We start from the raw sequence: 44,207 nt of genomic DNA, 5'->3' as shown, positions 1-44,207 counted from the left end.
CCGCTTCGGGAACGTAAGGGTATCGCTGCAGTTGTCCTGTCGCCAGGTAAAAGTACGTCTTGAGCTTGCCGATCCACCAGGGAATACCACTGAGTTCCAGCAGATACTGCCGCCAATTCTGGGGCTTGCCATCCTCTAGCTCCGGGTCCTTGCCGGGAATTTGCGTGTAGCGATGATGCCACGTGTGGTAGTAGCGGTAAAAGGTACTGTTATAAAACGACAGCAACCCTGCAAACCAAGCAACACCGTCGTTGATTTTGGGGCTGGCAAAAGCCGTGCGATGGACGCATTCGTGCAACGCCGCAAACATGGTCGCCAAACTGGTTCCGTAAACCACCAACGCAGGCAGGGCAACCCACCAGCGCCATCCCATCTGGGTCCACCACAGACTCCCACTGACCCCCATAACTGCTAGGTGCATCAGTAATTGCACCCATCCCGCCCGGTCGGAGCGCACATGGAGTTGCTTGAGCACTTCTGCTGGAATCAGACGGTGGGGATCACATGGCCACGCTTCCACAGTACGATTGGCTGACATACCCGCCATAAAAGCCCCTTGGAGTCAACATATTCCCCGGTAATTTTAGACAAACATTGCCGTTGCCATCGTATCCTAGGCAACCCTTTAGCAGTCCAGGGTTGTTTCTCGTTCCCAGGGAGTAATCTGGCGGCTGTACTCCTGCCATTGCTGTTTTTTCAACTTCACGTAAGCATCAACGAAAGCATCCCCCAAAGCCGCCCGAAACATGGCACTGCGATCCAAATGTTCCAGCGCTTCTATTAGGGACGTAGGCAGAGTCGGCAATCCGGGAATCGGGTCGGTGTAGGTATTGTTGTCGCAACGAGTACCAGGGTGACGCTGGTGACAAATCCCATCCAGCCCCGCTGCAATCAGACCCGCCGCCAGGAGATAGGGGTTAGCCGCACCATCAGCCAAACGCAACTCAAACCGACCCGGCTCAGGGATGCGAATCAGGTGGGTGCGGTTGTTGCCGCTGTAGCTAATCGTGGCAGGTGCCCAGGTGGCCCCCGAAGCCGTAGGCGGCGCATGGAGACGGCGATAGGAATTCACCGTCGGGTTGGTCAGGGCACACAACGCCGGAGCATGGTACAGCACCCCGCCGATAAAGTAATACGCCAGCGACGAGAGACCCAGTTCCCCTTTGGCATCGGCAAACAAATTGGTTGTCCCGGTCACATCCCAAACCGACAGATGGGTATGGCAACCATTGCCCGTCAGATGGGGAAATGGCTTGGGCATGAACGTCGCCCGATAGCCGTGCCGTTCCGCAATGCTTTTCACCATGTATTTGAAAAAGGCATGACGGTCGGCGGTAACCAGCGCATCGTCAAATAACCAATTCATTTCAAACTGCCCGTTAGCATCCTCGTGGTCGCTCTGGTAGGGATGCCAACCCAGCTTTTGCATCCCATCGCAGATACCCCGAATCACCGCAAAACGACGCATCAGGCTTTGCTGGTCGTAGCACGGCTTGGCTTGGCAATCCTGCCCATCGGAAATGGCCCACTCCGTAGGGGATAGGAGCATAAACTCACATTCCACCCCCGTCTTGACCCGGAAACCCAGGCGTTCTGCCTGCGCCAACACCTTTTTCAGCACCCAGCGTGGCGTTTGTTCCAAAGGCTCCCCGTTGGCCTGAATCAAATCCGCAGGCATCCACCCCACCTCTGGTTGCCAAGGTAATTGGAATAGGCGCTGGCGATCCGGCTGGGCAAACACATCCGCATCCGCAGGGGTCAAATCCAACCACGTAGCAAATCCCGCAAAACCTGCCTGCCCATCGGCCATGCGGTCAATTGCTGAAGCAGGCACCAACTTGGAGCGCTGCGTGCCAAACAAATCCGTAAATGAGATCAGGAAATAATCAATACCCTGGCTGCGGGCAAGTTCTGAAAGTACCGGCATCATTAGAATTACTAGGGTTATCGAGTCAGTTTAGGCACTCAACCCCGGCAAAAGTGTCATCTCAGATACGAAAGTCCCAACTATCGTGATCAGGGAGAATACAGCCACCTGGCGGAAGCGCTCCATCTGCTCTGGAGAAAAGTTGCTCACCCCAATGGCGCGGATCTTGCCCTGCTGCAGCAAGCGGCCGAAAAAGGCAGCCGTCTCCTCCAGGGGCTCCAAGGGATCCGGCCAATGCACCTGGTAGATGTCGATCACGTCGGTTTGCAGGCGGCGAAGGGAGTTTTCCAGATCCTGAGCTAGCCAACTTAGGCTGCAGTTGCGCACCACCTTGCTGTTAGTCCACTGCAGGCCGGCCTTGGTGGCGATCGCCACTCGATCCCGGCAGCCGGCATCCCGGATGGCCCGTCCCAAAAGCTCTTCCGAAAGGCCGCGGCCGTAGGCCGGAGCCGTGTCAAAGAGGGTAATCCCTAGGTCAATGGCCTTGCGGAGGGTGGCATACGCTTCCTGGGGATCCGCTGGCCCCCACCAATCCCCGGTCATGCTCCAGGTGCCCAACCCCACGCGGCTCAGCCGGAGCCCCGTCTTGGCAAGTGTAACAAACTCCATGGCAACTTCTGCAAAGGATCCCGTTTCAGGATGCTAACAGGCGCCAGGGGAGGACAAAGCCGGTTGCGCAGACAACCCACGTGCCTAGCTGCTGGTGGAAAAAGAGTCCGGGCTTTTGCCTCTACTTTCCTAACTAGAGGCTCAGTAGAGTGGGGATTGAAAAATTCACATCGGCATGGCTCTATGAAGTCCATTTTCCGTCTCTGCCTGGGCGGCGTTGTAATCTGGGGATTCCTGCCTTCTGCCCAGGCGCAGGTGGTCACCCCCCTTTTTCCAGAACCTGCCAGAACCCCGATTCCAGTCGAGCCGCTGCCCCCTAGCCAGGATATTCCCACTCTGCCGATTGTGCCAGATCCGCGGCCTGTGCCGCCCACACCCCCCCGGCCAAGGCCGCTGCCGACGGGGACTTTTGAGGAAATCAGCCGCTACTTCCGCGATCTCAACCGGGCCAAGAACTTGGCCCGCCAAGCGGCTGAAATTGCCAACGGGGGCTTGCAGCGCTACCGCGCCGAAGCTGCCATGCACGGGGCGGCCATCGACGCGCCCTTTGAAGAGTTGGAAGATGCCTGGATCTTCACCTTCCGCGGCGGCGAGCCCGGCTTCGTCCAGCCCAGCATCGAAACCCAGGTGCGGGTGGATCGGCGCACCTTCCAGACCACCATCCTCTACAACGGCCCCATCCGCTCTCGGCCCTAAGGAAGCCCTGGGATCCCTGGCATAATCAGAAGAGGGCAAGGGATCGGGGGTATGGCCAAGTTTGTCTTCATCACCGGCGGAGTCGTCTCCAGCATTGGCAAGGGGATCGTGGCAGCCAGCTTGGGGCGTCTGCTCAAGTCCCGCAACTACACCGTGTCGATTTTGAAGCTGGATCCCTACATCAATGTGGATCCCGGCACGATGAGCCCCTACCAGCATGGGGAGGTGTTTGTTACCGACGATGGCGCCGAGACAGACTTGGACTTGGGCCACTACGAGCGCTTCACCGACACCAACATGTCCAAGCTCAACAACGTCACCACCGGCGCCATCTACCAGGCGGTGATCTACAAAGAGCGGCGGGGGGATTACCAAGGCAGCACGGTGCAGGTGATCCCCCATGTTACCCAGGAGATCAAAGAGCGCATCCGGCGGGTGGCCCGCGAGACCAACCCCGACGTGGTGCTGGTGGAGGTGGGGGGCACGGTGGGGGATATCGAGTCTTTGCCCTTCTTGGAAGCCATCCGCCAGTTCCGCAAGGACGTGGGCCGCGCCAACGTGGCCTATGTGCATGTCACCCTGGTGCCTCTCATCAAGGCGGCGGGGGAAATGAAAACCAAGCCCACTCAGCACTCAGTCAAGGAGCTGCGCTCGATTGGGATTCAGCCAGATGTGTTGGTGTGCCGCTGCGAGCAGCCCTTGCCCCGCAGCATCAAGGAGAAGATCTCCGAGTTTTGCGACGTGCCGGTGGAATGTGTTATCCAGGCCCAGGATGCCCCCAGCATCTACGATGTGCCCTTGGTGCTGGAGCAGGAAGGGTTGGCGCAGCGGGTTTTGCAGATCCTCAACCTGGAGCCGCAGCAGCCGGATCTGCGCGAGTGGGAGCTCCTGGTGCAGCGGCTGCACCACCCTCAAGAGCAAGTGGAGATCGCCATTGTCGGCAAATACGTGCGCCTTACCGACGCCTACCTCTCGGTAGCGGAAGCCCTGCGCCATGCGGGCCTGGCTCTCAATGCCGGCGTTACTTTGCGCTGGATCTCTTCTGAGGAAGTCGAGGAGCGGGGGCCAGAAGCCCTGCTGGCCGATGTAGACGGCGTGGTGGTGCCGGGTGGGTTTGGCAGCCGCGGCATCGAGGGCAAGGTGGCCACCATTCGCTACGTGCGCGAGCGGGGCATTCCCTTTCTGGGGCTGTGCCTGGGCATGCAGTGTGCGGTGATCGACTGGGGATGCAACATTGCCGGCCTGGAGCGGGCCAACAGCTATGAGTTCGATCCCGACACCCCCCACCCCGTCATCAGCCTGTTGCCAGAGCAAAAAGATGTGGAACATTTGGGGGGAACCCTACGCCTGGGCCTCTACCCCTGCCGCATTCTGCCCGACACCCTGGCGGCCAAGCTCTACGGTGAGTCAATTGTCTATGAGCGCCACCGCCATCGCTATGAGTTCAACAACGCCTACCGCAGCCTATTCCTCGAGTCCGGCTACGTGATTAGTGGTGTCTCGCCCGATAACCGCCTGGTGGAAATTATCGAGCTGCCCAGCCACCCCTTTTTCATCGCCACCCAATTCCATCCCGAGTTTCGCTCCCGCCCCAACCGTCCCCATCCCCTCTTTTTGGGGCTGATCGAGGCTGCTTTGCGCAGCCGTTCCCGGCCGCAAGCCCTGCAGTTGCAGAACACAGGCTAGGGCATTGGGGTTAATTCAAGAGTTGTCGTTTCTAGCGCGCTATGCCCCGCCACCGAAAAAAGTCGGATTTGCCCAGCAAAATCTGTCTCACCTGCGGCAGGCCCTTCACCTGGCGCAAGAAGTGGGCCGACTGTTGGTCAGAGGTGAAATACTGTTCTGAACGGTGTCGCAACCGTCGCCCCAAGGGATCTCTTCCAGCTAACGGTTAGGGCAGATAATGGGATCCCGGACGCAGGGGGGAAGGGTTGTCGATGCGGTTTCTCAAGTGGCTGTTGCACAATCCTCACGAAACCGAAGAGGAGGATCCCTTTTTGCGGGCCATCACCCGCATCGAAAGCCTGATCTCGAAGCTGCTTTCCATCTTGATGATCGGCCTGATTGTGGTGGCCGTGGTGGATTTGGCCCGCTTCCTGGTGGCCGATCTGCTGCGGGAGCCAACCGGGTTTTTCTCCACTACTTTGATCGAGATTTTCGGCCTTTTTTTGAATATCCTGATCGCGCTGGAGATTCTGGAGAACATTACCGCCTACTTGCAAAAGCAGGTGGTGCAGGTGGAGCTGGTGATTGTTACCTCTTTGATCGCGGTGGCGCGCAAGATCATTATTTTTGATTTTGAGAAGCTGGGGGGTCTAGATCTCATTGGGCTGGCAGCGGCAACGCTAGCCCTCTCCGTTAGCTACTGGCTGGTGCGGCGGGCCAAACCCCCATTCCGGTCGGGGGATGAGTAAGGCCGGACGGATCCTGGTAGGATAGGGGCGGAGCTTTCTGGCAAGAAACGTGCGCGTGCCCTCTGGCATCACCCACCTGTTCAAGCTGGCTTTGCTGGCAGTGCTGCTTTGGGTGGGATCCGGCGTTGTTTCGGCTCTGGCCCGCCCGCATTCTTCTTACGATTTGCTCCTGGCACAACAGTTGGGCAAAACCGTGAAAACCTACAACAGTCCTCCCCCCATGGTGATCGACCCGGCCAAGTCCTACACGGCCACGCTGGAGACCACCGCCGGCACGATGGTTTTGGAGCTGTTCCCGCAGGAAGCTCCCCTTGCCGTCAACAATTTTGTCTTTTTGGCCCGGGATCACTTCTACGATGGCGTCATCTTTCACCGTGTCATTCGGGGCTTCATGATTCAGGGCGGGGATCCCACCGGCACGGGGCGAGGCGGGCCGGGGTACCGCTTTCCCGATGAGCCGGTGCAGCGCCCCTACACGCGAGGAACCTTGGCCATGGCCAATGCCGGCCCCAACACCAACGGCAGCCAGTTTTTTATCATGCATGCCGACTATCCCCTGCCGCCCAACTACACCATCTTTGGGCAACTAATCGAGGGGGAGGACGTGTTGGATAAAATTGCTACTGCACCCACCGGCCCGCAGGATCGTCCCCTCAAGCCGGTGGAGATCAAGTCTGTTCGCATCTCGGAATCGAACTAGGTTGGGCCAATCCGGCAAAACAGTTTGGTTAAATTAACTTGGCCTCTGGCCCCATTTTTGCAACTTGCTCTATGGGGGACTCAGGTATGGAGTTCGCTAGGCCCCGGCGAATGTCCCCCCGCATTTTGGCTCTGGATTTTGATGGTGTGCTCTGCGACGGGCGGGCGGAGTATTTTGCCTCTTCCTGTCGGGTCTGCGCCCAGGTGTGGGGCCTTGCTCCTGCCCAGTTGGAGTCGTTGCGCCCTGCCTTCGACCGCCTGCGCCCGCTGATCGAGACCGGCTGGGAGATGCCCCTGCTGCTGTGGGGGCTGCAGCAAGGGATCCCCGAAGACGCTTTGCGCCAAGACTGGCCCGGCTGGCGGCAGCGGTTGTTGCAGGGAGCGGGGATCTCCGAGCAGGCTTTAGCCCAAAGGCTGGATGAGGTGCGGGATCGCTGGATCGAAGAAGATCTGCAGGGCTGGCTGGGGCTGCACCGCTTTTATCCGGGAGTGGCGGCTTGGATGCGCCAGATCCAGGCTGCTGGCGAGCCCCGCCTGGCCATTCTCAGCACCAAGGAGGGGCGGTTTATCCAGCAGCTTTTGCTCCGCGAAGGGATCCAGCTGCCGCGCCACCGTATCCTGGGCAAGGAGGTGCGCGCCCCCAAGGCCACCACCCTCCGGCGGCTGCTAGCAGCGACCCAGGTAGCGCCTGAGGAACTCTGGTTTGTCGAGGATCGCCTGCAGACGCTGCGCCAGGTGCAAAGGGTGCCGGACCTGGAGCAGGTGCTCTTGTTTTTGGCTGCCTGGGGCTACAACCTGCCCGAAGAGCGGCAAGAGGCGGCGCGGGATCCCCACCTCCATTTGCTTAGCCTGGAACAGCTCTTCCAGCCCTTTGAGCAGTGGTTGGCTGCTCCTTCCCCCCGCCTTGCTATCAGCCCGGCCAGCCCGGAAGACTTGAGCCGGGCCCGGCTCACCCCTGGCCGGAAACGCCCGGAAGCCGGTTTGGCCTCGCTGGTGCTGACCTTGGTGGAGCTGCTGCGGCAGTTGATGGAAGCGCAAGTGGTGCGACAGATGGAGGCCAACCGCCTTTCTGCCGAGCAAATCGAGCGGGCCGGCAGCAGCCTCCAGGCCCTGCGGCAGCAAATTCGGCAACTCTGCGCCCTGCTGGAGATCGACCCGGCAGAGCTCAACCTAGATCTGGGGGATCTGGGCTCTCTCTTGCCCCGCCAGGGGGACTACTACCCCGGCCAACCCCACGGCGAGGGATCCCTGCTGGAACTGTTGGATCGGCTGATCAACACCGGGATCGTCATCGACGGCGAGATCGACCTGGGCTTGGCCGACTTAAGCCTCATCCACGCTCGCCTACGATTGGTGCTCACCTCCAGCGCCAAGCTTTCTTGAAACCAGGAAGTGTCGATGGAGACAATTGGGAGAAGAAATGCCAGAAGCAAGCTAGGGAGGCCGGAAATCGCGGTATGCTGGCTTTGGATCCCGTTAATCTCTCTTCATAGTCTTCCCCTATGGATGTCTTCGCCCCAACCGGAAACCTGCATGCCGGCGCCATTTGGCCGGAGGTGGTGGTTACCCTCACGCTGTTGATCGTCCTGGTGGTGGATTTGGTGGGTGGGTCGGCGGCGCGCAAAAGTCTTCCGGCCCTCTCCCTCTTTGGTTTGCTTGGGGCCTTGGTGACCTTGGTGTTGCAATGGCAGCAGCCCCAGTTGGAGAGCTTCTTGGGCAGCTTTGCCGCGGATCCGGTGAGCATTCTCTTCCGCGGCCTGGTGGTGGCGACGGCAGCCCTGACGGTGATGATGGCGGAGCGCTACTTCCTCCAGGCAGGCGCGCCCACGGGCGAGTTCTATGTGCTGCTCCTCACGGCCACCTTGGGGGGCATGTTCCTCGCCGGGGCGACGGATCTCATCATGGTGTTCGTCTCCTTGGAAACGCTGGGCATCGCCAGCTACCTGATGGCCGGCTACACCAAGCGGGATCCGCGTTCTTCCGAGGCGGCCCTGAAGTATCTGTTGACGGGGGCCAGCAGCACCGCTATCTTCCTCTACGGCATGTCGCTGCTTTATGGCCTGTCGGGGGGGCAGACCCAGTTGGCGGCTATTGCGCCCTACCTGGCCAATGCCGGGCTGGTGGGGATCCTCGCTTTGGTGTTCTGCCTGGGCGGCATTGGCTTTAAGCTGGCGGCGGTGCCTTTCCACCAGTGGACTCCTGATGTCTATGAGGGATCCCCAACGCCGGTGGTGGCCTTCTTGTCGGTGGGATCCAAGGCGGCAGGCTTTGCCCTGGCCATTCGCTTTTTGGCCACCGTCTTTCCGGCGATGACAGAAGAGTGGCGGGCGGTGCTCTCGGTGCTGGCCATTTTGACCATGGTGCTGGGGAATGTGGTGGCGATTGCCCAAACCCGCCTCAAACGACTGCTGGCCTATTCTTCTATTGGGCAGGCGGGCTTTGTCTTGATCGGTTTGGTGGCGGGCACCGAAGCGGGCTATGCCAGCTTGATTTTTTACCTGATGGTCTATTTGGCCATGAACCTAGGGGCTTTTCTGTGTGTCACCCTCTTCAGCCTCAAGACTGGCACCGACGAAATCAACGAGTACAGCGGCCTCTATCAGAAGGATCCCTTTCTCACCCTTTGCCTGAGCATTTGTCTGCTCTCCCTGGGCGGGTTGCCGCCGCTGGCCGGCTTTTTCGGCAAGCTCTATCTCTTCTGGGCCGGCTGGCAGGCAGGAGAATACACGCTGGTGCTGGTGGGCCTGGTGACTAGCGTCATCTCCATCTACTACTACGTGCGGGTGGTGAAAACCATGGTGGTAAAAGAGCCGCAGGAGATGTCGCTTTCGGTGCAAAACTACCCCCCAACCGACTGGCAGGCCGAGGGCATGCCGGCTTTGCGGGTGGGCATGGTGGTGACGCTGGTGGCCACCATCTTCGCTGGCATCCTCTCCAATCCTCTATTTACCCTCTCCACTCAGGCGGTGGAGCAAAGCCCGTTTTTGGGGTTCCCGACAGCCCAGGCTTTTGCTCCAGGGTCGGCCAGCCCTTCTCTGGCCGTTGCAGGATCTGCAGCTTTGCCTAGCCGCGGTTCCTAGACCTTCCTCAAGGGCGCCGCAAGGCACGGGTCCCTTACCCCCAGCCCTTCTCCCTTCGGAAGGGGAAATTTACTGGGACAATTGACCCGATGTTGTTGAGACGGTTTCTGGGCTATCTCAATTCCTGGGATCCCTGACCAGCAGCCGTCCACAACCAAACAGAATCTCAAATACCTTCTAGGCTGACATTGAGAAAGCGGGCGATCTCAGCGGCTTGGTTTTCGATCTCGGCCAGGGGAGGGGGCTGGCCGACGCCGGTGAGGGGGATGTCGCCGCGTCCTTTTATGCGCAAGTAGATGGCGCGGCGAGGGTTGAAGCCCTCTCGCAGCTCCACCCGCAGGCTTTGCACCTCGGCAAAGTCGTATTCTAGGCGCACCTCGCGGTTTTTGCCCGGAAAGCCCTGCCGCACCAGGGTTATCTTCTGGGTGCGGCGGTCGAACTCGTTGTAGCCGCCCCCCAGGTTCCAGTACAGGCTCAGCCATTGATACAGCCCCGCCAGGGATCCGAGCACGCCGTAGAAGAGCATGGCAATGCCCTGGGGAATGAACACCAGGCTGGCGGGATCGGAAAAGGGGAGCAAGTTGCGGTGGAAATAGCTGGAAAGACCCGCCAGGGTAAAGCCCAGCCCACCCCCTGTCAGCGCCACCGCCCAAAAGTAGACGCTGGGCCGCCGCGACCCGATTACGGTGTAGCGCAGCAGGTCTTCCGAGCGAATTTCGGGAACAGTCGCAGACACAGACGGGATCCCTGTCGATTTTCCAAGTTGGCTTCTCCCATTTTATAGGCGGGGAGGAGCTTGCCCTGTGGAGCAGCAAGAGAGTTAGCATTTTTCCGCCGCCAACAACAAGAGCAGCCAGGGGGTTGGTCCTTTTGCAATCCAGCCTCAGGGGGGCGAAGCAGGAGAGGGGGTTAAGCGCTGCGGCCCTCTCCGCTTCTACGCTGGGATCGCCCTCAATTTAGGGCTGAGGCTCGCGCGGCGTCACAATTTCCCCTGCCCCTGGGGTGACGGCTGGAGGTTTAGAGTTGCCAGTGGCGCTGGGAGAGGGGTCGCCCTCAGGGGTGGGAGGAGGGGAAGGGGTCTGGTCTGGCTCGGCAACAGGAGGAGAAGGCTCAGGGTCGGGGGGCTCGGCTGCGGGAGTTGGGGTTGGCAAGGCAGCTTCCTGAGCCGTTCGCTCCCCAAAGGCCGAAAGGGCAATCGCCGCTTCCCCGCGGCTGACCGGCTCAAAGGGGTTAAACGTGCGGATGGGGCCGAAGGTGCGCAACACCGTGGAGGCATTCTCCAGGCTGCGATCCGCCACCAGGGGGGCAACGGCCTCGTCGGGGATCTGGGCCGCATCGGTAAAGCCCCAACGCTCCTCCAGCTCTGCTCGGGATCCCTTGATCTGGCCGGGCGGCAAATCCAGAGGTGCCTTCATGCGGATCAGCTCTGCCCGCGACAGCAGGCTGTTGGGGCGGAACTCGCGGTTGGCATCGCCGACCACCAGGCCGGCAGCTCCCAGGGCCTGGATGTAGCGAAAGTTGGGATCCTCCTCCGGCACATCCAAAAACAAGGGGCGCTCGCCAGCGGATCCCAAACGGATTTGGCGGCTGGGCTGGTCGGCGTGAATGACGTTGTTGGCCAGCACCAACCAGCGGGCAAATTCGCCGCGACGAACGCTACGCTGCGGCTGAAACTCACTGCCAACAATATCGGCAAAGACACCCAGCCGATCCAGATCAGAGACAGCACGGGCCACCAGGGATCCGGGCTCCAGATCCGTGAAACGGCTGCTGACCTGGCTGGGCGGGGGCGTGAAGGAAGCAGGGGGGGTGGCAGGAGCAGAGGGGGAGCGGGATCCCGGCAGAGGCGTGGGCGTCTCCGGTCGGTCGGCGGAGAGAGGGGGAGGCAGGCCCACCGGTCGCACCGCTCTTTGCAGCCGCTCTCCCCACTCGGTTCCCTGACAGGCCGACAACAGCCCCAGCAGCAAGGCAAAACCAGCGGCCCTGAGCCAGGTGCCGGCTGGAGGCAGCGACCGCCTAGACTGCTTGAGCCGATTGAGCTGATGCTGCAATGCTTTCTCCCCCTCTACTGAGCCCATTTGCGGCTGAACTCCTCCAGCACATCCAACAAGTTCAGCAGGCTTTGCATCGGCAACAGATCCGCCAGGGGCAATTCTTTGCGCCCACCCCCCACTTTTACCGGGATCCGTTGCAAGATCTCCGTGACCGCGTCCTCATCCACCTTGCCTGCCCTCACCTGGGGGGCCAGTTGTTCTGCCAAGAGGGTGTGCAGATGGGCATCCCGCAGGTAGAGGTGCCAGCGGGCTACATCGATGTAAACTTCCTCGCCAATGGCAGCGGCCAACTGCTCGATCTCTGGGTTGCTGGGCACTTGGGCCATCGCTCAGCTCCGTCAGTGGTTGCCCTCTGCCGATCATAACTTGGGCCCACCTCAGGGAGAGCTGGCGGCAGAGCGGGCCGGTAGAGGCAGGGCGAAGTTCTCTTGCAACTGCCGCAGCAGCAACAGGTGTTCCAGCGCCAGGCGATCCCGTTCTGTGCGCAACTGGCTCAGTTGGGCCTGAATTTGACGGATATCGGCCTCGTCAGAGTCCCAGGTTTGCAACAGGCGGTAGAGGCGCTCTTGTTGGTTGGCAATCTGCCGGTTCAGGCGGGCCAAGCGGCGGCTGAACTCCCTATCCATTTCCTCGGCCAGCTCGAGGTCGGGCAGCAGAGCCAGGCGATCCCAATGGATGCCCAGGTCGGCCAAGGTGGGGAGGGGCGGATCCAACTCCTTAAGGAGGGGGAAATCGGGAAAAGGCGATAGCTCTATCTCGGGAGAGGCCGGTTGGTTTTGGGCGGGGGTGGAAGCCTGAGAGCCGGCCAGCGGTTGGGTGAGACGGGATCTGGGTGAGGGCAGGTTGGTGGGCTCCAGGGCATGGGGATAAGGACGTGAGTCCTGCGGCGCTGCGAAATGGCTGCCACTGGGGTCAGCCTGGGCCGACAAGGATCCCAGACTAACTAGCCAAAGGCAAACTGCCAAACCGCAAGCTCCGCGAACTGCTTTTTCCACCCTCCACTCCTCAATCTTTCTCAAGCCTGCTCAGAATCATTCCCAGCTCACCTCGTCGCCGAGGTTCGGCGTTGTCTCAAACAAAATTGAGTAGGCATCTTGTTTTTGCCCCGGCTCGAACAGATAGCGCTGGGCAACCCGGGCAGAGGCAGGCACGATGGCCACCCGCACCGGCGGCTCCTCTAGCGACACCAACGGCTGGGGATGCGACCAACGCCAGCCTGCCCAGCCGGCTCCCGCCAAGGCCACCCCAGCCGCTGCCACCCGTCCCCAAGGGGTGCCCCTGCACCGCCGCCAGCTCAGATCGAGCGCCGGCCTGCGGTCCAGCTCCTCGAACACGCGGCTGATCAGCAGCTCTGTTTGGCCAGGATCCAAAGTTGGGGCCTTGAGGTTGGCCAAGCCGGCCTGCAAGGCTGCCAGTTGGCTGTACAGTTGCCGCGCTTGGGGATCGCTGGCCAGCCAGTCTTCCACCTGCCGCGCCTCTTGGGGCGACAATTCCCCATCCAGGTAGGCGCTCAACTGTTCAAAGCGCTCCTCCACCAGCGGCAGTTCTGGCTGGGAGTCCTCGCGGTCGGGGTTAAGGTTGCCGCGAACCATGGTCATTCACCATCGAGGTAGGGTTTTAGGGTGGATTGTAAGCGGGCGCGGGCGCGGGCAATGCGAGACTTAACGGTGCCCAAAGACACTCCTGTGATCTCGGCAATTTCCTCGTAGGCCATCCCCTGAATTTCCCGCAGCAGGATTGTCTGGCGAAAAACCTGAGGCAGGTCGCGGACGGCTTGGTGCAATTGCTCGTAAAACTCGCAGGTGGTGAGGTGCTCATGGGGGCTAGGGCTCTCGCTGGGCAGCTCCCATTCCACCTCACTGTCCCGCATCGAAATCGGGGCATCCAAAGAAAGGGGCTGCTGCTGCCGTTTGCGCTTGCGCAGCTCGTCATAGAACAGGTTGGTGGCAATCCGCCCCAACCAACTGCGAAACTTCGCCGGCTCCTGCAGCCGCTTTAGGTGGCGGTAGGCCCGGATCCAGACTTCCTGAGCCAGGTCGTGCCGGTCAGGCCAGTCGGGGGCCAGGTGGTAGAGCACCTTGTCCACATAGGCCTGGTGACGGCGTATCAGCTCAGCGAAGGCCTCGCGGTGGGGCCGGGATCCCTGCTGGCAGAGCAGCACCAGATCCACGTCAGCGAGCTTTTCGGGCCGCACAGGCACGTCCTTCACCCAGACCGACCAGCGCTGGCCACTGATGTCGCTGAGGGCAGCATCCATAGGTACCCATAGATTATCGAAGGACAACGACGGAGGGATCCCCTCCCAAGCAGAACCTCTGTTAGCTAGACGATAATGGCGCAGTTTGAGTTCCTCCCGCTCGGCCCCCACTCCCCAAACTCAAGGCAGCTGCAAAGGTTCCAGAGGCCGCAGCGGCTACAAGCTCTCGGATTTTGGGGCAGGGGACCCGACCTAGGGCGAACACTCTGCAGGATAGCCCTTGAGCCGGCGACTGGGCTACAGTGGGCTTGCGCTAGGGTCAACCGGCATGAATTCTGATGTCTCTGCTGCCCTCCTCTCCGAGCTCAAGGCGGTGCCGACGCTGGCCCAACTCTCAGCAGCCTCTCTGCAATGGTTGGGATCCCAGGTGAAGCTGCGGGATATTGCGGCAGGACAGGCGCTCTTGATGCAGGATGCCTGGGGCAACGTCGTTTATTTGATCCTCTCTGGCTGGGCCAAGGTGCGGCGGTCTGTGGGGATTCGCACAGCAGAAGGGACACAAGACAGCGCCCAAACCCTGGCTTTGCTCGGGCCGGGCGCTTGGGTGGGGGAAATGGCGGTGCTGGACGAAGCCCCCCGCTCGCGGGATGTGCTGGCCCTGACCCCGCTGCGGGCGGCCGGGATCCCGGCGGCCACCTTCAAGGCGCTGATGCTGCAGGAGCCGCACCTGTGTTATCGCCTGGCTTGCAGCCTCTCCCGCCGCCTGCGCCTGGCCAATTTGCAGGCCGATCTGGATCGACAAAGCCCCCCGCTGCGGGTGGTGCATGCGCTGGTACAACTGGCAGAGGCCTTTGGCGAGAAAACCGAGCAGGGCGTGCGCATTGTTTACCCTCCCCTCCAGGATTTGGCCGATATCAGCCAGGTCAGCCGGGAGGTAGCGGCGGCGGTGCTGGGCCGCCTGCAACAGCAAGGGGTGATTCAGGTGTTGCCGGAGCACCAGTCTCTGCTGCTGGTGCAGTACGCCAAACTGGTAGAGGCCACCCGCCTGCTCTAGGTGCATCCGTCCTGTTTTGGAGACTGCCCATGCGCCCCCGGCCCATCCCGCCCCGGCCCGGACAAGAATCCGTCTGGGACTACCCGCGCCCGCCCCGCCTGGAGCCAACCGCCGAGCGGGTGGAAGTTTTCTTTAATGGCGAGCTCATCGCCCACAGCTGCCGCTGCTACCGCATCCTGGAAACCAGCCACCCGCCCACCTACTACATCCCCCCCGCCGATGTGCGGCTGGAGTATCTCCGCCCCAGCGCCCGCACCTCCTTCTGCGAGTTCAAAGGATCTGCCCGCTACTGGACGGTGCAAGTTGGATCCCAGGTGGCCGTGGATGCCGCCTGGAGCTATCCGGATCCCAGCCCGGAGTTTTGGCCCATCCGCGACCACCTCGCTTTTTATGCGGGCCGCGTGCAGGAGTGCCGGGTGGATGGAGAACGAGTCCGGCCCCAGCCGGGAGATTTCTACGGCGGCTGGATTACCTCCAAGGTCGTAGGCCCCTTCAAGGGGGAGCCGGGGAGCTGGGACTGGTAGGCTCTAGGCAAGAGGGGATCCCTTTTGCCGAGGAAAAGGACTACAGTTAAGTCGATAGGGGTCAGGTGTCCAAAGACGCCTTGACGCGAGCAGGAAAGCGGACAAAAGCCATGACGGTGCGGGTGCCCCTCGACTACTACCGGGTTTTGATGCTGTCACCACGGGCGGACGAGCATCAGATCGAGCAGGCCTACCGAGAGCGGCTCGATCCCAAGCCGGGCGAGCGCTCTTGGCTGCTGGGGTTTTCGCCGCAGGCCGTGGAAGCTCGCGCTCAGCTTATTCAAGAGGCAGCCTCGGTGTTGCTTAACCCAGAGGCGCGACAAAACTACGACGAACACCTGACACCGGCGGATCCCACCCTGACGGTGGAAGAGCCCCTCTTGCCAGGAGTGCTGTGTTTGTATTGCGAAGTCGGAGAGTACCAAGCGGCCTTAGATTTGGCTCAACAGATGCTGGAGCAGGGCCACCCTGCCCGTTCTGACGCCATTTTGGCGCGGGCCATCGCCCGGTTGGAGCTGGGCCGGGAAGCCTGGCAACAGGGATCCTACGAAGAGGCGGCGCGCTCTCTGCAGGCGGGCCTGGCGGAGCTGGAGGAGTATCAGGCTTTTCCGCAGCTGCAAGCAGAGCTCCGCCTTGATCTGGGCAAGCTGCGTCCCTACCGCATTTTGCAGCTCCTCAGCCTTGAGACTAGCGCCCCCGCCCAAATCGGCAAAGAGGCGCTTGCCGATCCTGTCCTGGCGCGGCAGCAAGGGCTTGCCCTCCTGAAAGCCATGCTGGACGAGCGGGGTGGCATTGAAGGAAGTGGGCAGGATGGCTCTGGCCTCAGCACAGAAGATTTCTTGCGCTTCATCCAGCGGGTGCGCCGTCACCTTACTCTCCAAGAACAGCAGGAGCTGTTTGAGCGAGAGGCCGAGCGTCCCTCGCTGGTGGCCGCCTACTTGGCCGTGCAGGTGTTGCTGGCAGCAGGCTATCTGGAAAAACGTCCGGCCTTGGTGCGGCGTGCCCGCGGCTACTTGGCCCGCCTGGCCCAGCGGCAGGATGTCCATCTGGAGCAGGCCATCTGCAGCCTGTTGCTGGGGCAGACCGAGGAGGCGCTTGACCATCTGCGCTCCAGCCAAGAAACAGAGGCCCTGCAGTTTATCGAAGAACACTCCGCCGGCTCCCCTGACCATCTGCCGGGTCTGTGCCGCTTCACAGAAAGGTGGTTTCAAGAGGAGGTGTTCCCAGAGTTTCGCGGCCTGGAAACTGCCCAAGCAACCTTGCAAGCTTACTTCGACAACCCCCAGGTTCAGGCTTACCTGGACGAGATGCCCAGTCGCGAGAGCTCGCCGGCGGGGACGCTATCTCCCCCATCTTTCCACCCCGCACCCCATTTGCCTGCTATGGTGGGTGGCCCACGCCTAACTGAGCAAACACAAGAATCGCCTCGCCCGCCCGCCCCCTTTCCGCGGGGAGGGACAGCGCCTCCTCCAGAGCCCCCGCGTATGTCCGATTTGCCCGCCTACCGGCGCGGCGAGGGGCCGGCCAAGCCCCCCTTCGAGGAAGGGATCCCACACGCCCACGAGTGGGGATCGCAGGAGGTGGAGCGTTACCGCCGCAGCCGCCTGGGATCCCGCCGTGGTCGGGGTGAGCGCCCTGCCATTCCCCTCGGCATCGGCTTGGCCGGAGTGGTCGGCGTGGGCATCCTCTCCCTGCTGGTGATCTGGCAGATGCTGAGGAGCCTGTTCACGCCGCCAGCGCCGCCGCTGGAGCAGCCCCAGGTGCAACTGGAGCAGCCGCCGGTTGCCATCGACGCTCCGGGCCAGCCAGAACCCACGCCTGAGCCTGAATTGACCGGCCCTCTGGCCGAGTGGCGGGGTGTGCGACAGGTGCGGGTGATTGCCAATGAGGGCATTAACATTCGCCAGCAGCCCAGCCTGACTGGGGCTATCGTCGGGGCCGCCCCGCGCCAAGCTTTGCTGCGGGTGGTAGAGGTGCAGGCTGGCGAAGGACAGGTGCCTGTCTGGTTGCGCGTTGAGCGAGAGGGGGCCCCAGGGGGATGGGTCGCTGCCCAATCCGGCTCAACCCGTCTGGTGGAGCGACTCTAAGCCTTTCCTGCTGCCAGCTTCCGTTCTCCTTTTGGGGGATAACCTGTCTCCCGTTTGCCTGCAGTGGATATTCTGCGCAATGCCCCGCTGGGAATCTACCTGGAAGAGCCGCGCACCTGGCTGCACCGCCTCGATCCGCGCGTGAAGCTGGCCTGGCTGCTCAGCTTTCTGCTCAGCCCAATTTTGGCTGGCAATGGCTGGCGCCTGGCCGTGGTGGCGGTTCTGTTGTTCTTGACGGTGGCAGCCCGCCTGCCGCGTCGGGTCTGGTCGGGCCAGCTCTCGCTGGTGTTAGCCCTCAGCCTGCTCACTTTTGGGATCACCAGCTTCGCTCCCGATGGGTTGGGGGTTTTCCCGCAGCCGCAGCGGCAGGACGCGCAGGTGGTGGGCTATGGGCTCATCCCCGGCTATGACGGGGGGGTGGAAGAGGGATCCCGCGCAGCAGCCAAGCGGGCCTGGCGGGAGCAAACCCGTGCCTGGCCGACTCCCTACCGCTACCGCTTGCTGCAGGTTTCCCTAGGGGAGCGAACCTTTCAGGTGTCCCGCCGTTCCCTGTCGGTGGCTTTGCGGCTGGGCACCCTCATCTTTACGCTGCTCTACGCCACCAATTTGTTTTTGCTGACCACAGCCCCAGAAGAGATCACAGAGGGGATCGGCCACCTGGTGCAGCCTCTAAAACGCTGGGGATGGCCAGTTGCGGAGGTGATCCTCACTCTCACCTTGGCGCTGCGCTTTCTGCCGCTGGTGATGGAGGAGGTGCAAAACCTGGTGCGGGCGGTGCGCACCCGCGATGTCCGCTGGGGATCCCTCAGCTTCCGGGGCGGGATCCAAACCCTGCTGGCTCTGGTGGAGCGCTTTTTTGAAAACCTGCTCCTGCGGGCAGAGCAGACAGCCATGGCCATGCAGGCGCGTGGGCTGACCGGCCCCGACCACCCCTTGCGCTGGCACCGCCTACACCTGCGGCAGCTAGATCGCGGGGCGCTGGCCCTGCTGCCCCTGTTTTGGCTGCTGAGGGCCTTGTCCCCCTGAGGCTACGGCCGGGGGACGCAGTTCCTTGCCAGCCAGCGGCAGGAGCAGCCGGGCAACGGAGCGCCCATCCCCAGAGGAATAGAAGGAGAGCTGCCCTCCCATCCGCTGCAGTAGCCGTTGGCACAGGCCAAGTTCCAGGCCGGGGCTCGCCGAGAGCGGCGATTGGAAGAGGGGATCGGCGTAGATGACCTGTTGCGGATCCCATTGCAAGGCCGTCAGCAGGTGGGGATCGAAGCTGCCCTGATCCACCACCAGCAGCTCTGCATAGCCCTCTGTGGCTTGGCTCCACAGATCCAGCCGCCCCCCCTCCGGGCTGCGCAAGGCAGCGGCCAGCAGCACTTCCCAGAGGATCATCTCCAATCGCCCGACATCGCCCTGGACGACGAGGCTGAGGTCGCCGTGGGCGCGCGGCCACAGCTTGCGTTTTTGGGTCAGGCCCTCCACTCGGCGCAGGCTTTTGCGCACCAAGGTTGCTAGGGGCACCGACAGCAACTGCGGCTGCACCTGCCACGTTTCCGTCTGCAACAGCGGCTCGGCGAAGACGGCCAGATCCCGCAGCTCCCTGCCGATTTCCACCACCTTTTGCCAGCGGGTGGCCTCATCTCCCCGGATGCCCGGCACTTGGCCAAGGCGGCGCAGGCCGTCCAGCAGGGCATTTTGCAGATCCAGCAGGCGGCGGTGCTTGTACCAATTCAACTCGCTGAGCACCTCCTGCCGCTCCTGCAAAGTTTGCACCCAAAGCAAGCGCCGCAGCGTCCAGCCACAGGTTTGGGCCATCAACGTCACAGCCGCCTGCTCCTCTGCCTCCCAGACTCTGTCCGCCTCTGCTCCCAGGATCAAAACCCCCAGGGGCTCCGGCAGCGAGGGATCCGTCTCCCCCAAGGGCACCAGCAGCCAGGATCCCAGGCCCACCGAGTTTAACCAGGCGCGGCTGGCAGCCGGGATCTGGTCTTGGGCAAGCAGGAGGGGACCCCTCGCCTGCAGCGCAGCGGCCAGCAAGGGATCCTGCCGATTGATCTCAGTGGGGCCGCTGGGGCAAAACTCGGGGGCAGCGGCAAAGGGCGGCTGCAAGCAGGCCCGGCTCTCCCCCGGCTGCCAACTGACCACCAGCGCCAAAGGGATCTGGAGGAGTTGGGCCGCCTGTTGGGCGATGGTGGCGTAGAGAGCCTCAGGGGTGGCCAGGTTTTGCAAAGTCAGACAAGTGGCGATCAGGCCGCTGAGCAAGTGCTCTTGCCGTTCCTGCCGTTGCTGAGACCGAAGTTGCCGCAGGAGCAATCCCACTTGTTGGGCAGTCCCGCGCAGCAGTTGCCGTTCTTCTCGGCTCCAAGCCCTTGGCCGCGGGTGGAGCACTAGGATCAGCCCTTCGGGGGTGGCAGTGCCGCTGGCGCCGGTATGAGTCAGCATGAGGGAGCGCACCCCCAAAGGGGCCAGTTCTTGCCGCCAGGAGAGCAGGCGCAGATCCTGGTTGTAGTTTTCCGCCGCCACCACCTCGCTGCGCAGCAGATCCTGCCAGTCTTGCTCGCTTAAGGAGCTGAACTGCGGCGGCAGAGCCTGCTTGCCCTCGCTGCGGTACTCGGAGAAGAGGCGGGGGTTCGGCCTATCGGGATCCACTGTCAGGACGGCCACCGCACTGGCTTGCAGACGCTGGCCCAGGCCGACGACGGCTTGCTGGAGAGCCTGCGGCAGCTCCGCCGGGTTGTAAAGCGAACGGCCCACCTGCTGCACAAACTCTTGCTCGTCGGCCAACTGGCGGATGCGGCGATCCAGATTTTCCAGGGGGGCGGCTAAGGCCAGCCCATTGGCGGCGGCGGCCACCAACTGGCGCTCCACAGCTTGCCAGGTGCGGGGCACATCCGATTGCACCCAAATGAACCCCAGCAGATCTTTCTCCAGCAAGATGGGGGCGGCCAAGGCCGCCTGGGCCCGCAACTGCTGCATCAGCTTGAGGGGGATCTCGGAGCGGGTCGTCCCTGTGCCGCCTACCACCACCTGGCCATCGGCGAGGGTGTAGTACATATCTCCCAACTCCCGCAGCGAAAGGCCGCCATCTCCTGGCGACGCTGCTCCTGCTTTGGCCTCTTTGGACATGGGGGCAGGAGTAGGTGGCTGGCTGGGTCTAGAGGCGCTTCCATGGGGAACAAACCGCCCCCGGCTGCGCTCGTGCCAGTACACCTGGATATGGACGGCGCCCAGGCAAGTCTGCAGCTCCTGCCTCACCAGGCTGACCCGTTCCTGCAGGGATCCCGCCTGGCATATCGCCGTTCCCAGCCTCAGGAGCGAATCCTCAAGGCGTTTTTCGCTCTGCTGCCTCCAGGCATTTTCCAGCTCCTGCAAAGAGGCGGCCAACTGGCCCAGCAAAATCCCCAGGAGCGCTTTCTCTTCCTCGCGGGTGGTAACCCCCCACATCTGGGATCCCAGCATCAGGATCCCCAGGCAGCGCCGCCGCCCTGCTGCTGAAAAGGGGTAGATGAAGCAGCCTTGGATCCCGCCCAGGCGCCTGGCTTCCCGCTGCCAAAGGCCCATGCGCGGCTCCTGGGAAAGATCGGGCACGCTGATGGGCCGCTGCTCGATCACCACCTGCTCCAAGATCTCCCCCGGCTGCAGGGGATGCACCCCTCGCAAGAGAGTTGGCTCCTCCACAAGGCTAAACCCTCCCTGACCCAGCAACTGGTGATTTTGATAGTCATAAAAGGCCAGCCAGATCAGCGGCGCCCCAAACACCGCCTTGACATACTCCAGCGTGAGCTGAATGAGGGCATTGGCATCGCTCTGCTCCCGCATCTGTTGCAAGGTTGCCTGTAGGGCAACTAGGGGAGAGATGGCCCCAGCTCCACTGGAAGAATAGGGGGAAGGAGGTTGAACCATGGCCCGACGTGGGTTATGCAGGTTTCTGCAGAGGGAAAGCGGCCGCAGCTTTCTCTTGGCCCACCTTAGCCATGCCGTTACTTGGGCGTCAGCCCCTCTCCCAGGAAAGGGGAAGCCCCTCTTGAAAATGGGGCTGCTGGGGAACCTAGGCCCTTTTCAAGGAGCTGGGAGCCGGGACCCGCGCAGTTTGGAGGTGTTGGTGACCAAGCTCTGCACAAAGCGTTGCAAGCGCTGGCGTAGGTTTTCGTCCTTGAGGTTGCCCTGCTCATCGAAGGCGCTCCAAGCCCGACCAATGGCAATCTGCTCCGGGATCGCCCAGCCATGCACCCACCGCACAATTAAACGCATCTGGTTGAGGGTATTGCTGTTGCTCTCACCGCCCAAAACGCTGATCAGCCCGAAGACCTTGCCCTCTAAGTGTTCAAAGCTCAAGAGATCGAGAGCATTCTTCAGGCTGCCGCTGATGCCGCCGTGGTACTCAGGGCTAGCCAGGATGATCCCATCGGCCCGCTTCATTGTTGCCCGCAAAACCTCCACGTCGGGATAGTCCGGGTAGGATTCCGAACCATCGGCAAAGGGCAACTTCATTTGCCGCAGGTCGAGGATGTGCAAGAGAAGCCTCAACCTCTCAAACTCGCGCCGCACCACCTCTAGCGCCTGATAAGTCAAAGAATTGGGCCGCAAGCTGCCGCCGATGGCCACGAAACAAGCTCCAGAGGCTTCAGCCATGACGGCTTGCCAATCGACAGTAGGGGCTTGCAGGGTTGAAGGAGACATAAGCCAGGCTCCTGAGCAGACATTAGTTATGCTTCAAACAATCATAACTCATACTAAATCTGCATTGTAAAGATTTCTTTAGCCGTCTTGCTGAATAAGGCTGACGCATTGCCGAAGCGTCGCGCAGCGATAACAGCCGGATTCTGCTTCGGAGCTGGGATCTGGATATCTCCCAGCAGGGGAAGCTGGGGCCAGCGGATTACATGTAGCAGGTTGGAAAAATCATCTCGCCAGAGGGGATCCCCAGCTTGGGGCAAAAGGGGCTGCCAGGGATCCCAGTCTTGCCGGCCACCAGGGCTTTTGGCCATCAGCACCCAGTGGGAAGGGGCTAGCCCTGCCCGGCGCTGGGCGGCGGTGAGCTCTTCATGGGCTTGCTGCCAGGCGGGAAGCCGCAATGCTCTTGCCAAGGCGGCCAGCACTGGCGCCAAGTCCAGGTGGCGGTTGGTGATGTTAAAGAGCAGCCAGCCCTGGGGCTTGAGCTTGCGGAGGTAGAGGGTCAGGGCCTCCTGGGTAAGCAGATGCACCGGCACGGCGTCGGAGCTGAAGGCATCTATCACCATCAGGTCGTAGCTGCCATCGGGGATCCCTTGCAGGCGGAGCCGGGCATCGCCCAAGATCACCCGCACCTGCGCCCGCCGGCTGGCCCAATCGAGATAGGGGAAGTAGCGGCCCGCCCAGTCGGCCACGGTGGGATCCAACTCGAAAAACGTCCACTCATCCCCTGGCTCGGCGTAGGCGGCCAAGGTGCCGATCCCCAGCCCCAGCACCGCCACCTGGGCCGGAGAAGAGGGCGGCTGCGCCCGCCACCGCTGGAACACCTGACCCACCGGCCCCTCGCGGGAAAAATAGGTGAGCGGCTCCAGGGCCTTTTGGGGATCCAGGTTTTGGCTGCCGTGCAGGGTGGTGCCGTGGAGCAGGCTGCGGAAGGATCCGTCCTCAGCGTGGTATTCCACAATCCGGTGGAGGCCAAAGGCGCTGCGCTCCTCGGCCACCACCTGGAGCCCCGGCGGCAGCCAGGTTTGTCCTAGCAGCAACACTAGACCCATCCCTGTTCCCACCCAGCGCCTTCTGCTGCCTTCTCCTACAGACCCCAGAAGGGCCATCCCCAGAGCCAAGCCCCCAGCGGCTCCAAGGCGAAAGAGCGCCTGAGGACGAAAGCCCAACAGCAACAAAGGCAAGAGCAACCCCAGCCCTAGCGACAGGCCCAGCCGCCCTCCCCGTGCCGCTAAGGCCGCCAGCGACACCCCCAAGAGCAGGGGGTACTCCAGTAAGGTCTCAAACATCTGCGGCGCCAGCAAAGCGGAGAACAGCCCTCCCAAGCTGCCTCCCACAGCCAGCCACAGGTAAAACTGCGTCAACTGCTGGGCGGGTGGACGGGATCTGGCCAACTGACTGTGACAGGCCCAGCTCACCAGGCCAAAAGCCCCCAGATGTAGCGGCAACACCCAAAACCAAGGTCTCGCCCAGCCCAGAACCTGGGCCCCTAGCGCTCCACAGGCCAGCAGAGCCGTTGTCCCTAAAGCCAAGTCATTGGGGTAGAGGCCGCCGAAGGCCAGTATGAAGGTCATGAGGTAAAGGCTCAGGGGAACGGCCCACAGCAGGGGCACCGCCGCCACGTCGGTGGTCAAGAGGGTGGTGGCCGCCACCAACAGGCCCGCCGGCAAAAAGGCCCAGCCGGCCCAGCGCCAACGCTCCCGCCAGGAGACGGGGGGGATCTCCTCCACGGGATCTCCCCTCGGGAAAGTCACCTCCCGCCCGTTCAGCATGAGCCCCACCCCACCCAGCAGCACCAGCGCTGCGACCAGAGCGTAGGATCCCGTCCACAGGTGGGTTTGCCCCGACAGAGACAACCGCGGCTCCAAGAGCAGCGGATAGCCCAGCAGCCCCGCTAGGCTGCCGGCATTGCTGGCCACGTAGAGCCCGTAGGGATCCCTTTTCGCCTCTCCCAGCGCCCGCTGCAGCAACGGCGTCGTCCCCGACAGGAGAAGCAAGGGTACTCCCGCCCTTGCTGTCAAGTCAGCCAACAGAGCTAGGGAAGGGAAGACCCCTTCCAGTTGGCCAGGGATCCCAAACTGAAAGGGCAAAAACTTCAGCCCCGCCAGCAGGAGGATCCCGTGCAGCAGCACGCCCCAGCCGGGAGCGAGCCCTCGCCCCAGCCGGTCTGCCCACAGGTAGCCCAGCAGCAAAGCGAGCTGGAAAAAGACCAGGCAGGTATTCCAAACCAGGGGGGATCCCCCCCAGAGCGGCAGCAGCAATTTGCCCACCAACAACTGCCCCCAAAAAAGGCAAAAGGCGCTGCCGAACAACGTGAGGCCAACCAGCAAAACCACAGCCGTGCCCCCAACCCCTGGCTGTCAGTTCTAAGAAGCTTGGATGCCGGTGCTGGATTCAGGGGCGGATCCCAGCAGCCGCGAACCTCCGCCCGCCCAAGGGAAGTTGCAAACCCAGCTCAGCGGCTCATCACCTGTAGGGGAAAGCGTTCGGCCAACTCCCCTTCCACCTTGGGTAGCCATTCTTCTTGGAACACCCACACCTGGCCCTGCTGCACGCGGCCATCCGGGTTTTGTGTTAGCTCCAGCCAATAGACAAACTGATCCCCCCGCAGCACCACGCCTTGGGTGGCCAGGGCAAGACTGTAGCCGGGATTGTTGGCCAAGGCTTCAGGGGCCGGGTAGCGGATCACCTCCACCGCCCGATCCAAATCGGCGGCGATCTCCGGCCCGTAGATCTCGCGAATGGCTTGGAAAAGATCCTCTGCCGTCAGCCCTTGCGGGCGAAAGAAGGTCATGCGCTCCGAGCGAATCGTCTCCCGATCCAGCGGGTTGATGATCCGGCCCGGCGGGGCCACCGAGGCCAAAAAGGTAAATCGGGATCCATCCGGCTCCACGCGGTGAATGTTCAAGGTTTCGCCCGGGCGGGGCCGCAGCACAGGATTATTTCTCACCCAGGCCGCCGCTTGATCCGGCGATTGCCCAGGGATCCCCCATGCCGCCGATGGAAGGCCCACCACTGCCCAGCAGGCTATGGCCAAACCGATTGCGTCAGCGGGACGGAGTCCTTTCGCGTCGTCGGGACGCAGTCTTCTACCCCGGCCCGACAAAGTCCTTCCCCAGCTCGCGCCCAGGATTGGCCACGGATTACAATGCACCTTCTCAATCCTCCGGACAAACAAGACAAAATGCAAAACGAAAGGCGAAAATAATGTCCACAAAAAGCTAGAAGTTAACAGGCGGGCGTAGACAAGGCGACGTTTACCTCGGAGCGCACCCCGCTCTACCCATGTCTAGTGTATCTGGAGAGCGCAGCGGGATCGTTGCGCCTCAGCGCGAGCATTGCGGCCAATAGTGGCAAGGAGGCTTTGGCGAAATCCCCAAATCTCCGGGGTCACATCCCGCAAAACGTAAAAGATACCTTAAGATTAACGGTAAGCAAATCTCACACGCATCAGGTCAGCACCTCAGGAGGTAACCGATGGCTCTCGTTCCCATGCGGATCCTGCTGGATCATGCCGCCGAACATGACTACGGCATTCCGGCTTTCAACGTTAACAACATGGAGCAGATTCAAGCAATCATGCAAGCTGCCCATGAAACCAACAGTCCAGTCATCCTGCAAGCCTCTCGAGGGGCGCGCAAGTATGCGGGCGAGCACTTTTTGCGCCACCTGATCCTGGCGGCAGTGGAAACCTATCCCCACATTCCCGTCGCCATGCACCAAGACCACGGCAACAGCCCCGCCACCTGCTACTCCGCCATCCGCAACGGCTTCACCAGCGTCATGATGGATGGCTCCCTCAAAGAAGACGCCAAAACGCCGGCCAGCTATGAGTACAACGTGGCCGTTACTGCCGAGGTGGTGAAGGTGGCCCACGCTGTCGGCGTGAGCGTGGAAGGAGAACTGGGCTGCCTGGGATCCCTGGAGACAGGCCGCGGGGAAGCAGAAGATGGCCACGGCGCTGAAGGGGCCCTCAGCCACGACCAACTGCTCACCGATCCGGATCAAGCCGTGGACTTTGTGGAGCAAACCCAAGTGGATGCGCTGGCTGTGGCCATCGGCACCAGCCACGGCGCCTACAAGTTCTCCCGCAAGCCCACGGGCGACATTCTCGACATGGAGCGCATCGCCGAGATCCACCGCCGCCTGCCCAACACCCACCTGGTGATGCACGGTTCCTCGTCGGTGCCCAAGGAGCTCATCGACATCATCAACCAGTACGGCGGCTCCATTCCCGAAACCTACGGTGTGCCGCTGGAAGAAATTCAGCGGGGCATCAAAAACGGAGTGCGCAAAGTTAACATCGACACCGACAACCGTCTGGCCATCACGGCTGCGGTGCGCCGCGCCCTGGCCGAGAATCCGAAGGACTTTGATCCCCGCTCTTTCCTCAAGCCTTCTATCAAGGAAATGCAAAAAGTGTGCGCCGAGCGCTACATCGCCTTCGGCTGTGCCGGCCACGGCACCAAAGTCCCGGTGGTTACCCTGGACGAGATGGCGGCCAAGTATGCTTCTGGCGCTTTGGCGGCTCAGGTGAAGAAGACGGTTGCGGTCTAGCCCTCACACCCAGCCGCTGCAGCCCAAAGGTTCTAACTCAATATCGACAGGTGAGGGGATCCTTTGTGGATCCCCTTTTGCTTTGGAGGAACTTGATGCGTTTTGCCGGTCAGGCAGCTTTTGCTACAGAAGGTTTGTCCGCTTCGACTTGCTGGTTCAGCAACGCCAAAGTCAGGCGATCCAGCATTTCCAAGTCGGCCTCAGAGTAGCGCCGCTGAAAGAGCAGCTCGTTGATGAGGTTTTCTTGCTGCAAACTGAGAAAGCCGCTGCGGAAAACTTGCTCCACGATTGCTTCGATACTAAGGGCCGGAGCAACAGGGAGAGAATTCAAAGAGGCATTCATGGTCGTTTCCGTTTGAGAGGGTTCGTTCGAGAGTTCCCGATTACTTGTGCCGAGGAACGAGATAGCGCTGCTCGATCTGCTCCCTCCAGGAACGGGCGACCTCAGTCTGCAGCTTGTCTACAGCAGAAGCATCGTCCTGCCACTTGAGGGAAACCCCCAGTAGCTCCCCCATGGGAAAGTGCTCGCTCAGCAACGCCGCCAAGCGGTAAGTACGGTAATCTAGCGTTAGATCTACACCAGCTTGCATCTGTATTTCCTCCGCATTTCCAACGTTTACGTCCCCATCATAGCCCAAATATCCGTAAAAAAACGGAAAACACCGAGAATCCACGTACGCGATTTCTAGGATTTTTCTACGCCATTTGGCGGATAGCGGCGGGGATCCCACGGAGCTGTGGGGTGAGTTCAGGGATCCCAGCTCAGCAGAGCCGCGGTTGCGGCGGCCAGGGTGGCGGCGTTGAAGGGCTTGCTGGTGAGGTCATTGGCTCCCAGCCGAGCAAAGAGGCAGCCCGGGCATCCCTGATCCCAGGAGTTCTCTGGATTACAGGGATCCCCTCCATTGCCGCCCGGAGGTCGGAACCTAGTCGGCGTCTTCGTTGCTCACAAAACCTGGGTTGTCCGGGGATCCACTGGGTGCGGGCGATTCCAGGGCGTGTTTGAGGGCATGCCAGGCCAGGTTGGCGCACTTGATGCGTACCGGGAACTGGGCAACTCCCTTCATGGCATTGAGGGAGCGGTACTCCCGCGGAAACTCTTCGCCGCCGCGCATCATGGCCTGGAAGCGCTCGACCAACTGCAGCGCTTCGGGGATGGTGCGCCCGCGCACGGCATCGGCCATAAGATCGGCAGAAGCCAGGGCAATGGCGCAGCCCTCTCCCTCAAATTTGATATCGGCAATCCGCTCCTGGCCGGGATCCAATTGCAAGGTGAGGTCGATGGTGTCGCCACAGGAGGGGTTATGGCCGCGTTGGCGACGATGAACCGGATCGACCCTGCCGAAGTTGCGGGGCTTTCTGTAGCGTTCCAGGATGACTTGCTGATAAAGTCCGCGCAGGTTGTCGAGAGGCATTGTCGTTCCCGCTTGGTCGCTGCTTGGGCCAGAGCCCTATCCCCACCCTCCAGGGGCTACGGCTCCTTCCGGCCAATCTGGCTAGGCCCAAGCTAACTAACTTAATCTTAACCCTGTTCTCTGGGCTGCAACGGCGGGGCAAGGCAGGGCCTCCTCATCTCCCAGATCAAGCGGGTGGATTTCGACGGCTGCCCCGCCCAGTTCTGCCGGAACCTGCTCCCTCCACCGGCAGCAGGGTAGGTCTTGGGCGGGGGCTGGCGGCCTTTTTCGCTGACCAGCAGGGCAACACGCCCAGGTGCCCAAAGTAGCTGCGACAGGCCGGGGGCCTCCAAGGCAAGTCCTAAAAAAGCCAGTTGCAGTAGAGTCTAACGGTGCCGTTTGGGACGGAAGAGGTGGGCGTGGTCAGGGCTGTAGAGCCGCGAGCGGGCCGAGCCGGCTCCTGCCAAGCCCCGTAGGGCGGGACTGATGAGGTAGAGCACGGTGCGCTCTAGGCCGGCTTGCCGGGTGAGGGCCGCCATCTCCGCCAGGGATCCCAGCCAGATCCGCTCGTCCGGCCAGCCCAGACGGTAGCAGATGGCCACAGGGGTATCGGCGGGATAGTGGGTCATTAGATCCGCCTGGGCCTGTTCCACATGGCGGGCGCTCAGATACAGACACAAAGAGGCGCGGCAGGCCGCTAGGCTGGCCAGGGCTTCTGCTTCCGGCACGCGCGTCCGACCGCTGGCGCGGGTGAGGATGACCGTCTGCACCAGCTCCGGCACCGTTAGCTCCACCTGCAAACGGGCGGCTGCCAGTTGAAAGGCGCTCACCCCCGGCACGATCTCAAAGGGGATCCCGGCCTCCGCCAGCCGAATCAGCAACTCGTGCAGAGCGCCGTAAAGAGACGGATCCCCATCCTGCAGCCGCACCACCCGCCGCCCCGCCTTAACCCGCTCCACCATCTGGGGCAGCAGCGTTTCCAAGGTGAGGGAGCGCGTGTCGATGGCCTCCACGTCGGGGCGACAATGGGCCAGCAGCCCCTCCGGCATCAAAGAGCCGGTATAGAATACTACATCTGCTTCTGAGAGTACTCTCTGGCCGCGCAGGGTAATCAGCTCGGGATCCCCAGGGCCGGCGCCGACAATGTGCACCGGCCAGTAGGACGAAGTCGGTTGGCTCATCGGGTTTCTTCCCATCCTAGCAGCAGAGGGCTACCCCCGAGGATGGGATCCCCTGCAGGCTCTGTCCCTTGACCTGGCCTGTATTATGTGTAGTACAATAGAATACAGGCTGCCTGGGCAGAGGGTTGCGCGCTTTTGCGTGCCACGGGCGAGCAGGGAGGACATGGGAGTTGTAGCGCAGCGGCTGGATGCCCGCGGGATCCCAGGGGTGGATCATGGGGTTGTGCTGAGGTTGGCGATGCCCTTGGCGCTCAGCGCTGGCATTCAGGCGCTGATGGGCATAACCGACACCTGGTTTATCGGCCAGATCTCCAGCCAAGCCTTGGCCGGGATGAACGCCGCTTGGTTGCCCACCCAAGTGGCCTTGACCCCTTTCATGAGTCTGGGGCGAGCAGTGCAAACCTTGGTGGCGCAAACCTACGCCGGCGGAGATCCGAAGGGGGCCTCTCGCTATGCCTGGTCGGGAGTTGAGCTGGGGTTGGGCCTATTGCCCCTTTGTGGCCTCTTGTCGCTGTTGGGGAGCTTGCTGTATTCAGGGCTGCCCCTGCCGGCGGGGGTGGCGGAGCAAGCGGCAGATTATTGGCAAGTTCGCGTTTGGGGGGGATCCGCTCTCTTGGGCAGCTTTGCCTTGGCGGGTTTTTTTAACGGCATTGGTTGCACCTGGATCACCCTGTGAGTGGCTGGAGCGTGCTGTTCAACGGCATCCTCAATGCCCTGTTCATTTTCGGCCTGGGCTGGGGGATTGCCGGAGCCGCCTGGGGCACGATCCTGTCGGAATACGGGGAGCTGGCCCTTTACCTGCTGCTGTTTCTCTCGGCCTGGATCCAGCGCGACTACGCTACGCGGCAAACCTGGCTTTTGGCTCACAAGTCCCTGCGGCCCTTGCTGCGGCTGGGCCTGCCGATGGGGATCTACGCTTTGGCGGACATGAGCTCTTTCACGGTGTTTCAGTTGCTGCTGGGCCAGTTGGGGGCTGTGGAGGGGGCAACGGCCCACCTGTGTCTGATGTTGTCTCGCTTTGCCTATTTGCCGGCCCTCGGCTTGGAACAGGCGGCAACCGTCCTGGTGGGCCAGGCCGTTGGCGCCGGGCAGCCGGCTTGGGCGATGCGCTTGGGGAATGCGGTGATAGCCTGGACGGTCGGCTACATGGCCGTGATCGGCGGCGGGCTGGCGCTTTTTAGAGAAGCCTTGCTCGGCCTGTTCGTGGCCGGGACAGATGCCAACGCCGCGGCGATTGTGGAGTTGGGGGGGAGGCTTTTGCAGATCATCGCGGTTTCGTTTCTCTTCGATGGCATCAACTTCTCTGCCGCGGGATCCCTGCGCGGCGCGGGAGACGTGCGGGCCCCCATGGCGATCATGCTCGGGATGAGCTGGCTCTTTTTCTTGCCTTTGGCGCAGATGCTGATCTTTTCCCACAGTTGGATCCCCTTCCTGCCGGGGTTGGGATGGGGGGCTGTGGGGGGCTGGTTGGCCATGCTGATCTATGTCGCCGGCTTGGCCGGCCTGTTGCTCAGCCGCTGGCGCAGTCGGGTGTGGCAAAAGGCGGCTCTGCGTCAGGGCCATCGCCATAGTGAGTTGAGCTAGCGCGCCAGCTCAAGGCGCTGCTGGAGAATTTGCTCGGCCAGCACCAGATCCCAGGGGGTGGTTAACTTCAGGTTAGACTCCTCCCCTTCCACGATGTAAACCGGCCAACCCAGCTTCTCGAATAGGGCTGCGTCATCGGTTACCTGCCACCCCTGGGCCAGCGCCTCCCGATGGGCTTGCCACAACAGCGACAGGCGAAACCCCTGCGGCGTTTGGGCTGCCCACAGCCGGCTGCGCTCCGGTGTCGATTGGATTTGGATCCCCTTGGGGCCGGTCTCGGTGACCTTGATCGTGTCCTTGACAGGGATCGCCGCAATCAAGCCGTCCACCTGCTCCAAGGCAGCGCTGCAGCGATCGAACAATTCAGGGGTGGCCAAGCAGCGGGCCCCATCGTGAATCAATACCCGCTCCACCGTTCCCCGCCCATAGAGATACTCCACCCCCCTGTAAACCGACTCCTGCCGCGTCGCCCCCCCTTGCAGAAGCTGCACCGGCGTGGCCAGCTCGATGGACGCCAGGATCTGCTCTATGGCCGGCCAGTCGCCGGGCTGAGAGAGAATGCCGATCCACTCGATGGAACGGGCCCGATCCGCCGCCTGCAACGTCCAAGTCAAGATAGGCTGGCCCAAAAGGGGCAGCAACAGCTTGTTGACCGCCGCCCCCATCCGCTTGCCGCTGCCAGCCGCCGGGATCAACAGGTGCATGGGATCCAAAAGCGCATCCAACCGGATCCCAGTGTACTGCTCAACTCAACCTTCCAACTCTCCCGAAGCAGTGACAAAGTCAGGGTAGGCAATGTTGCCGTGCTCGCCAATATCCAAGCCGGCCAACTCTTCTTCTGCCGAGACGCGCAGACCGATGGTGCCCTTCAAAATCAAAAACAAAGCCAGACAACAGATAAAAGACCATCCTCCCAGGGCAATAACCCCCAGAATCTGTACCGGCAACACCGCCCAAGTCACCCCCGCTTCCGCATGGGCAAACCACGGGATCCCTGCAGCAATGACCCCCCAAGCGCCGCACACCCCATGTACCGACACCGCCCCCACCGGGTCATCCACCTTCAAGGTGCCCTCGATAAACAGCACCGACAACACCACCAACACCCCGGCCACCGAGCCGATAAGGATTGCCCCCAAAGGATGAACAGTGTTGCAAGGAGCAGTAATGCCCACCAGCCCCGCCAGTGTCCCATTGGCTGCAAACGTCATGTCCGGCTTGGTAAAAATGGCCCAGGAAGTACAGAGAGCGCCGATGGCTCCTGCCGCCCCGGCCAAATAGGTATTGAAAGCAATCCAGCCAATATCAGGAATCGCTGCCGTTGTAGAGCCGGCATTAAAGCCAATCCAGCCCAGCCACAGGATCAACGCCCCCAACATGCCCAAGGGTAAGCTATGCCCGGGAATAGCCCGCGGCTCCCCATTGGGACCATACTTGCCCAAGCGCGGCCCCAACACCAAAGTTCCCGCAAAAGCTGCAGCCCCACCCACCAAGTGCACCACCCCCGACCCGGCAAAGTCAATGTAGCCCAGGTTTTCCAGCCAGCCGGCTGTACCACCGTTGTAGTCGGCAAACAGGCCATTCCAGGCCCAGCCCCCGGAAATCGGGTAGATCGCCCCAGAGATGACGATGGAGTAAATCAAATAAGCCAAAAAGCGGGTGCGTTCCGCCATTGCCCCGGAGACAATGGTGGCAGCGGTGGCGGCAAACACCAGTTGGAAACAGAAGAACGTGAAAGGCCAAGCATCGTTTTGACTGCCGGCTTCAGCTCCCTGTTGCCAGTTGAAAAAAAACCAGTTGGTGCCCAAAAAACCGGCCACATGGGATCCGAACATCAGCCCAAACCCCAAAAACCAAAAAGCGCAGGCCCCGAAGCAGAAGTCCATCAGGTTCTTCAGGACAATGTTGGTAGCATTTTTAGCCCGCGTGAAGCCTGCCTCCACCATGGCAAAGCCCGCCTGCATGAAAAACACCAGCGCCCCGGCCACCGTTGTCCAGACGATGTCGGCGTGGTATTGCTGAGTTTTCAGTAAGGTTTGTAGCTCAGCCCAAGCCTCGGGTGGGAGAGCCTGTTCCAGAGCCGTGAGATCCGTCTGGGCCAGAGCAGGCGGGGCAACCAAACTTCCCAACCCCAGCAAAGCTCCAATCCCCAGCAGGACTTTCCCCCCTGTCCTCAAACCCAAAAGGATCCCCTGCCGAAGACGAGAGAAAACAGTCTCACCTATCTGACTTTTCATCTCGATTCCAAGTCCCACACCTCGATTTTGAGCTATTTCTCCCCTCCTACCCGTAACCACCTACACCAATGCCACCAAATACATCAACAAGCCACAAAAGAGAGGGCCAGACCTGACCCCCTCTCTTGATTTTCAGTCCTGTGTCGCTCAGATCCGACAGCCTCCCGTCGAACCGAGCGCAAAAGCTCAAGCTCCCTCCACCTCGGTGGCAGCAGTAACGAAGTCGGGGTAGGCTATGTTGCCGTGCTCGCCCACATCCAAGCCGGCCAGCTCCTCTTCAGCGCTGGTGCGCAGGCCAACGGTTGCCTTGAGGATCAAAAACAGGATCAAGCAGGTGATAAAGGGCCAGAAGAAATAGGCCAAAGCCCCCACCACCTGCACCCCAAATTGCGCCCAGGTCACCCCTGAATCGGCGTGGGCAAACCAAGGGATCCCGGCTGCCAAGAGTCCCCAAATGCCGCAGGTACCGTGTACCGAGATGGCCCCCACCGGGTCGTCAACCTTCAGCACCGTATCCAAAATCACCACCGAAATCACCACCAGAATCCCGGCCACCGAGCCGATGATCAGAGCACCCAAAGGATGGACGCTATCGCAAGGGGCAGTGATCCCCACCAAGCCGGCCAGGACACCGTTGGCGGCAAAGGTCATATCCGGCTTGCCAAAATGAACCCAAGAGGTGAACATCGCCCCAATTGCTCCAGCCGAAGCTGCCAGCAGCGTATTCATGGCAATCCAGCCAATATCGACAGAGGCTGCAGTGGTGGAACCGGCATTAAACCCGATCCAGCCCAAGGCGAGGATAAACACCCCCAACATCCCCAGCGGCAGGTTGTGGCCGGGAATAGCCCGCGGCTCTCCATTGGGGCCGTACTTGCCAATGCGAGGGCCGAGCACAATGGCGCCTGCCAAGGCCGCAGCGCCGCCTACCAAATGCACCACCCCCGATCCAGCGAAATCAATGTAGCCCAGGTTTTCCAACCAGCCCTTGGTGCCGCCGTTGTAGTCGCCGAACAGCCCGTTCCAGGCCCAACCCCCAGAGATGGGGTAGATTAGCCCAGAAATAACGATGGAGTAGATCAAGTAGGCCAAGAACTTGGTGCGCTCTGCCATCGCTCCGGAAACAATGGTGGCGGCGGTAGCGGCAAACACCATCTGGAAGACAAAGAAAGTAAAGGGCCAGCCATCTGCCTCGTAAGCCTGCTGCCAGCCAAAAGCAAACCAGTCAGTGCCGAAGAAGCCAGTACTTTTGCCGAACATGAGGCCAAACCCGATGAACCAGAAGGCGCAACAGCCCATGCAGAAGTCCATCAAGTTCTTCATCATGATGTTGGCGGCGTTCTTGGCGCGGGTAAAGCCCGTCTCCACCATGGCGAACCCCGCCTGCATGAAGAACACCAAGGCTGCTGCCACGATCGTCCAAACAATGTCAGCGTGTTTCTGAACTGCCTCGGCCTCTTGAGCAAAGGCAGTTCCCTGGCCGAATAGAAAGACCAGCGCAGCCATTAGAGCAGCAGTCAGACTCCACCTGGCCGGTCGCCAGAGCCACTGGGGCACCTGGCTCTTGAGCTTTTGGATCATTGTTGTACTCATGCTTTTGGACTCACCTAAAGGGACAGTACTTCTCAAAAGACGTTACCCGGAAAGTGGGGCAAGAACACCTCATCAGAGATACAGCAAAAGAGACATGCAGCAAACCCCCACAAGGCTCAGGACGGGTAGCCCAAACCCCAAAGATCCCTCCTTACAGGGCATCTTGGTTGAGTTCGCCAGTGCGGATGCGGATGGTTTTTTCGACGGGGCTGATGAAAATCTTGCCGTCCCCAATTTCGCCGGTGCGAGCCGCTGCAATCAGCTTCTCCACCACCGTATCCACCAGGTCATCTTCGACCACGATCTCCACTTTCAGCTTTTGTAGGAACTCTACCGTGTACTCGGATCCCCGGTAACGCTCGGTTTGTCCCTTTTGCCGGCCAAAACCCCGTACTTCACTTACGGTCATGCCGACAATCCCGGCATTGACCAAAGCAATTTTGACCTCATCCAACTTAAATGGCCGGATCACGGCCTCGATTTTTTTCATGTGCCTCCTGCACCCTGAACAGTTCCGCTAATTTCTAACACTACCAACACCTGTGAATTGTAAAAACGGATACATTTTTTATCTCCTACTGAAGATGCTTACCACTCTGGGTTGGCTCCCGTCAAGACTGGAAGGTCAAGCTTAAGCTACCCTAACGGGAGGAAGCCTCCGATGGGGGCTCACCAACATCCACGGGCGGCTGAGGGCTAAGAGAGGCCAAGCTGGCTGTAATGAGCGCTACCGCAAGCCACCACAGCATTTGTACCTGTGGACGATACCAGATGGTATCCACCAAGCCGTGGACCATCATGCCGGTGCAAGCGGCCAAGCCCGCTGCCACCCACAGACCCTGGGGATCCCGCAAGTTGAGCAAAGTTTTCCAGCATCTCCAGCCGTGATCCCAGAGCACCAAGAGGAACCAGGCGAAAGTTAAGGAGCCGATGAAGCCAGTCTCCACGGTGAGCTGCAGCGGCACCGAATAGGCTCCGAGGGCGCTGAAGTTGCCTCGTTGGTAGAGGGGATAGACGCGGTTAAAGGCAACATTGCCGGGGCCGATCCCCAAGATGGGAAAGTCGCGGATCATGTCCAAGACCGCCGCCCAGACGTTGATCCGAAAGTTGTTGCTGGTGTCTAGCCGCCCCCAAAAAAGGCTCTGCACCCGCAGCCGCAGGGAGCGTACCGTCAGGATCCCAAGCAACAGAGCAGCCCCCCCTCCACTCAACAGAACCGGCAAGGCCCAACGCCGCCAGCGGGCTGGCAAATCGACAGAATGCCACTGTGCCAACAGCACGGCCATCAGGGTGAGCGTGGCCAGCCCCCCAATCCAGGCGCCACGACTGTAGGTGAGCAACAGGCAAATCAGGTTCACCGCCGTCGTAAACCCGGCCAGGAGTTTCGCCCCCCAACTGGGCCAAATCCAAGTGGCGGCCAGCCCCAGAGGAATGACCGGGATCAAGTAGCCCCCATACAGATTTGGATTGCGCAGATAGCTGTACACCCGCGTCAGACCCGCCAAACCCGACTCCGGATCCACCCAGGTGGCCAGTTCCGCTGCCCCATATAAGTATTGCCGCAGGCCATGGATCCCCATCGCCAAGCTGACCAAAAGCAGGGATCCGACGATCCAATCCCGAAACTGCAGTTGGCGAAGCAGACGCTGCAGCAGCAGATAGCCGGCCAGGTAGAGCGTCAACTTCAGCCAGCCCTCCCGCGCTGCATAGGGAACCGGCGAAAGGATCGTGGCCAGGGTGGCAATTCCCCAAAACAGGCCTAGGGGCAGATGGACGGGCAGCCAAGTTGGGGTTTCCACCAGCCAGCCCAAGACCACAAGCGCCGCCATGGCCAGCAAAATCAGACCTAGGATGCCGGTGGAGCTTTGCGCCGAAAAGACCCAATACAGCAGCACCAGGCCCAAACCGATCCAGTCAGAGGTTTGCACCAGTAGGCTGCTTTTGCCCCAACTCCGCAGGGATCCCGACACTCGGCTTAAAAGGCTGCCCTGCCACCAGGACTCGATAGGAAAATCCCGCAGCAGCAGGCCGCGCCACAGTCGCGTTGCTCGTTCCATGGCTCCTTCCAGCGCCCTGGGCACTTGTGCTTCAGGCCTATCTTCCGAGTTTATCTCCCCAGCGAACAGGGGCAAGGGCGGGAAGGCAAGCGGGATCCCCTTTCTAGAACTCGCAGACTCATTGCTAGAGTTAGCTGCCTCGCCGACCTCGAAGCGCCCTTTAGGCAAACGAGGCTAGCGGGTGGGGCTGGGATTTCCCAACCTCTTCAGAGTTGAAAGGGGAAACCCCTGCTCCCAACTGGCCTGCATTGAAGACTTGGGGATTACAATAATGAATTTGCACACGAATAGGCCGGCCTAAACCCAGAGCAGATCCCAGGCAGCGGGCTAAAACCTGCACCTTGAACTCCAGTTCGCCAATGGTGTCCATACGCTTGCAGCCCTCCCTCCAACCCCGTCTCTAAGCCCAGCTTAGGAGAAGATTGATGATAGTTCTTCAGTGGGAACACAGAATTTGCCAAGCTAGATCATGCAAAGCTGGCGTTTTTTTAGAGAGAAAAGAAGCTGAAACTTGGCCAGGCTTTCTCCGGAAGATCCCGGATAAAGACCCGGAACCTGCCGCTGATTAACGTAAGCAAAATAACGCCTAGAGAAACTACGGAAAAAAGCTGGAGACCAAGCTGAGGGGACTTGGGGGAGTATGCCTGTCTACCTTTACTGGGGAGATGACACCTATCGGCTGATGCAGGCGGTGCACCAGTTGCGGGAGCAAGTGCTGGATCCCGACTGGGCCGCTTTTAACTACGATCGCCTGCCGCCGGAGTCCACACTGGCCGGACTTAACCTGGCCATGACCCCGCCCCTGGGATCCAACGCTCGCCTGGTTTGGCTGGAAGAGACGACGCTCACCCAGGATTGTCCGGAAGAGTGGGTAAGGGAACTGGAGCGGACGTTAGCCTCTTTACCCCCCACCACCCATTTGTTGTTGACCACCCGCAACAAGCCCGATGGACGGCTCAAATCCACCAAGCTCCTCAAGCAAGTGGCCCTTGCCCGCGAGTTTCCCCAACTGGCCCCCTGGGATGAAGAGGGTATCCTGAGGCAGGTATACAGCGAGGCCCGGCAGCGGGATCTCAAGCTCAGCCCAGAGGCAGCCCAGAAGTTGGCGGAAGCCGTGGGCAACGACTCCCGCCGCTTGGCGATGGAACTGGAAAAGCTGGCTTTGTTTACGGTCAACCAACGGGATCCCATCTCCCCTGAGCAAATCGAGGCTTTGGTGCCCGCCAGCGCCTACAACAGCTTTCAACTGGCCGCCTCCCTGCGCCAGGGCAACTTGGATCAGGCCCTGCGCATCCTGGCCCATCTTTTGGATCACAACGAGCCGGCCCTGAAGATCCTGGCGGTGTTGGTGGGGCAATTTCGCACCTGGCTGTGGGTAAAGCTATTGCTGGAGGAGGGAGAACGGGATCCCAAAGTCATCGCCCAAAAAGCAGAGATTGCCAATCCCAACCGGGTTTATTTTCTCCAAAAAGAGGTGGGATCCCTAAAAAGCTCGGCGCTGCTGCAGGTGATGCAGCAACTTTTACAACTGGAGTATCAGCTCAAGCAAGGTCAACCGGAGCGAGAAGTGTTTCAAGAGGCTCTGATCCAGATTGTGGCCATTCTCCAGAAATCCTGAGCCTTTTCGTTCAGGGACAGTTCTAGCAACGGGCAGCCTACCCACCGGGATCAGATCCTTCACCAGGGAGGATCCCTCTTCGGAACTCAGAGTAGGTAGAGCAGGATAAACAGCACAATCCAAACCCCATCCACAAAGTGCCAGTAGATCTCAGCAGCCTCGACGCCAAAGTAGTGTTGGGCGCTGTAGTGACCCGGCTTCAGGGATCGCCAAAGCACCGCCAAAATAAACAGCAGCCCCGCCGCCACATGTAGCCCGTGAAACCCGGTCAAGACATAGAAGGTGCTGGCAAACAAGTTGGTGGTAAGGCCAAACTCCAGGTGGCTGTACTCGTAGAGCTGCCCGGCCAAGAAAATCGCACCCATCAGGGCAGTGAGGGCAAACCACAGCCGTAGCCCCTTGACGTTATTGGCCTGGATGGCGGGCTTGGCCTGGTGGATAACCAAGCTGCTGGCGAGCAAAATCGCCGTGTTGATCCCAGGCAAGAGCAATTCCCGCTCCGGCGTCCCTTCCGGCGGCCAGACGGGGGCCGTGAGGCTGTAAGCCAAGTAGGCCATGAACAGGCCCAAGAATAAGCAGCCTTCCGCCACCAAGAACATCAGCAGACCAAAAATGCGATGATCTGGGTGCTCAGCGTGAGCGGTGTGGGCCTGAGTGTGGCCCGCTATCAAGGCATCAGCAGCAAGGGATCCTTGCATATTCTTCTCCACTCAAAAAATAAACCAATCGAACCTTAGAATTCCTGAGACGGTGTGGCCAGCCCAGCCGGGATCAAGACTGGAATGCCCGGTGAGTAGAAGATGGAGACCCCCTGCTAAGAAGAAGTCGTAGGCTCTGCTTCCGCCAACGCCAGCTCCCGCAAGCTCTGCAACTGGGCGGCAAAGTAATCCAAAGTCTCCTTGCTGTGCAGGCCGTAGTCGTAGGGGCCGGTCAGCAGAATGGGATCCCCGTAGAAGTTGTGGGCAGGCGGCGGGGAAGAAGTCGCCCACTCCAGGGTTAGAGCCTGCCAGGGGTTGTCGCCGGCCTTGGGCCCGGCCACCCAGGAGTAGATGGCGTTCACCAAGAAGGGCAGCGTGGAAATGGCTAGAACAAAAGCCCCCACGGAGCTAATCCAGTTGAGGTCGGCAAATTGCGGGTCGTACTGGGCCACGCGGCGGGGCATGCCCATCAGGCCCAGCTTGTGCATCGGCAAAAAGCACATGTTGAAGCCGACAAAGGTCAACACAAAATGCACCCGCCCCCAGAACTCGTTCAGCAGCCGCCCGGTCATCTTGGGGAACCAGTGGTAGAGGCCGGCATAGATGCCAAAGACGCTGCCGCCAAACAACACGTAGTGTAGGTGGGCCACCACAAAGTAGGTGTCGTGGACGTAGATATCCAGGGGAACTGAAGCGAGGATAATGCCGCTCAACCCCCCAATGACAAACATCGAGATAAAGCCAAGGCTAAACAGCATGGCCGACCGGAAGTGGATTTTGCCGCCCCACAAAGTGGCTAGCCAACTAAACACCTTGATCCCCGTGGGAACAGCAACGGACATAGTGGCAATCATGAAGAACACCCGCATCCAGTCCGGGGTGCCGCTGGTAAACATGTGGTGCGCCCAGACGATCAACCCCAAAAAGCAAATAGCCAAGCTGGAATAGGCGATGGCCTTGTAGGCAAAGATAGGCTTGCGGGCATGCACCGGCAAAATCTCGGAGATGATACCGAAGACCGGCAAGATCATGATGTAAACCGCCGGGTGGGAGTAAAACCAGAACATGTGCTGGTACACCACCGGATCCCCGCCACCGCTGGGGTTAAAAAAGGACGTGCCCGCCAACAGGTCAAAACTCAGCAAGATCAACGCGCCAGCCAAAACCGGTGTTGCAATGAGGGTGAGAACAGACGCTGCTAGCATGGCCCAGCAAAACAGCGGCATGTCCTGCATCCTCATGCCGGGCATGCGCATTTTCAGGATGGTGGTGATGAAGTTAACTGCGCCTAGGATTGAAGACGTCCCCGCCAGCAAGATACTCAGGATCCAGAGCTCTTCCCCCACCTTGCCGCTAACTAAACTCAGAGGCGGGTAGGAAGTCCAGCCAGCAGATGGGGGTTCTAGAAACAAGCTAGCCAAGAGCAAGATCCCAGTAGGCGGAACCAGCCAAAAGGCCACTGCATTGAGCTTGGGAAAGGCCATGTCCCGTGCCCCAATCATCAGCGGCACGAGGTAATTGCCGAAGCCCCCCACCAAAGCCGGCACGATCCACAAAAAGATCATGATCGTGGCGTGCAGGGTAAAAGCGCCATTGTACCGCTCAAAGCCAAGAAAGTCCGCCTCTGGGGTAGCCAGCTCCGCCCGTACCGCTGTGGCCAGCGCTCCCCCCACCAAGTAGAAGAAAAAGGTGGTCACCAAATACTGGATCCCGATGACCTTGTGATCCGTAGAGAAGGTCAAGAAGCGCCACCAAGGTTCTGCAGGCGGATCCAGGCTGCCCCTGGGGGCAGCAACGAGGCTAGGATTGCCCTGTAGCTGAGTCATTGCAAAAAAGCTCCTAGTTTCTGCCTGTTCCCGTTCGCGTCAGCAGGACGGAGTCCTTGTGGAGTTTGAGAGAGGTCAAATCCGCAGGCGAGACCCCCAAACGCTGGTGGTGGACTTGGGCAAAAGCCGAAGCAGCCGCAGGGGAATCAGCCGGAGGGTGATGGTGAGTGGGGGGAGAGTCTGCAGCAAGAGCTAGGGCACTGCTATCGCCGCGAGCGGCTAAAAGTTGCTCCTGCTGCCAGCGCTCGAAGTCTTCTGGTCTTTCCACAATCAATTGCGTAGCCATCACCCCGTGGTAGGGGCCGCACAGCTCCGCGCAGATGATGGGGTAAGTCCCCAACTGGGTAGGCACAAACTCCAGGTGGGTCTCTCGGCCTGGAATGAGATCCTGCTTTAGGCGAAATTGCGGCACCCAGAAGGCATGGTTGACATCAAGGGCCGTCATATTCAAGCGCACCCGCCTGTTGAGGGGAAGGTGCAGCTCACTAGTCACCAAGCCCGATTCATAGGTAAACAGCCAACCGTATTGCATGCCCTGCACCTGAACGACCAGATCCGGCTGGCCCATCTCTTTCCCAGGTAGCACCACAGGGGTATAGGCATAGCCCGGCTCCCCTGCCTTGGCTTCCTCGGAAGAGCCCATCCCCATGGCCGCGTGCATATGCCCGCCCACATTGGTGCCTCCGTAAATAGCCTGGTAGACATCTATGCTGGCTAGGCCCAACCAAAGGATGATCAGAGCCGGCACTGCTGTCCACACGATCTCCAACAGCACATTGCCGTGACTGGGATCCCCGTCGCCGTGCTCCCCCCGTCGCTTGCGGTAGCGGATGACACAGTAGAGGAGCACCCCTTCCACCACTAGAAAGATGCCGGTGGCGATGGTGATGGTGCTGTTGAAGAGGCTATCGAAGAGGGGAGCTGAGTTGGCTGCCGCTTCGGGGAGGAGATGGTGATTCTGGCCATACCAGAGGCTGGCCAGGGTCAGCAGAACCCCAATACCCACCAAAATGATGTTACTGAGCGCACTCACGACTGCTCTTCCCCACTGCAAATGCAAGGCACGCCCGCCCTAGACAAAATCTGTTCTGCGAACAGAGCCGAAGCGGGCCACACCCATCCTTCATATCCATTTAGGTCACGGGAGCTGGAGAGGATTGCCCAGGCTTAGGGATCTCTTCAGAATCTTCATCGCTGGGAATTGGTAGAGGGGAGCGGCTTGATTGGCAGGATCGACAGAGCTTCTGGAAGATGAACGATGCATGCAGAGGAGGCGTGGCTCAGCACAAAGAAATTCTTAAAAAGCCTTCGCCAGCCGCAAGTCTGCATTTAGGATCCGTTACAGGGGAGTCAGTCTCCTTGTCTGCCTATAGCTAGATGCTGAGCCAGTTAGACCTCAAAGACCTATTGAATTAAGTTCGCTAACTGAAATGGATAGCTTAAGTATCGATCTCGATTATTTTTTATGCAGATTATTCCGAGCTTGGATTGACTTGCAATAACTTTTTCAACGGCGATGGACTCTTCGATTTCCCAATCTCACGCTCATCCCTTGCCGTCTAGGGAGCTTTCCCTGCGCATGGGGCAAGCCTTGCTGGGTTTAGCAGCGGCCACTTGGCTGTTGATGGGACTGGGCAGTGCCACTCGAGTCATGAATGCTGGCTTATCCTGTCCAGATTGGCCCCTCTGCTATGGAGAGCTTGTCCCCACTGAGCAGATGAACCTGCAGGTGTTTCTGGAGTGGTTTCACCGCCTGGTGGCTGCTGGGGTGGGCTTGGCCACCCTGCTGCTAACGGGGTTTGCCTGGCTGAAGCGCAAGGCCTTGCCCGCTTGGCTGCCCTGGGGCCTGAGCTGGGCTTTTGTCTTGGTCGTGGCCCAAGGGATCCTGGGCGGGCTGACGGTAACGGAGCTGTTGCGCTTTGACATTGTGACGGCTCACCTGGGCACGGGCCTGCTGTTTTTTGCCACGCTGCTCACCTTGGGATTGCTGGCCCTGCCAAGCGTCGCTCCTTCGGAGGAGGGGAGAGCTTCTGTTGGCTACTTGCCCTGGCTCGGCTTGGGGGCAGTGCTGCTGGTGTACGTCCAGAGCCTTCTCGGAGCTTTGGTGGCTTCCCAATGGGCGTTGCACCAGTGCTTAGCTGCTGGCGAGCTGTGCGGGGTGATGAACGGTCACTTGCTGGGGGTGGCTCCGGCCACACTGGCGGTGTTGGTGGTGGCGGTGGCCACAAGTTGGCGACGCCGGCAGCTCCCGCGGATTCTCAAGCTGCTGGGCCATGGTTCGGTGGGCCTTTTGCTGGCGCAAGTAGGGGTTGGCGTTCTTACCTATCGCTACCGGCTGCAGGTGGAGCCCTTGACGGTAGCCCACCAGATGATTGGGGCAGCTTTGCTGGGGTGCTTGCTGGGCTTTACGGTGCTGGCCTGGCGTACGAGCAACAGCCTTGAAAGCCAGGAGGAAGGAAGCTCTCCCCGGAGCCCTCGGAGGGTAGCCGCGGCCGCAGAAATCAACGGCAAGTAGTTCCATGGCAGATATCCTTCAAACCTACCGTCCAGATCCTTGTCAGAACACGGTGACAGGGATCCCTTTTGGCCATCACCAAAGTCTTGCGCAGGTTTTGCGCAGCTATAGCCAGTTGGTGAAGCCGAAGATCATCGCCCTCTTGCTGATGACCACGGCTGGAGCCATGTGGATGGCGGGCAATACGGATCCTTTCAAGTTTGGCGTCACCCTCTTGGGGGGGGGGATGGCGGCGGCAGCAGCCAATGTCATCAACATGGTGTACGACGCCGATATTGATCGGATGATGGAGCGAACCCGCCATCGTCCTTTGCCTTCTGGCCGCATTCGGGCACGCCATGCCCTGAGGTTTGCCGGGATCCTGGCTGTGATGTCCTTTGGCTTGCTGGCCTGTTTTACCAATTTGCTGGCTGCCAGCTTGGCCATGGCGGGGATCCTGGTGTATGTAGGGGTCTATACCCACTGGCTGAAGCGTTCCAGCCCCCAGAACATCGTCATCGGCGGAGCAGCGGGGGCGATCCCCCCTTTAGTGGGCTGGGCAGCGGCTACGGGTGAGCTGAGCTGGGCTGCTTGGGTGATGTTTGCCCTCATCTTTTTGTGGACCCCGCCCCACTTCTGGGCCCTAGCGATTTTAAAGCGAGAAGACTATGCCCGCGCCGGGGTGCCGATGCTGCCGGTGGTGGCCGGAGAAAGGCCGACTGCCGCCCAGATTCTTCTCTACGCCCTGTTGCTGGTGCCGGTCAGTCTACTGCTGGTTTACCCTTTGCACGTGCTGGGATCCTTTTACTTGAGCGCGGCGACCCTGCTGGGATCCCTTCTAATTTGGAAGGCGGTGCAGTTGCTCCAGGAGCCGCACAGCCGGGAGCGGGCAACCTCCCTCTTCACCTTTGCCAACCTCTACTTGCTGCTGTTGTGCGGTGCCATGGGGTTGGACAGGTGGTCGCTGA

General features: G+C 60.7%; 42 protein-coding genes. 16 read left to right on the top strand and 26 right to left on the bottom strand.

Annotation, left to right across the window (positions count from 1 at the left end; genetic code table 11):
* The 3 genes from SYN63AY4M2_RS00495 to SYN63AY4M2_RS00485 all read right to left on the bottom strand — a co-directional run.
* The coding region (locus tag SYN63AY4M2_RS00495; RefSeq protein ID WP_240530460.1) for a fatty acid desaturase at window positions 1-475 on the bottom strand (475 nt) is incomplete at its 3' end.
* A gap of 150 nt (window positions 476-625) precedes the next feature.
* A complete protein-coding gene (gene glnT, locus SYN63AY4M2_RS00490) occupies window positions 626-1,927 on the bottom strand; it encodes a type III glutamate--ammonia ligase (RefSeq protein ID WP_206336886.1) in 1,302 nt (433 codons plus the stop codon).
* Between the two features lie 30 nt (window positions 1,928-1,957).
* Window positions 1,958-2,536, bottom strand: a complete 579-nt coding sequence (locus tag SYN63AY4M2_RS00485) for an aldo/keto reductase (protein WP_240530459.1) — start codon at window positions 2,534-2,536, stop codon at window positions 1,958-1,960.
* Window positions 2,537-2,719: 183 nt separating this feature from the next.
* Here SYN63AY4M2_RS00485 and SYN63AY4M2_RS00480 point away from each other — a divergent pair, with 183 nt between their 5' ends.
* Both SYN63AY4M2_RS00480 and SYN63AY4M2_RS00475 read left to right on the top strand, forming a co-directional pair.
* On the top strand, window positions 2,720-3,232 hold the full coding sequence (locus SYN63AY4M2_RS00480) for a hypothetical protein (protein ID WP_041438337.1): 513 nt from the start codon (window positions 2,720-2,722) through the stop codon (window positions 3,230-3,232).
* A 51-nt stretch (window positions 3,233-3,283) separates the two neighbouring features.
* Entirely contained in the window at window positions 3,284-4,918 is a 1,635-nt protein-coding gene (locus SYN63AY4M2_RS00475; RefSeq protein WP_011430324.1) for a CTP synthase, read from the top strand.
* 31 nt (window positions 4,919-4,949) lie between these two features.
* Here the strand turns inward: SYN63AY4M2_RS00475 and SYN63AY4M2_RS14420 are convergent, their stop codons facing one another.
* Window positions 4,950-5,090: a hypothetical protein gene (locus SYN63AY4M2_RS14420; protein WP_346426042.1), complete on the bottom strand. Its 141-nt coding sequence runs from the start codon at window positions 5,088-5,090 to the stop codon at window positions 4,950-4,952.
* A 79-nt stretch (window positions 5,091-5,169) separates the two neighbouring features.
* On the opposite strand from SYN63AY4M2_RS14420, the gene SYN63AY4M2_RS00465 reads away from it, so the two are divergent.
* From SYN63AY4M2_RS00465 to SYN63AY4M2_RS00450, 4 genes are all read left to right on the top strand, one after another.
* Complete coding sequence (locus tag SYN63AY4M2_RS00465; RefSeq protein ID WP_011430326.1) at window positions 5,170-5,646, top strand: phosphate-starvation-inducible PsiE family protein; 477 nt, start codon at window positions 5,170-5,172, stop codon at window positions 5,644-5,646.
* 220 nt (window positions 5,647-5,866) lie between these two features.
* Window positions 5,867-6,346, top strand: coding sequence for a peptidylprolyl isomerase (locus SYN63AY4M2_RS00460; RefSeq protein WP_011430327.1), 480 nt, complete (start codon window positions 5,867-5,869; stop codon window positions 6,344-6,346).
* Window positions 6,347-6,456: 110 nt separating this feature from the next.
* Window positions 6,457-7,728: a gas vesicle protein GvpJ gene (gene gvpJ, locus SYN63AY4M2_RS13885; RefSeq protein WP_228375199.1), complete on the top strand. Its 1,272-nt coding sequence runs from the start codon at window positions 6,457-6,459 to the stop codon at window positions 7,726-7,728.
* A 119-nt stretch (window positions 7,729-7,847) separates the two neighbouring features.
* Window positions 7,848-9,425: an NAD(P)H-quinone oxidoreductase subunit N gene (locus SYN63AY4M2_RS00450; protein WP_011430329.1), complete on the top strand. Its 1,578-nt coding sequence runs from the start codon at window positions 7,848-7,850 to the stop codon at window positions 9,423-9,425.
* A 166-nt stretch (window positions 9,426-9,591) separates the two neighbouring features.
* On the opposite strand, the gene SYN63AY4M2_RS00445 is transcribed toward SYN63AY4M2_RS00450, so the two are convergent.
* The 6 genes from SYN63AY4M2_RS00445 to SYN63AY4M2_RS00420 all read right to left on the bottom strand — a co-directional run bounded on the left by SYN63AY4M2_RS00445 (window position 9,592) and on the right by SYN63AY4M2_RS00420 (window position 13,736).
* Complete coding sequence (locus SYN63AY4M2_RS00445; protein WP_099812104.1) at window positions 9,592-10,161, bottom strand: photosystem I assembly protein Ycf4; 570 nt, start codon at window positions 10,159-10,161, stop codon at window positions 9,592-9,594.
* Between the two features lie 220 nt (window positions 10,162-10,381).
* The gene (locus tag SYN63AY4M2_RS00440; protein ID WP_011430331.1) at window positions 10,382-11,503 is read right to left on the bottom strand and encodes an S-layer homology domain-containing protein; all 1,122 of its coding nucleotides are present in this window, start codon (window positions 11,501-11,503) and stop codon (window positions 10,382-10,384) included.
* Window positions 11,491-11,805, bottom strand: coding sequence for a DUF3181 family protein (locus tag SYN63AY4M2_RS00435; protein ID WP_011430332.1), 315 nt, complete (start codon window positions 11,803-11,805; stop codon window positions 11,491-11,493). Before SYN63AY4M2_RS00435 ends, SYN63AY4M2_RS00440 begins: the two co-directional genes overlap by 13 nt.
* Before the next feature lie 51 nt (window positions 11,806-11,856).
* Window positions 11,857-12,444, bottom strand: coding sequence for a hypothetical protein (locus tag SYN63AY4M2_RS00430; protein ID WP_228375200.1), 588 nt, complete (start codon window positions 12,442-12,444; stop codon window positions 11,857-11,859).
* Between the two features lie 66 nt (window positions 12,445-12,510).
* Window positions 12,511-13,077 (bottom strand): zf-HC2 domain-containing protein, encoded by a 567-nt coding sequence (locus SYN63AY4M2_RS00425; RefSeq protein ID WP_071813516.1) that lies wholly within the window; start codon window positions 13,075-13,077, stop codon window positions 12,511-12,513.
* Window positions 13,074-13,736 carry a sigma-70 family RNA polymerase sigma factor gene (locus SYN63AY4M2_RS00420; RefSeq protein ID WP_011430335.1) on the bottom strand — a complete coding sequence of 221 codons (663 nt, stop codon included), beginning with the start codon at window positions 13,734-13,736 and terminating at the stop codon, window positions 13,074-13,076. The genes SYN63AY4M2_RS00425 and SYN63AY4M2_RS00420 overlap by 4 nt, the downstream gene beginning before the upstream one ends.
* Before the next feature lie 268 nt (window positions 13,737-14,004).
* Between SYN63AY4M2_RS00420 and SYN63AY4M2_RS00415 the strand changes: the two genes are divergently transcribed.
* The 4 genes from SYN63AY4M2_RS00415 to SYN63AY4M2_RS00400 all read left to right on the top strand — a co-directional run bounded on the left by SYN63AY4M2_RS00415 (window position 14,005) and on the right by SYN63AY4M2_RS00400 (window position 18,367).
* Window positions 14,005-14,730, top strand: a complete 726-nt coding sequence (locus tag SYN63AY4M2_RS00415; RefSeq protein WP_099812102.1) for a Crp/Fnr family transcriptional regulator — start codon at window positions 14,005-14,007, stop codon at window positions 14,728-14,730.
* 29 nt (window positions 14,731-14,759) lie between these two features.
* Entirely contained in the window at window positions 14,760-15,254 is a 495-nt protein-coding gene (locus SYN63AY4M2_RS00410; RefSeq protein WP_011430337.1) for a DUF427 domain-containing protein, read from the top strand.
* A gap of 65 nt (window positions 15,255-15,319) precedes the next feature.
* The gene (locus SYN63AY4M2_RS00405; RefSeq protein ID WP_228375202.1) at window positions 15,320-17,341 is read left to right on the top strand and encodes an SH3 domain-containing protein; all 2,022 of its coding nucleotides are present in this window, start codon (window positions 15,320-15,322) and stop codon (window positions 17,339-17,341) included.
* Window positions 17,342-17,404: 63 nt separating this feature from the next.
* Window positions 17,405-18,367: a CbiQ family ECF transporter T component gene (locus SYN63AY4M2_RS00400; protein ID WP_011430339.1), complete on the top strand. Its 963-nt coding sequence runs from the start codon at window positions 17,405-17,407 to the stop codon at window positions 18,365-18,367.
* Here SYN63AY4M2_RS00400 and SYN63AY4M2_RS00395 read toward each other — a convergent pair.
* The 4 genes from SYN63AY4M2_RS00395 to SYN63AY4M2_RS00380 form a co-directional block, all read right to left on the bottom strand.
* Window positions 18,305-21,232: a GAF domain-containing protein gene (locus SYN63AY4M2_RS00395; protein WP_011430340.1), complete on the bottom strand. Its 2,928-nt coding sequence runs from the start codon at window positions 21,230-21,232 to the stop codon at window positions 18,305-18,307. The genes SYN63AY4M2_RS00400 and SYN63AY4M2_RS00395 overlap by 63 nt on opposite strands.
* 156 nt (window positions 21,233-21,388) lie before the next feature.
* Entirely contained in the window at window positions 21,389-22,009 is a 621-nt protein-coding gene (locus tag SYN63AY4M2_RS00390; RefSeq protein WP_240527366.1) for an NADPH-dependent FMN reductase, read from the bottom strand.
* Between the two features lie 53 nt (window positions 22,010-22,062).
* Window positions 22,063-24,339, bottom strand: coding sequence for a fused MFS/spermidine synthase (locus SYN63AY4M2_RS00385; RefSeq protein WP_011430342.1), 2,277 nt, complete (start codon window positions 24,337-24,339; stop codon window positions 22,063-22,065).
* A gap of 119 nt (window positions 24,340-24,458) precedes the next feature.
* Window positions 24,459-25,016 carry a hypothetical protein gene (locus SYN63AY4M2_RS00380; RefSeq protein WP_228375204.1) on the bottom strand — a complete coding sequence of 186 codons (558 nt, stop codon included), beginning with the start codon at window positions 25,014-25,016 and terminating at the stop codon, window positions 24,459-24,461.
* A gap of 464 nt (window positions 25,017-25,480) precedes the next feature.
* Between SYN63AY4M2_RS00380 and fba the strand changes: the two genes are divergently transcribed.
* The gene (gene fba / locus SYN63AY4M2_RS00375) at window positions 25,481-26,560 is read left to right on the top strand and encodes a class II fructose-bisphosphate aldolase (protein WP_011430345.1); all 1,080 of its coding nucleotides are present in this window, start codon (window positions 25,481-25,483) and stop codon (window positions 26,558-26,560) included.
* A 109-nt stretch (window positions 26,561-26,669) separates the two neighbouring features.
* Here fba and SYN63AY4M2_RS00370 read toward each other — a convergent pair whose 3' ends face one another.
* From SYN63AY4M2_RS00370 to cobM, 4 genes are all read right to left on the bottom strand, one after another.
* Window positions 26,670-26,903, bottom strand: coding sequence for a hypothetical protein (locus SYN63AY4M2_RS00370; RefSeq protein WP_011430346.1), 234 nt, complete (start codon window positions 26,901-26,903; stop codon window positions 26,670-26,672).
* 40 nt (window positions 26,904-26,943) lie between these two features.
* Window positions 26,944-27,150, bottom strand: coding sequence for a hypothetical protein (locus SYN63AY4M2_RS00365; protein WP_099834884.1), 207 nt, complete (start codon window positions 27,148-27,150; stop codon window positions 26,944-26,946).
* A 333-nt stretch (window positions 27,151-27,483) separates the two neighbouring features.
* Complete coding sequence (sufU, locus tag SYN63AY4M2_RS00360) at window positions 27,484-27,972, bottom strand: Fe-S cluster assembly sulfur transfer protein SufU (RefSeq protein WP_011430348.1); 489 nt, start codon at window positions 27,970-27,972, stop codon at window positions 27,484-27,486.
* 365 nt (window positions 27,973-28,337) lie between these two features.
* A complete protein-coding gene (cobM, locus tag SYN63AY4M2_RS00355) occupies window positions 28,338-29,132 on the bottom strand; it encodes a precorrin-4 C(11)-methyltransferase (protein WP_099887121.1) in 795 nt (264 codons plus the stop codon).
* A 163-nt stretch (window positions 29,133-29,295) separates the two neighbouring features.
* Here cobM and SYN63AY4M2_RS00350 point away from each other — a divergent pair, with 163 nt between their 5' ends.
* Complete coding sequence (locus tag SYN63AY4M2_RS00350; RefSeq protein WP_041438346.1) at window positions 29,296-29,808, top strand: MATE family efflux transporter; 513 nt, start codon at window positions 29,296-29,298, stop codon at window positions 29,806-29,808.
* Window positions 29,805-30,716 carry an MATE family efflux transporter gene (locus tag SYN63AY4M2_RS00345; RefSeq protein ID WP_041438348.1) on the top strand — a complete coding sequence of 304 codons (912 nt, stop codon included), beginning with the start codon at window positions 29,805-29,807 and terminating at the stop codon, window positions 30,714-30,716. The genes SYN63AY4M2_RS00350 and SYN63AY4M2_RS00345 overlap by 4 nt, the downstream gene beginning before the upstream one ends.
* Here the strand turns inward: SYN63AY4M2_RS00345 and ispD are convergent.
* The 5 genes from ispD to SYN63AY4M2_RS00320 form a co-directional block, all read right to left on the bottom strand.
* Complete coding sequence (gene ispD, locus SYN63AY4M2_RS00340; RefSeq protein ID WP_099813180.1) at window positions 30,713-31,420, bottom strand: 2-C-methyl-D-erythritol 4-phosphate cytidylyltransferase; 708 nt, start codon at window positions 31,418-31,420, stop codon at window positions 30,713-30,715. The two genes, SYN63AY4M2_RS00345 and ispD, sit on opposite strands and share 4 nt — an antisense overlap.
* Before the next feature lie 45 nt (window positions 31,421-31,465).
* Entirely contained in the window at window positions 31,466-32,836 is a 1,371-nt protein-coding gene (locus SYN63AY4M2_RS00335; RefSeq protein ID WP_240527655.1) for an ammonium transporter, read from the bottom strand.
* 303 nt (window positions 32,837-33,139) lie between these two features.
* Window positions 33,140-34,546 (bottom strand): ammonium transporter, encoded by a 1,407-nt coding sequence (locus tag SYN63AY4M2_RS00330; RefSeq protein WP_099812096.1) that lies wholly within the window; start codon window positions 34,544-34,546, stop codon window positions 33,140-33,142.
* Between the two features lie 151 nt (window positions 34,547-34,697).
* The gene (locus SYN63AY4M2_RS00325; protein ID WP_011430352.1) at window positions 34,698-35,036 is read right to left on the bottom strand and encodes a P-II family nitrogen regulator; all 339 of its coding nucleotides are present in this window, start codon (window positions 35,034-35,036) and stop codon (window positions 34,698-34,700) included.
* Between the two features lie 151 nt (window positions 35,037-35,187).
* Window positions 35,188-36,603: an IctB family putative bicarbonate transporter gene (locus SYN63AY4M2_RS00320; RefSeq protein WP_099887120.1), complete on the bottom strand. Its 1,416-nt coding sequence runs from the start codon at window positions 36,601-36,603 to the stop codon at window positions 35,188-35,190.
* 640 nt (window positions 36,604-37,243) lie between these two features.
* On the opposite strand from SYN63AY4M2_RS00320, the gene holA reads away from it, so the two are divergent.
* A complete protein-coding gene (gene holA / locus SYN63AY4M2_RS00310; RefSeq protein WP_011430355.1) occupies window positions 37,244-38,221 on the top strand; it encodes a DNA polymerase III subunit delta in 978 nt (325 codons plus the stop codon).
* An 86-nt stretch (window positions 38,222-38,307) separates the two neighbouring features.
* On the opposite strand, the gene SYN63AY4M2_RS00305 is transcribed toward holA, so the two are convergent.
* From SYN63AY4M2_RS00305 to SYN63AY4M2_RS00295, 3 genes are all read right to left on the bottom strand, one after another.
* Window positions 38,308-38,919 (bottom strand): heme-copper oxidase subunit III, encoded by a 612-nt coding sequence (locus SYN63AY4M2_RS00305; RefSeq protein ID WP_011430356.1) that lies wholly within the window; start codon window positions 38,917-38,919, stop codon window positions 38,308-38,310.
* A 116-nt stretch (window positions 38,920-39,035) separates the two neighbouring features.
* A complete protein-coding gene (ctaD, locus tag SYN63AY4M2_RS00300) occupies window positions 39,036-40,745 on the bottom strand; it encodes a cytochrome c oxidase subunit I (protein WP_099887119.1) in 1,710 nt (569 codons plus the stop codon).
* Window positions 40,746-40,758: 13 nt separating this feature from the next.
* The gene (locus SYN63AY4M2_RS00295; RefSeq protein ID WP_099887118.1) at window positions 40,759-41,778 is read right to left on the bottom strand and encodes a cytochrome c oxidase subunit II; all 1,020 of its coding nucleotides are present in this window, start codon (window positions 41,776-41,778) and stop codon (window positions 40,759-40,761) included.
* Between the two features lie 483 nt (window positions 41,779-42,261).
* Between SYN63AY4M2_RS00295 and SYN63AY4M2_RS00290 the strand changes: the two genes are divergently transcribed.
* Window positions 42,262-43,260: a heme A synthase gene (locus SYN63AY4M2_RS00290; protein WP_049749751.1), complete on the top strand. Its 999-nt coding sequence runs from the start codon at window positions 42,262-42,264 to the stop codon at window positions 43,258-43,260.
* 52 nt (window positions 43,261-43,312) lie between these two features.
* Window positions 43,313-44,207 (top strand): heme o synthase (locus SYN63AY4M2_RS00285; RefSeq protein WP_099887463.1); only part of this gene is annotated, 895 nt, incomplete at its 3' end.

The organism is Synechococcus sp. 63AY4M2 (genome assembly GCF_002760475.1).
Classification (GTDB): domain Bacteria; phylum Cyanobacteriota; class Cyanobacteriia; order Thermostichales; family Thermostichaceae; genus Thermostichus.
Note: the sequence above shows the minus strand (reverse complement) of the source record. Positions and strands in the feature narration are given on the sequence as shown.

Excerpts from the sequence above, each read along its gene's own strand:
- glnT (WP_206336886.1), bottom strand. The coding sequence starts at position 1,927 with ATGCCGGTACTTTCAGAACTTGCCCGCAGCCAGGGTATTGATTATTTC.
- SYN63AY4M2_RS00485 (WP_240530459.1), bottom strand. The coding sequence starts at position 2,536 with ATGGAGTTTGTTACACTTGCCAAGACGGGGCTCCGGCTGAGCCGCGTG.
- SYN63AY4M2_RS00480 (WP_041438337.1), top strand. The coding sequence starts at position 2,720 with ATGAAGTCCATTTTCCGTCTCTGCCTGGGCGGCGTTGTAATCTGGGGA.
- SYN63AY4M2_RS00475 (WP_011430324.1), top strand. The coding sequence starts at position 3,284 with ATGGCCAAGTTTGTCTTCATCACCGGCGGAGTCGTCTCCAGCATTGGC.
- SYN63AY4M2_RS00465 (WP_011430326.1), top strand. The coding sequence starts at position 5,170 with ATGCGGTTTCTCAAGTGGCTGTTGCACAATCCTCACGAAACCGAAGAG.
- SYN63AY4M2_RS00460 (WP_011430327.1), top strand. The coding sequence starts at position 5,867 with ATGGTGATCGACCCGGCCAAGTCCTACACGGCCACGCTGGAGACCACC.
- gvpJ (WP_228375199.1), top strand. The coding sequence starts at position 6,457 with ATGTCCCCCCGCATTTTGGCTCTGGATTTTGATGGTGTGCTCTGCGAC.
- SYN63AY4M2_RS00450 (WP_011430329.1), top strand. The coding sequence starts at position 7,848 with ATGGATGTCTTCGCCCCAACCGGAAACCTGCATGCCGGCGCCATTTGG.
- SYN63AY4M2_RS00440 (WP_011430331.1), bottom strand. The coding sequence starts at position 11,503 with ATGGGCTCAGTAGAGGGGGAGAAAGCATTGCAGCATCAGCTCAATCGG.
- SYN63AY4M2_RS00435 (WP_011430332.1), bottom strand. The coding sequence starts at position 11,805 with ATGGCCCAAGTGCCCAGCAACCCAGAGATCGAGCAGTTGGCCGCTGCC.
- SYN63AY4M2_RS00425 (WP_071813516.1), bottom strand. The coding sequence starts at position 13,077 with ATGACCATGGTTCGCGGCAACCTTAACCCCGACCGCGAGGACTCCCAG.
- SYN63AY4M2_RS00420 (WP_011430335.1), bottom strand. The coding sequence starts at position 13,736 with ATGGATGCTGCCCTCAGCGACATCAGTGGCCAGCGCTGGTCGGTCTGG.
- SYN63AY4M2_RS00415 (WP_099812102.1), top strand. The coding sequence starts at position 14,005 with ATGAATTCTGATGTCTCTGCTGCCCTCCTCTCCGAGCTCAAGGCGGTG.
- SYN63AY4M2_RS00410 (WP_011430337.1), top strand. The coding sequence starts at position 14,760 with ATGCGCCCCCGGCCCATCCCGCCCCGGCCCGGACAAGAATCCGTCTGG.
- SYN63AY4M2_RS00395 (WP_011430340.1), bottom strand. The coding sequence starts at position 21,232 with ATGGTTCAACCTCCTTCCCCCTATTCTTCCAGTGGAGCTGGGGCCATC.
- SYN63AY4M2_RS00390 (WP_240527366.1), bottom strand. The coding sequence starts at position 22,009 with ATGTCTCCTTCAACCCTGCAAGCCCCTACTGTCGATTGGCAAGCCGTC.
- fba (WP_011430345.1), top strand. The coding sequence starts at position 25,481 with ATGGCTCTCGTTCCCATGCGGATCCTGCTGGATCATGCCGCCGAACAT.
- SYN63AY4M2_RS00370 (WP_011430346.1), bottom strand. The coding sequence starts at position 26,903 with ATGAATGCCTCTTTGAATTCTCTCCCTGTTGCTCCGGCCCTTAGTATC.
- SYN63AY4M2_RS00365 (WP_099834884.1), bottom strand. The coding sequence starts at position 27,150 with ATGCAAGCTGGTGTAGATCTAACGCTAGATTACCGTACTTACCGCTTG.
- sufU (WP_011430348.1), bottom strand. The coding sequence starts at position 27,972 with ATGCCTCTCGACAACCTGCGCGGACTTTATCAGCAAGTCATCCTGGAA.
- cobM (WP_099887121.1), bottom strand. The coding sequence starts at position 29,132 with ATGAGCCAACCGACTTCGTCCTACTGGCCGGTGCACATTGTCGGCGCC.
- SYN63AY4M2_RS00350 (WP_041438346.1), top strand. The coding sequence starts at position 29,296 with ATGGGAGTTGTAGCGCAGCGGCTGGATGCCCGCGGGATCCCAGGGGTG.
- ispD (WP_099813180.1), bottom strand. The coding sequence starts at position 31,420 with ATGCACCTGTTGATCCCGGCGGCTGGCAGCGGCAAGCGGATGGGGGCG.
- SYN63AY4M2_RS00330 (WP_099812096.1), bottom strand. The coding sequence starts at position 34,546 with ATGAGTACAACAATGATCCAAAAGCTCAAGAGCCAGGTGCCCCAGTGG.
- SYN63AY4M2_RS00325 (WP_011430352.1), bottom strand. The coding sequence starts at position 35,036 with ATGAAAAAAATCGAGGCCGTGATCCGGCCATTTAAGTTGGATGAGGTC.
- SYN63AY4M2_RS00320 (WP_099887120.1), bottom strand. The coding sequence starts at position 36,603 with ATGGAACGAGCAACGCGACTGTGGCGCGGCCTGCTGCTGCGGGATTTT.
- holA (WP_011430355.1), top strand. The coding sequence starts at position 37,244 with ATGCCTGTCTACCTTTACTGGGGAGATGACACCTATCGGCTGATGCAG.
- SYN63AY4M2_RS00305 (WP_011430356.1), bottom strand. The coding sequence starts at position 38,919 with ATGCAAGGATCCCTTGCTGCTGATGCCTTGATAGCGGGCCACACTCAG.
- ctaD (WP_099887119.1), bottom strand. The coding sequence starts at position 40,745 with ATGACTCAGCTACAGGGCAATCCTAGCCTCGTTGCTGCCCCCAGGGGC.
- SYN63AY4M2_RS00290 (WP_049749751.1), top strand. The coding sequence starts at position 42,262 with ATGGACTCTTCGATTTCCCAATCTCACGCTCATCCCTTGCCGTCTAGG.